The sequence below is a fragment of the Achromobacter sp. ES-001 genome (assembly GCF_019448355.1).
Taxonomy (GTDB): Bacteria; Pseudomonadota; Gammaproteobacteria; order Burkholderiales; family Burkholderiaceae_B; genus Achromobacter; species Achromobacter spanius_B.
Window position 1 is genome coordinate 6,227,437 of record NZ_CP079940.1, and the last position, 56,988, is coordinate 6,284,424.

Genomic DNA, 56,988 nt, shown 5'->3' on the forward strand with positions numbered 1-56,988 from the left:
TGGGTTTTAGGCATATGAAACGCGTGGGTACTACAATCCGTCGTATGCTTGCGCTACCGCGTTTCGAACGCGATGTTGTGCAGGCATTTTTTCTAACCACTCATACATATTTGCCGACTTAGCTGCCATGACCGACACCCCCGACCCTGCTGCCGTTTCGTCCCCCGCTGTCAAAGCCGCTGTGCTGTCTGAAGCACTGCCGTATATCCGACGATTCCACGGCAAGACCATCGTGGTCAAGTACGGCGGCAACGCCATGACGGAAGAGCGCTTGCAGCGCAGCTTCGCGCACGATGTCGTGCTGCTCAAGCTGGTGGGTCTGAACCCGGTGGTGGTGCACGGCGGCGGTCCGCAGATCGACGACGCGCTGCGCCGCATCGGCAAGCAGGGCACCTTCATCCAGGGCATGCGCGTGACCGATGCCGAGACCATGGAAGTGGTCGAATGGGTGCTGGGCGGCCAGGTCCAACAAGACATCGTCATGATGATCAACGAGGTCGGCGGCAAGGCCGTGGGCCTGACCGGCAAGGACGGCGGCTTGATCCAGGCTCAGAAAAAACTGATGGCCAACAAGGACAACCCCGCCGAACCCATCGACATCGGCTTCGTGGGCGACATCACGCTGGTTGAACCCGCCGTGGTCAAGGCCCTGCAAGACGACCAGTTCATTCCCGTGATCTCGCCCATCGGCTATGGCGAAGACGGCACGGCCTACAACATCAACGCCGACGTCGTCGCCGGCAAGATGGCCGAAGTGCTGGGCGCCGAAAAGCTGTTGATGCTGACCAACACCCCGGGCGTGCTGGACAAGGCGGGCAAGCTGCTGCGCAGCCTGTCGGCCCAGACCATCGACGAACTCTTCGCCGACGGCACCATCTCGGGCGGCATGCTGCCCAAGATCTCGTCGGCGCTGGATGCCGCCAAGAACGGCGTGAATTCCGTTCACATCGTCGACGGCCGCGTGCCGCACTGCCTGCTGCTTGAAATCCTGACCGACCAAGGCGTGGGCACGATGATCAGCTCGCATTGATGCGAGCTCAACGTCTGCTGTTACGGCCGGCGGTGCGTATGCGCCGCTCGCGCCGCATGGCCACGGGCGTTTCCGAACGCCTGTGGCTGTTTGACCTGGACAACACGCTTCACGACACCTCGCACGCCATCTTCCCGAAGATAGACCTGGGCATGACCATGGCGGTGGCCGAGGCGCTGAACGTGGACGTCGACACCGCCAACGACCTGCGCCGCAAGTATTGGCAGCGTTACGGCGCCACGATGATCGGCATGGTCCGCCACCACGGCGTCAACCCGCACGACTTCCTGCACCGCAGCCACGACTTCGACGTCAACCCGCTGGTGCGCGGCGAAAAGGCGCTGGCCTACAAACTGCGCCAGCTACCCGGCCGCAAGGTGCTGCTGACCAACGCGCCGCTGCGCTACGCCCGCTCCGTACTGCAACGCCTGGGCATCCTGCGCCAGTTCGACAGCCTGTGGGCCATTGAACATATGCGGCTGCATGGCGAATTCCGCCCCAAGCCGTCGCCCGCGCTGCTGCGTTATGTGCTGGCCCGCGAAGGCGTACCCGCCCACCGTGCCGTGCTGGTCGAAGACACGCTGGCCAACCTGCGCGGCGCGCGCCGCGTCGGCGTGCGCACCGTGCACGTGTATCACCCTGGCACGCCCTTCTCGCGCGGTCGTTCGCATCGTCCGCCCTATGTCGACTTGCGGGTAAACTCCGTCAGTGATTTGTTGTTACGTCGGCGTCCCCTGCGGGGATAGCGGCGCGCTCCTCCCCCTCCCTTCACCGTCAAGCCTGCGCGAGAGCAGTCCCTTCCATGGCGAGCAAACCCGGCGAGCGCAAGACCCAGATTCTGCAGACCCTGGCCGAAATGCTGGAGCAGCCGCACGCTTCCCGCATCACCACGGCTGCGCTGGCCGCGCGTCTGCAAGTGTCCGAGGCCGCCTTGTACCGGCACTTTGCCAGCAAGGCGCAGATGTTCGAAGGGCTGATCGAATTCATCGAGACCAGCATCTTCACGCTGGTCAACCAGATTGCCACCGTGGAACCCTACGGCGTGCCCCAGGCGCACAAGACCGTTGCCATGCTGCTGACGTTCTCCGAACGCAACAAGGGCATGACGCGGGTGCTGACCGGCGACGCGCTGGTCACGGAAGACAACCGGCTGCAAGAGCGCATCAACCATATCAATGACCGCATCGAAACGTCGCTGAAGCAGTCGCTGCGCATCGCGATCACCGACGGCGGGCTGCCCGCGGACGCCAACGTCGCGGCGCACGCCAGCCTGCTGACGCATCTGGTGCTGGGCCGCTGGCTGCGCTACGCCCAAAGCGGTTGGCGGGTGGCGCCCACGCTGCATCTGGACGAACAACTGCGGCTGGCGCTGGGTTGATTGCCGGCTTGGTCGGCCGCACCGTGCTTGCGGCGCAACAGGGCGCGCGAGCATAATGCGCCAGGTGGGTTTTCTCAAGCCGAAATCTTCATCGGCTTGATCCATATCAATGCGGGTTTTCCTCAATGCCGTCACGATCGTCCTGTAGCGTCGACACATCGAATTGAACAAACCCGTGCTCGCGGGGAGTGTGTCGACGGTTTGACCTCAACCGGAGATGGATATGACCGCGCCAGCCGCCGTCCCTGCCTCACAGGCACCCCAAAAAGCAAAAATTCCCATCGGACTAATCGCCGGTTTCGTGGTGATGATCGGGGTATTGCTGATGCCCCTGCCCGCCGACCTGCCGGTCGCGGGACACCGCATGCTGGCAATCCTGGCATTCGCCGTGGTGGTCTGGATTACCGAAGCCGTGTCTTACGAAGCCAGCGCGATCATGATCACGACGCTGATGGCTTTCCTGTTGGGCACGGCTCCGACAATCAAAGACCCGAACGTGCTGTACGGCACCTCGGCCGCCATCAGCATGGCGCTGACGGGCTTCGCTAACTCGGCGCTGGCGCTGGTGACCGGCGCCCTGTTCATTGCTGCCGCCATGACCTTCACCGGGCTGGACCGGCGCATTGCGCTGGTCACGCTGTCGAGAGTGGGCACCAGCACGCGCCGCATCCTGATCGGATGTATCGCCGTGACGATCGTGCTGAGCCTGGTGGTGCCCAGCGCCACCGCGCGCAGCGCCGCCGTGGTGCCGATCATGATGGGCGTCATCGCCGCGTTCGGCGTGGACAAGCGGTCCAACATCGCCGCCGGCATCATGATCATCGTGGCGCAGGCCACCAGCATCTGGAACGTGGGCATCCAGACCGCCGCCGCGCAAAACCTGCTGACGGTCGGCTTCATGGAAAAGATGCTGGGCGAACGCGTGGCGTGGTCGGACTGGCTGATCGCGGGCGCACCGTGGTCGCTGATCATGTCGGCCGTGCTGATCGTGGTGGTGCTCAAGCTGCTGCCGCCGGAAAGCGACAGCATCGCCGGGGGCAAGGAAGCCGTCGAAAAGTCGCTGATTGAACTGGGCCCGATGACCGGCGCGCAAAAGCGCCTGATGGCCGTGTCGATCATGCTGCTGCTGTTCTGGTCGACCGAAGGCAAGCTGCACAAGTTCGACACCACGTCGACCACCTACTTCGGCCTGGTTCTCTTGATGCTGCCGCGCTTTGGCGTGATGACATGGAAGGACGTGCAGTCGCGTATCCCATGGGGCACCGTGATTGTGTTCGGCGTGGGCATCAGCCTGGGCACCGCCCTGTTGACGACGCAAGCCGGCCAATGGCTGGGCAACCAGGTCGTGGCGCACACGGGGCTGGATCACCTGGGTCCGCTGGCCATCTTCGCCGTGCTGGCCGCGTTCCTGATCGTCATCCACCTGGGCTTTGCCAGCGCCACCGCGCTGACGTCGGCCATGCTGCCCATCCTGATCTCGGTGCTGGCCACGCTGCCCGGCGAGTTCAGCCGGCTGGGCATGACCATGCTGCTGGGCTTTGTCGTCAGCTATGGCTTCATCCTGCCGATCAACGCGCCGCAAAACATGGTGTGCCTGGGCACGGAAACCTTCAACGCCAAGCAGTTCGCGAAAGTCGGCATCATCGTCACCATCGTGGGCTACCTGCTGATGCTGCTGATGGGCATGACCTACTGGCGCTGGCTTGGCTGGCTGTAAGGAGAACGCATCATGAAACTCTCTTTAGCCCAAGCCAACGAATACGGCCGCCGCGTACTGATGGCGCAAGGCGTGCCGGAAGATATCGCGCGCGACGTGGCCGAACACCTGGTGGAGTCCGACCGCGTCGGCTACACCAGCCACGGCCTGTCCATCCTGACGAACTACCGCCGCGTCCTGTCCGAAGGGCTGGCGCAGGCCGACGGCCGGCCTGAACTGGTCAATGACCGTGGCGCCATGCTGGCCTACGACGGCCACCACGGCCTGGGCCAGTACGTGGGCAAGGCGGTCATCGAAAAGGCCATCGAACGCACGCAGGAACACGGGCAGTGCATCGTGACGCTGCGCCACAGCCACCACCTGGGCCGCATGGGCCACTTTGGGGAAATGGTTGCGGCCAAGGGCTTGATCCTGCTGGCCTTCACCAACGTGATCAACCGTTCGCCCACCGTGGCGCCGTTCGGCGGCGCGCAGGCGTGCCTGACGACCAATCCGCTGTGCTTTGCCGGCCCGCTACCCGGTGGCCGGCCGCCGTTCATCGTGGACATGGCGACCAGTTCAATCGCCGTGAACCGGGCGCGCGTGCTGGCGGCCAAGGGCGAAAAGGCCCCGCCGGGGTCGTTGATCGATGCCCAGGGCAACCCCACGACGGACCCCAATGCGCTGTTCGCCGACCCGCCGGGCGCCCTGCTGCCCTTTGGCGGCCACAAGGGTTATGCGCTGGGCCTGGTGGCCGAGTTGCTGGCGGGCGTGTTGTCCGGCGGCGGCACGATCCAGCCGCAGCACCCGCGCATTGGCGTGGCGACGAACAATATGTTTGCGCTACTGCTGGACCCGCAGGTGGATTTCAATACGGATTGGCGGTCGATGGAAGTCGGCGCGTTCATCGACTACCTGCACGCCTGCAAGCCGCAACCCGGCGTGGAAAGCGTGCAGTATCCGGGCGAGTACGAAGCCCGCAACCGCGCCGTCAATGCGGATTCAATCGAGTTCGACAGCCGCATCTGGGACGGGCTGACGACGCTGGCCATTGAACTGGGTGTGCCGGACGCATTGCCTGGCTGAGCGGGACAGGCGCATTGCCGCAAGCTCGACCGCGCCTCTGACGCCCCGCTATCGGGGCGTCAGGCTTTTACGGAGCGGTGGCGGCTGATGCTCATCATGATGCCGAAAGCGATGCCCATGGTGAACAACGCCGTCCCGCCGTAACTCATGAACGGCAGGGGCACACCCACCACGGGCAAGATGCCCGTGACCATTCCGACGTTCACGAACACATAGATAAACAACATCATCGTCAGCGCGCCTGACAGCAGCCGCCCGAACTGCGAGGCCGCGCGGGACGCGATGGTAAGCCCGCGCGCCATCATCAGGCCGTACAGCACCAGGATGGCGATGCCGCCGTACAGGCCGAATTCCTCAGCGTAGACGGCGAAGATGAAGTCGGTGGTGCGCTCGGGGATGAAGTCCAGGTGGGTCTGCGTGCCCTTCATGTAGCCCTTGCCATACACGCCGCCCGAGCCCACCGCGATCATGGACTGGATGGTGTGAAAGCCCTTGCCCAAGGGGTCCGAGCTGGGGTTGAGCAGCGTGCACACGCGGTGCTTTTGATAATCGTGCAGCACCACCCAGCTTACGTCCGGCTCGCACAACTGGTCTTCGTAATACACCAGCGTGCCAATGGCGATGATGCCGGCCAGCATCACCGGCACCAGCAGCTTGAACGACAGCCCCGCGAAATAGATCACGAAGAAACCGGCGCCAAACACCAGCAGTGCCGTGCCCAGGTCGGGTTGCAGCACGATCAACGCAAACGGCGCGGCCAGCATCGCGGCGGCGGCCAGGAAGTCGCGGATGCGCACGGCGCCTTCATGGCGCTGGAAATACCAGGCCAGCATCATGGGCACCGCAATCTTCATCATCTCGGACGGCTGGATGCGGGTCACGCCCAGGTTCAGCCAGCGGGTCGCGCCCTTGCTGGTTTCACCAAAGAACTCCACGCCCAGCAGCAGCACCACGCCCACGACGTAGAAGGGCAGCGCCAGCTTCATCAGCCACTTGGGCGGAATCAGCGCCATGATCCACATGGCGAAGAACGCAATGATGAAGTTGCGGGACTGTTCGGCGAACCGCCAGTCCGTGCCGCCCACGGCGGAATGCATGACGGTCAGGCCCAGCGCCGCGAACATCATCAGGATGGCCAGCAGCGGCCAGTCGAACGCCGTGAAGACGCGTAGCAGGATAAGGCCCAGGCGCTTCATTGTTGGCGCACCACGTCAGAGGTAATGGTTTCGACCGAGGCCAGGGGGTCGGCGCGTTCCGGGCGCACGATCTTGTCCTGGCGGTCCTTGGCCAGCCAATAATCGAACACCTTGCGCGCGACCGGCGCGGCCACGCTGGCGCCCCAGCCGGCGTTCTCGACGATCAGCGACAGGGCGATGCGCGGGTGTTCCAGTGGAGCGAAGCCCATGAACAGCGCGTGATCGCGCAGGCGTTCGTCGATGGCACTGGCGCGGTAATGGCCGCCACGCAGGCTGAACACCTGCGCGGTGCCCGTCTTGCCGGCCGCTTGGTACGGCGCATTGGCAAACGCGCGGCGCGCGGTGCCCGCCCGCACCACGTCCGCCATGGCATTCTTGATGACATCCACATTGGCCTGCTTGAGCGGAATGCGGTAGTCGGGCGTGGACTCGGTGGGTTTGGCCACACCGCTGCGCGGGTCGCGCACGGCGTGCACCAGGTGCGGGCGACGGAACAACCCGTTGTTGGCCAACGTGGACGTACCCTGCGCCAGTTGCAGCAAGGTGAACGCGTTGTAGCCCTGGCCCACGGCAACCGAAATGGTTTCGCCCGCGTACCAGCGCTGGCGGTCCTTGTCTTTGTAGGCCGCGCGCTTCCAGTCGGTGGACGGCAGCACGCCGCGTTTTTCGCCTTCCAGGTCGATGCCGGTGATCTGGCCAAAGCCGAACTGCTTGGTGAAGTCGTGCAGCGCGTTCACGCCGATCTCGGGGCCCAGCGAATAGAAATACGTGTCGGACGACACCACGATGGCCTTGTGCATGTCGGTCATGCCGTAGGCCGCGCCCCCCGCGTTGCGGAATTTCTGTCCGCCGAATTCGTAGTAGCCAGGGTCCGAGATGCGGTCCGTGGCGCGGCGCTTGCCCAGTTCCAGTGCGGCCAGGGCCACGAAGGGCTTGTAGGTCGACCCGATGGGGTAGGTGCCGTAAAGCGGGCGGTTGATCAGCGGGTGGTCGGGCGATTCGTTCAGCATGCGCCAGTTGTCGACGTCGATGCCGTCCACGAACAGGTTCGGGTCAAACGAGGGCTGCGACACAAACGCCAGCACTTCGCCCGTGTCGGGGTCGATGGCCACCAGCGCGCCGCGCTGCCCTTCAAACGCTTCCTCGGCCACCTTTTGCAGGCCAAGGTCGATGGACAGCATGATGTCGGACCCCGGCACCGGGTCGATGCGCCGCAGCGTGCGCATGGGCCGCCCGCCCGCCGTCACTTCGACTTCTTCAAGCCCGGTGCGGCCATGCAGCTGCTCTTCCCAGGTTTTCTCGATGCCCTTCTTGCCGATGACATCGGTGCCGCGATAGTTGCCCAGTTGCCCGGCGCGTTCCAGCTCTTCGTTGTCGCCTTCGGCAATGCGGCCGATGTAGCCCACCACGTGCGCGGCCGACACGCCTTGCGGATATTCGCGCACCCAGCGCGCGCGCAACTCGACGCCCGGAAACTGGAAGGCGTGCGCGGCGAACCACGCGGCTTCCGTTTCGTTCAGGTTGTTGCGCAGTTGCAGGCTGGCGTAGCGGCTGGACTCGGCGGCGCGGCGCTTGAAGCGGCGCTGGTCGGTCGGGCTGATGTAGACCACTTCGGTCAGCCGTTCGAACAATTCGTTCATGTTGCCCGCGTGGGCCGGCACGACTTCCAGCGTGTAGGTGCGGTAGTTGCGCGCCAGCACTTCGCCGTTGCGGTCCAGGATCTCGCCGCGCCGCGGCGGAATCGGCACCACGGCGATACGGTTGCGATCGGCGCGTTCGGACAGACCTTCGTAGCGATCCACCTGCAAATACCAGAACCGGCCCACCAGCACGCCAAAGCACAGCAGCGCAAACACGCCGCCCACCCATGCGCGCAGGCGGAAGCGCTGCTTTTGCTGCTGGCCGGTTTTCTTGAATTCAAACATGACGCGACGCCGCCATCAGGCGGAGGAAGATTCGGCGTCGTCGGCACCGCGCTGCGGCAGGTGCAAAACCCAACCCGCCAACGGCCACAGGGCGGCCGTGATGGCCACGCTGATGCACCAATCCCAACCCGGCCACTTGCCCGCGACCCAGGCATGGATGATCTGCGTCAGGAAACGCGCCACGAAGAACACAGGCAGCATGTGCATCGCCTGGCTCCAAAGGTCGAACCGTTGCAGGCGACGATGCAGCACCACGGCGCCATAGGCGACCAGGGTGTAGGACAACGCGTGTTCGCCCAGCATGCCGGCGTCGTGCACATCCATCAGCAAGCCGAAGAAAAACGCCGTGAACAGGCCGACGCGGCGCGGCTCATGCACGCACCAGAAGGCGATGATCAGCAGCAGCACGTCCGGCGCGCCCTGCCACAGGCGCCAGGGCAGCAACGACACCAGCCACACCAGCAGCACCGTGCCCCACACAAACACACCGTGCGCGGGACCGGACAGCCGGTCGGGGTGCACATTACTGGGCGTACCCAGGCGGCGCCTGGGTTGCGAAGAATTAGTCCGATCCACCGGAATCGACCTCCTGACGGTTGGACTCGGCGCGCGCCACATCCACCTGCAAGACCAGGAAGTGGCGATAGCGTTCGGGATGGGCCAGCGGTTCACACACGGCGCGAGCGAAACCGGAGGCGGTGTCGCGTTCGACCGAGGTCACTTTGGCCACGGGTAGTCCGGCGGGGAACAGGCCGCCCACGCCGCTGGTGACGATAGTATCGCCTTCCTTGATGTCGGCATTGGCGGCAAGGTAACGAACTTCCATCTTGCCGGGAGAATTGCCGCCGAATGCAATCAGCCGCAAGCCGTTGCGCAGCAGTTGCACGGGGATCGACACCTGCTCGTCGGTGACCAACGCGGCCTCGGCCGTCATCGGCGTCACGCGCACGATCTGGCCGACCACGCCGCCTTCGTCGATCACCGGCATGCCCGGCGCCAGGCCGGCCTTGCTGCCCTTGTTGAACACCAGCCGCTGCGTGAAGGCATTGGTGGGTTCGTACATGACTTCGACCACCACGGCCGATTGCGCCACGGTATCGGTCACGCCAAGCAGGCGGCGCAGCTGGGCGTTTTCGGCCGCCAACTGGGCGGCGTGCGACGCCACCTGGGCCAGCTCGATGCGCTGGCGCTGCAAGGCTTCGTTTTCACTGCGAATAAGGTTGGCCGCGTTGACCCATTCGTTGACCTGTTGCACCAGGTCACGCGGCGCCATGACGGCGCGCTGGAAGGGGTATAGCGCCACGGCGATCGTACGGCGCGCCGGTTCAAGCATGCGCCATTGCGAATCGATGATGATCAGGGCCAACGCCAGGACGACCAGAACGACCAGCCGCACCTCCGCGGGTGGGCCGCGCCTGAATAAAGGGGGGGTCCCTTGTCGTTGCATGAATCTCAGCCCGGGCGCCCGCGTCCGAAGCCCCCGCAGCGGCCGGAGCCGAAAAAAAGCGGGGCTCCGGGCTGGCGGGCGGTATTAATCGTTGATGAAGATGGCGCCCAGTTTCTCAAGGTGTTCCAGCGCTTCGCCGCAACCGCGCACGACGCAGGTCAGGGGATCATCGGCCACCACGACGGGCAAGCCGGTTTCTTCCTGGAGCAGGCGATCCAGGTCGCGCAGCAGCGCGCCGCCACCGGTCAGGGCGATGCCCTTGTCGGTGATGTCGGCGCCCAGTTCCGGCGGGGTCTGCTCAAGCGCGATTTTCACCGCGGACACGATCTGGTTCAGCGGGTCGGTCAGCGATTCCAGGATCTCGTTGGACGAGACCGTGAAGCTGCGCGGCACACCTTCGGCCAGATTGCGGCCCTTGACTTCGATTTCGCGGACTTCGGAACCCGGGAATGCCGAGCCGATTTCCTTCTTGATCAGTTCAGCGGTGGGTTCGCCGATCAGCATGCCGTAGTTGCGGCGGATGTAGTTGACGATGGCTTCGTCGAACTTGTCGCCGCCCACGCGCACCGAACCCTTGTAGACCATGCCGCCCAGCGAGATGACTGCCACCTCGGTGGTGCCGCCGCCGATGTCGACGACCATGGAGCCGCTGGCGTCGGACACGGCCAGGCCGGCGCCGATGGCCGCGGCCATGGGTTCTTCGATCAGGAAGACGTGCGAGGCGCCCGCGCCCAACGCCGATTCACGGATGGCGCGACGTTCGACTTGGGTGGACCCGCAAGGCACGCAGACGATGATCCGCGGGCTGGGAGCCAGCATGTTGCGGGGGTGCACCATGCGAATAAACTGTTTGAGCATCTGTTCGGTGACCGTGAAGTCGGCGATAACGCCGTCCTTCATGGGCCGGATGGCCTCAATATTGCCGGGAACTCGGCCGAGCATCTGCTTGGCTTCGTGGCCGACGGCCTGGATGATCTTTTTGCCGTGAGGCCCGCCTTCATGACGGATTGCGACCACGGAGGGCTCATCGAGCACGATGCCCTTGCCGCGGACGTAAATCAGCGTATTGGCGGTACCGAGGTCAATCGCCATATCGCTGGAAAAATAACTGCGCAGGAATCCGAACATGGGAGCTCAGCTAAATTCTGGGGGGAATTGGGTTCATGCCATGGGGCGTTTGGCCCGAAAAAGGTCGGGTCCGCCTGTCATCACGGCGATTAAACCGTGAATCATAACTTATAATTTCACCGGAAATAGCGCATAAATGCAGGCTATTCAAGCTTTGTAACGGGATCGGCGCATACATACTGTCCGGTCCCGCCCTTCGGCCTTCGCTTATCGATTTTGCAATCCCTATGGCGCTCAATGACACAGATGTGGCCCGCATTGCCCGGCTGGCCAGAATCGAACTGACCCCCGACCAGCGCACCCTTGCGCAGGCCGAACTCAACGGCATTCTCCACTTGATCGAACGGCTTCAGTCCGTCGACACCCAAGGCGTCGAACCGCTGGCCCACCCCCTGTCCGCCCATGAGGACATCGTGCTGCGCCTGCGTGAAGACGCCGTGACCGAGGCCAGCTCGGAAACACGCCGCGAGGCGCTGCTGGCCAACGCCCCCGACGCCCAGGAAGGCTTGTTCCTGGTCCCCAAAGTCCTCGATTAAGCCATGACAAAACCCGCCTTGCATACCCAATTCGAGGGGATCGCCGCCTTGCGCGCGGCCCTCGCCCAACGCCAGGTCAGCGCCGTCGAACTGGCGCAAAGCGCCTTGGCGGCCGCCGATGCGGCCAGCGGCCTGAATTGCTTTTTACATATTGACGCTGAATTGACGCTGGCCCAGGCGCGCGCCGCCGACGCCGCATTGGCCGCGGGGTCGGCCGGCCCCTTGGCCGGCGTGCCCATCGCCCACAAAGACGCGTTCGTGACCCGTGGCTGGCGCACCACCGCCGGCAGCAAGATGCTGGACGGCTACGTCAGCCCGTTCGACGCCACCGTGGTCGAACGCCTGGGTACGGCGGGCGCCGTGTCCATCGGCAAGCTCAACTGCGACGAATTCGCCATGGGTTCCGGCAACGAGAACTCGGCCTACGGCGTGGTGAAAAATCCCTGGGACCACGCGGCCGTGCCGGGCGGTTCGTCCGGCGGTTCGGCCGCCGCGGTCGCCGCCCGACTGGTGGCGGCCACCACCGGCACCGACACCGGCGGTTCGGTGCGCCAGCCCGCCGCGCTGTGCGGCGTCAGCGGCATCAAGCCCACGTATGGCACCGTGTCGCGCTATGGCATGGTGGCGTTCGGCTCCAGCCTGGATCAGGCCGGCCCGCTGGCGCAAAGCAGCCGCGACCTGCTTGAGCTGCTGGACGTCATCAGCGGCTTCGATCCGCGCGATGCCACCAGCCTGGAAAAATGCGATGGCGCCGTCAATGAACCCGGCCGCGTGCGCCGCGACTTCGACGCCGCGCAAGCCGCGTTCGACGGCGCCGGCAGCCAGCCCCTGAAGGGCTTGCGCATTGGCGTGCCCGAAGAGTATTTCGGTGCGGGCCTTGCGGCCGACGTGGCCGCCGCGGTGGAAGCCGCGCTGGCGCAGTTCGAAGCGCTGGGCGCCGTGCGCGTGCCCGTGTCGCTGCCGCGCACGGAACTGGCCATCCCCGCCTACTACGTCATCGCCCCGGCGGAAGCGTCCAGCAACCTGGCGCGCTACGACGGCGTGCGTTACGGCCACCGCACCGAGCAGTACGGCGACCTGAACGAGATGATCAGCCGCTCGCGCGCCGAAGGCTTCGGCGACGAGGTCAAGCGCCGCATCCTGATCGGCACGTATGTGCTGTCCCACGGTTACTACGACGCCTACTACCTGCAAGCGCAACGCCTGCGCCGCCTGATCGCGCAGGATTTCCAGCGCGCCTACGCCGGCCAGTGCGACGTCATCATGGGCCCCGTCACGCCGTCGGTCGCCAAGAACATCGGCGACAACCGCGACGACCCCACCGCCGACTGGCTGGCCGACGTCTACACGCTGGGCGTGAGCCTGGCCGGCTTGCCCGCCATGTCGATCCCGTGCGGCTTTGGCGGCGACAACGGCAAGCGGCCCGTCGGCTTGCAGATCATCGGCAATTACTTCGACGAAGGCAGGCTGCTGGCCATCGCCGACCGCTACCAACAAGTGACGGACTGGCACAAGCGGTCCCCGCTGTGATGATGCCCACACGCCCCCAACGTTCGCGCTCCCCCCCGGGGACCGCCGGCGTTTCGGGCGGCCCGGCGCCGCTGGCATCGCAGCCGCGGCTCTATTGATTGGAACTACAGATAATGAACTGGGAAATCGTCATCGGCCTGGAAACGCACACCCAGCTTTCCACCGACTCCAAGATTTTTTCGGGCAGCAGCACGCAATTCGGCGCGGCGCCCAACACGCATGCCAACGAGGTCGACCTGGCGTTGCCGGGCAGCCTGCCGGTCATGAACCGGGGCGCGGCTGAACGCGCCATCCGCTTCGGCCTGGCGGTGGGCGCGACCATCGCGCCGCGCTCGGTCTTTGCGCGCAAGAACTACTTCTACCCCGACTTGCCCAAGGGCTATCAGATCAGCCAGTACGAACTGCCTGTCGTGGTGGGTGGCTCGCTGTCGTTCTTCGTCGGCGAAGAAGAAAAAACCATCAACCTGACGCGTGCCCACCTGGAAGAAGACGCCGGCAAATCGCTGCACGACGACTTCACGCTGGCCAATGGGTCGCCCGCCAGCGGCATCGACCTGAACCGTGCCGGCACCCCGCTGCTGGAAATCGTGACCGAGCCCGAAATGCGCTCGGCGGCCGAGGCCGTGGCCTACGCGCGCGCGCTGCACAGCCTGGTTGTGTGGCTGGGCATTTGCGACGGCAACATGCAGGAAGGCTCGTTCCGCTGCGACGCCAACGTGTCCGTGCGCCCCGTCGGCCAAAAGGAATTCGGCACCCGCACCGAGATCAAGAACGTCAACTCGTTCCGCTTCCTGGAACGCGCCATCGTCTACGAAGCGCGCCGCCAGATCGAACTGATCGAGGACGGTGGCACGGTGGTGCAGGAAACGCGCCTGTACGACGCCGACCGCGACGAAACGCGCAGCATGCGCAGCAAAGAAGATGCGCACGACTACCGCTACTTCCCCGACCCCGACCTGCCCACGCTGGTGATCTCCAGCGCCTGGGTCGACGAGGTGCGCGCCGCCATGCCCGAACTGCCGGCAGCCCAGCGCGCCCGCTTCGAATCGGAATACGGCCTGCCCGCCTACGACGCCGCCCAACTGACCGTCAGCCGCGATCTGGCCGCCTACTTCCAGGCAGTGGCCAACGCCCTGCCGGCCGGCCAGGCCAAGCTGGCCGCGAACTGGGTCATGGGTGAAGTGTCCGCCGCCTTGAACAAGGACGAAAAGACCATCGCCGAATCGCCGGTGCAAGCGCCCGCGCTGGCGGCGTTGATCAGCCGCATCATCGACGGCACGATCTCCAACAAGATCGCCCGCGAAGTCTTCGGCGCCATGTGGGCCGGCGAGAACGGCGGCGACGCGGATGCCATCATCGACGCGCGCGGCCTGAAGCAGATCAGCGACACGGGCGCCATCGGCGCCATGATCGACGAGGTGCTGGCCGCCAACCCGGCCATCGTGGAAGAGTACCGGGCGGGCAAGCAAAAGGCGTTCAACTCGCTGGTGGGCCAGATCATGAAGGCCGCGCGCGGCAAGGCCAACCCGCAGCAAGTGAACGACCTGCTCAAGGAAAAGCTGGGCGGCTGATCTGATAGCCCATACGGGGATCAGTCCTACCAAAGGCCGCGGCGCATTGCCGCGGCCGGCCATCCATCCCAGCAGCGTTACTTCACCCCGTACTTCGTGCGATATGCCTGCACGGCATCGCGGTTTTCCGCGAAGGCGGCATCGTCTTGCAGCAAGGCCATGATGTCGGACAGCGATGCAATCGCCACCACCGGAATGCCGTAGGTCTTGGCCACGTCCTGCACGGCGGAATGCGGGGACAGCGCGTCGTCGGGGCCCGCGCGTTCCATGCGGTCCATGGCAATCAGCACGGCGGCCGGCTCGGCGCCCGCGTTGCGGATGATCTCCACCGATTCGCGCACCGAAGTGCCGGCCGTGATCACATCGTCAATGATGACGACCTTGCCCTGAAGCGGCGCGCCGACCAGCGTGCCGCCTTCGCCGTGGTCCTTGGCTTCCTTGCGGTTGTAGGCGAACGGTACGTCGTTACGCCCGTCCATCGCCGGGTGGCCCGCCAGCGCCACCGCCGTTGCGGTGGCCAACGGAATGCCCTTGTACGCGGGGCCGAACAGCATGTCGAACTGCACGCCGGAATCCAGCAGCGCCTGCGCATAGAATTGCGCCAGCTTGCCCACCGCGCGGCCACTGTTGAACAGGCCGGCGTTGAAGAAATAGGGGCTGATCCGGCCCGACTTGACCTTGAAGCTGCCAAAGCGCAGCACGCCTTCGTCGAGCGCGAAGCGAACAAATTCCAGGGAAGTGGGGCGAGACGGGGAGGAGGAAGCGGCGGCGGGCATGCGAGTGAGTCCGGTGGATGGCAAACCCCGGCATTTTATCCGTTGTCGGGGCTATTCCCTGCCCCTGCCGCCCAGTCGGTTAAATTCCTGGCATTGTTCCGGCCCCTGGCGGCCGCTCTACAGGAGTTTTGCTTTGCTTCGCATCACGTCGATCAATCTCAACGGCATCCGGTCCGCCTTTCGCAAGGGCCTGCAACCGTGGATGGAAAAGCACGCCGCTGACGTGCTTTGCCTTCAGGAAATCAAGATCGCCGACGCGGACCTGACTGAAGATCTGCGTCACCCGCCCGGCTACACCGGCCACTTCCACCATGCCGCCAAGAAAGGCTACAGCGGCGTGGGCATCTACCTGCGCGATGCCGCCGAACGCGTAAACATCGGCCTGGGCTGCGAGGAATTCGACCCCGAAGGCCGCATCATCCGCGCCGACTGGAAGAACCTGTCCGTCATCAGCGCCTACCTGCCCTCGGGCTCCAGCGGCGACGAACGCCAGCAGGCCAAATACCGGTTCCTGGATCGCTTCGGCCCCTGGATCGATGCCCTGATGCACGAACACAAGACCACGGGCCGCGAGTTCGTCATCTGTGGCGACTGGAACATCGCGCACAAGGAAATCGACCTGAAGAACTGGAAGGGCAATATGAAGAACTCGGGCTTCTTGCCCGAAGAGCGCGCCTGGCTGACCGACGTGTTCGACAAGCGCGGTTTCGTGGACGTGTTCCGCACCATCGACGACCGGCCCGACCAGTACACCTGGTGGAGCAACCGCGGCCAGGCCTGGGCCAAGAACGTCGGGTGGCGCATCGACTATCAGATCGCCACCCCGGGCATTGCCGCCCGCGCGCGCAACGTTGCGATCTACAAGGACGAGCGTTTCTCGGACCACGCACCGCTGACGATCGATTACGACGCCACGCTGTAATCCGTTGGGGCGGGCCGCGCCAAGCGTGCCCGCCCTGCCGGCTTGACCCTACCCGCGGTCTTTCGGCGTCCCTTACGAAAAAATTAATTAGGGACGCATAGTCCCACCGGACGGCGGTCGGTATCCCACCGCCGCGCCCCAAACCCCTTTGTTTGCAGGGCTTGGCGATGTTTCTGCCCCGGCCAACACCACGATATAAAACGGGGACATATATAAATCCCCTACGAAATCAACACTTGGGCGATCCTTAACGCGTATTTCGCCGCGAAAACGCGATATCGCCCGCCTATGCGTCCCTGTTTATACACAGAAAAAAGCGCTTTCTTTTCAACGCTCTACCGCAGCACCGGCCCTTTGCGCAGGGCAACAAATTTCCCATACACTTGCGCACCATGACGGTGCAGTCGATGCACCAGAACAAGCAAACCGCGCCCCACAATGGCGCAAGACGCACCCATTCGTAGCACCCCCGAGGAGATCAAGTTGAAAGTGCAGAGTCTGGACGACTTCCTGCGTGGCGTCGCCGCGCGCGACCCGCAGCAGCCCGAGTTCATGCAAGCCGTCCAAGAGGTGATGCTGAGCCTGTGGCCTTTCATCGAAAAGCACCCTCACTACGCCGAGCACGCCCTGCTTGAGCGCCTGGTCGAGCCGGAACGCGTGATCCAGTTCCGCGTGTGCTGGACCGATGACCGTGGCCAGGCGCAGGTTAACCGCGCTTTCCGCATCCAGCACAGCTCGGCCATCGGCCCCTTCAAGGGCGGCATGCGCTTTCACCCGTCGGTGAACCTGTCCATCCTGAAGTTCCTGGCGTTTGAGCAAACGCTGAAAAATTCGCTGACCACGCTGCCCATGGGCGGCGGCAAGGGCGGCTCGGACTTCGACCCCAAGGGCAAGTCCGACGCCGAAGTCATGCGTTTCTGCCAGGCGCTGATGATCGAGCTGTATCGCCACCTGGGCCCGGACACCGACGTGCCGGCCGGCGATATCGGCGTGGGCGCTCGCGAAGTCGGCTTCATGGCCGGCATGATGAAAAAGCTGTCGAACTCGACCGCCAGCGTCTTCACCGGTAAGGGCCTGACCTTTGGCGGCAGCCTGATCCGCCCGGAAGCCACCGGCTACGGCACCGTGTACTTCGCCGAGGAAATGCTCAAGCGCGTCGGCAAGTCGTTCGACGGCCTGCGCGTGTCGGTCTCGGGCTCGGGCAACGTGGCGCAATACGCCATCGAAAAAGCCATGTCGCTGGGCGCCAAGGTCGTGACCGTGTCGGATTCGAACGGCACCGTGGTCGATGACGCCGGTTTCACGCACGAAAAGCTGGTCGCGCTGATGCACATCAAGAACGACCTGCGCGGCCGCCTGGACACCTATGCCCAGCAATTCGGGCTGAAATACGAAGCCGGCAAGCGCCCGTGGCACGTCCCCGTCGACGTGGCGCTGCCCTGCGCCACCCAGAACGAGCTGGAACTGGCCGATGCGCAAACGCTGATCAAGAATGGCGTGCTGTGCGTGGCGGAAGGCGCCAACATGCCGGCCACGCTGGATGCCGCCAAGGCCTTCATCGCCGCGCGCGTGCTGTACGCGCCGGGCAAGGCCACCAATGCGGGCGGCGTCGCGGTGTCGGGCCTGGAAATGGCGCAGAACTCCGCGCGCCTGGCATGGACGCGCGAAGAGGTGGACGCGCGCCTGCACGCCATCATGCGCGACATCCACGAGAACTGCGTGCGCCACGGCCATAGCGAACGCGAATACGTCAACTACCTGGACGGCGCCAACATCGCTGGCTTCGTCAAGGTTGCCGACGCCATGCGCCAGCAAGGCCTGTACTGACCTGGGCGCGGGGCCGGCGTCGTGCTTAGTGCTTCATCGCACCGTGATCGTGGCTCATGCCGGGGTTATGCGACGCCGGCTTGACCTTGAATTGCACGGCGACTTCCCCGGCCTTTTCAAACTTCAGCGTGGCAGGCACGGTGGCGCCGTCCTTGAAGGGCGCGCGCAGCTTGATGAACATGACGTGATAACCGCCCGGGCTGAGCTTGACCTCGGTATCGGCGGGCAGCGCGATACCGCCTTCCACCTGACGCATCTTCGACACGCCGTTCTCGGTCTGCACGGTATGCAGCTCGACCCGTTCGGCGGCGTCGGACGTCACCGACAGCAGGCGGTCCTCGGACTTGGCATCGTTGTCGATGTCCATGTAGCCCGCCCCATTCGACTGGCCCGGCGCCGAGGCGCGCACCCAAAGGTCGTCGACCTCGATCTGGCCAACCTTGTAGTCCTTGGCCCACGCCGAGCCGGCCGTGCACAGGCCAATGGCGGCAATGAGTGCGAACTTGCGGATGTTCATAGGGGTGTCCTCCTGGTGGGTTAACGCCGCCGGACCAAGCTGCGGGCGGCTGACAGAACCGAATCGGTCAAGGCTTGCATCGCCTCGGAGTTTACCCGCCAATGTTGCCAATACAGCGGCACATCCTCCCAGGCGCGGCTGCGAAGCATCATCAGATGACCGGCATCAAGGTGTTCCTGCACAAGCGGCAGTGGATTCATCGTCCAACCCAGTCCGCCCAGCGTGGCCTGCACGAACGCACGGGTGGAGGGCACCCACCACACCGGCGGCTGCCACGGCGCCGGGTCCGATATCTTGTGCGCAAAGCGCGCCTGCAACGCATCCTTGCGGTTAAAGACCAGCACCGGCGCCTGCGCCAGCGTCTGCGCGTTGACGCCCTGGGCGAAATAGCGCTTGTGGAAGTCCGGCGTGCAGGTCGCCACATACCGCATGCTGCCCAGCGAATGGATGCGGCAACCTTGCACGGGATCCGCCAGCGTCGTCACGGCGCCCAGCACCGAACCGTTACGCAATAACGCGGCGGTGTGGTCCTGGTCTTCAGACAGCATGTCCAGCGTGGCCCGCGTGCGTTGCGAGAACTGCAAGGCAGCGTCGACAAACCAGGTTTCCAGGCTGTCGTGGTTGACGGCGATGGGGATGCTGGCGTGCGGCACGTCGTCGTCCGACACGCCCAGCCGGTTCAGCGCATCGTGTTCCAGCAGCGCCGTCTGCTCGGCCAGTTGCACCAGCACCTGGCCGTCGGCGGTGGCGGCGGCCGGCACGGTGCGCTGGACCAGCAGGCGGCCCATGCGGTCCTCCAGTGCCTTGATGCGCTGCGAGACTGCCGACGGCGTCACGCTAAGCGACAGCGCGGCCCGCTCAAAACTGCCTTCGCGCACCACCGCGGCCAGCGCCCGCAGGTTGCCATGGTCGATTTTCATGGATTAGCTATGCTTAATTCAGTAAAGGAAAATTAGCTGTATTTCATCGGCGTGACAAGGGAAAATACGTGATTGCCAAACTGCGCAATGCGTTCGGCATTCTTCAGTTAGCACCCTTAATAAAGCGCCGCCACAGGCGTAGCAGTCACAGGTATTTGCATCATGTTCGCCACGTTGTCATCCCCCCTCTTCCTTACTGCCTGGGCCAGCGGAACGGCCACCGGGCTGGGTCTGTTCGCCGTTGTGGGCGCGCAAAGCGCGTTCATCCTGCGACAGGGGCTGATGCGCGCGCACCTGCTCAGCGTGGTCGCCATTTGCGCGTTGATCGACGCGGTGTTCATCTTTGCCAGCGTCTCCGGGCTGCAAGCGCTGACCGCCTGGTTCCCCTGGTTGACCACCGCCGTGCTCTGGTTCGGCGTGGCCTTCCTGTCTTGGTACGCGGTGCAGTCCGCACGCCGCGCATGGACCGCCACAGGTGGCCTTGCCGCCGCGCGCGACGTGGTGCCGTCGCGCCGCGCCGCGATGCTGGGCGCGCTGGGGTTTTCGCTGTTGAACCCGCATTTCTGGCTGGACATGGTGGTGGTGGGTTCGCTGGCGCATGGCTTTGACGACGCGCGCATGGCGTTCGCGGCGGGCGCCTTCACCGCCAGCCTGCTCTGGCTGGCCGTGCTGGGCATCGGCTCGCGCGTGTTCGCGCGCTTCTTCGCCAACGCATCGGCCTGGCGTGTGCTGGATGGCGTCATCGCCGTGGTCATGGCGGGTCTGGCGGCAAGCCTGGCGATCAAGGGCATCTGAACGGAGCGGGGTCGCGAAGGCGGCGACTCCGCTTCGCTTCAGGGACCGCGACCACGCATCACTCCGGGCGCGGCGACCGCGCTTCACTTCAAGGGCGACGACCGCGCTTCACTTTTATAATGCGCCGTTGCCACTCTTTCGTCGGGCGCACGGCCGGCCCGCCAGACGATCATGCGCGGACCTTCCCCTTCCAAAGATGTGCGGCTGCCCCCCTTGGCCGCCATCCAGGCGTTTGAAGCCGCAGCGCGGCTGGGCTCTTTTGAACGCGCCAGCGAAGAACTCTTTGTCACCGCCAGCGCCATCGGCAAGCGCATCGCTGCCCTGGAAGCCATGCTGGACGTGTCGCTGTTCATCCGCAGCAGCCGGGGCGCCACCCTCAGCGCAGCCGGGCGCGACTACCTCAGCCAGGTCCGCACCGCTTTGGACCTGCTGTCCGACGCGTCGCTGCATCAGCGCGGCGAACCCAAGCCCGAACCGCTGCGCGTCGTGTCCACGCCCACGTTTGCCCGTCAGGTACTGATTCCCTATCTGCCCGGCTTTACCGCTGCGCATCCCGATGTGGAATTGGAAATCCTGCTGTCCATCCCGTACCTGGACATCATGCCGCCCAACGCGGACGCCTGGGTGCGGTTCGGCAGCGGCAAGTACCCCGGGCTGCACGCGCGCCAACTCACCGACGACCCGGTCTTCGCCGTGTGCTCGCCCGCCTACCTGGCCTCACGCGGGCCGTTCAACCGCCCTGAAGACCTGGCTCGTGCCGAGCTGTTGCGCTGCCCGATGGAGCCCTGGCGGCCGTGGCTGGACGCGGCTGGCCTGGACTGGCCCGAGCCGTCGCGCGGCGTCTGGCTGGTGGACCTGGGCATGATGCTGGCCGCTGCTCGCGCGGGCCAGGGCGTGGCGCTGACGCGCCGCAGCCTGGCGGCCGAATGGCTGGACGAAGGCAAACTCGTGCGCGTCACCCACATCGATATCCCCGGCGAATCGCAGTACTACCTTTGCACCGAGGCCTCGCGTGCACCGCGCAGCGTGGTGCAAGCGTTTTCCCTATGGCTGCAAGAGGTCTGCAAACTGGCAGCCCAGGAACCACGCGGCGTGCCGCCCGGACAGGAATAAATTTCCAGCCCAAAGCGGAATGAATTTCCGCACGCCTTCATTCCCCGCTGGCTAGGATGCCGCCAGCACCGCTGTCTGCCTGCCACCCCCACGACACCCCCCGCGTCGCAGCGCCCCGGCCGCCCACCGGCCCCGTGCGCCCGCACTAGATACGTACTAGGTATTTACGCGGAAAAGCCCCGCGCGGTCAGATTCGCGTAAGCGATTAAGCAGACAGTCACAACACGCAACACAGGAGAGCGCCGCATCACGCAACACGCCGATCAGCGCCGGCACACGGTTTTCCACGCAGTTCACTAATTACTACAACGGAGACATCCATGGATTTTCGTTTGAAGCTGCTAGCAGGAACCCTTGCATTTGCTGCATCGGCCGCGTCGTACGCCGCCGACCCCATCAAGATCGGCGTGGCCGGCCCGTACACCGGGGGTTCGTCCTCCATGGGCGTCAGCATGCGCGATGGCGTGCGCCTGGCCATTGAAGAGATCAACAAGAACGGCGGTGTGCTGGGGCGCCAGCTGGTTGCCGTCGAACGCGACGACGAAGCCAAGAACGAGCGCGGCGTGCAGATCGCCCAGGAATTGATCAACAAGGAACAAGTGGCCGCCACCGTCGGCTACATCAACACCGGCGTGGCCCTGGCCTCGCAGCGCTTCTACCAGGACGCCAAGATCCCCGTCTTCAACAACGTGGCCACGGGCAGCGTGATCACGCACCAGTTCAAGGCGCCGGAATACCCCGACAACTACGTGTTCCGCAATGCGGCGCATGACAGCATCCAGGCCCCGATGATCGTTGAAGAAGCGATCACCCGCCGTGGCTTCAAGAAAGTCGCCATCCTGGCGGATTCCACCAACTACGGCCAGCTGGGTCGCGAGGATCTGGAAAAAGCCCTGAACGCCAAGGGCATCAAGGCCGTGGCGGTTGAGAAGTTCAACATCAAGGACGTCGACATGACGGCCCAGCTGTTGAAAGCCAAGGCCGCCGGCGCCGAAGCCGTGCTGACCTATGGCATCGGGCCCGAACTGGCCCAGATCGCCAATGGCATGACCAAGCTGGGCTGGAAGGTGCCGATCATCGGCAGCTGGACCTTGTCCATGGCCAACTACATCGACAACTCCGGCGCCAATGGCGAAGGCGCGCGCATGCCGCAAACCTTCATCCAGGACCCCGACTCGCCCAAGCGCAAGGCGTTCATCGACGCCTACCTGGCCAAGTTCAAGCCCAAGAACAACCGCATCGATTCCCCGGTGTCGGCGGCCCAGGGCTATGACTCGGTCTTCCTGTTGGCGGCCGCCATCAAGCAGGCCAATTCCACCGACGGCGCCAAGGTGCGCGAAGCGCTGGAAAACCTGCAAACGCCGGTAGAAGGCGTGGTGATGACCTACAACAAGCCGTTCACCCACGACAACCACGACGCCATCACGGCCAAGGAAGTGGTCATCGGCGAGGTCAAGGGCGGCCGCGTCGTCAAGGCCAACTAAGTGTGAAACAAGCAGGAAGGCGGCGGCTGACCGGCCGCCGCCGCCCGCGCCCGGCGCATCGGGCGCGGGGCATGCAGCCGCCTGAAAACAGCGTTCTGCCCAAGGGGGTTGGGACGGAACACAGCGCATCAAGACACACACCATGATTCTTCTACAGCTTATCTACAGCGGTATCGCGCTAGGCATGATCTATGCCGTGATTGCGTTCGGATACCAGCTCACCTTCGCCACGTCCGGCACGCTGAACTTCGGCCAGGGTGAAGCCCTGATGCTGGGCGCGCTGGTCGGGCTGACGCTGGTCGGCCTGGGCGTGAACTACTGGGTCATGATTCCCATCGTCTGCATTTTCGGCTTCGCGCAGGGCGCGCTGGTTGAGCGGGTCGGCGTGCGGCCGGCCATCAAGACGCGATCGGAGTTTGGCTGGATCATGGCCACCATCGCGCTGGGCATCATCTTCAAGAACGTGGCCGAGAACATCTGGGGCCGCGACGACCTGCGCTTTCCGTCACCGCTGCCAGAAGCGCCCATCCAGGTGCTGGGCGCCAACGTGCTGCCCATGGAACTGCTGGTGGTGTTCGGCGCGTTGGGCATGATGATCCTGGTGGAAATCTTCAACCGTAAATCCATCTACGGCAAAGCCTTCGTGGCCACCTCGAATGACCGCGACGCCGCTGGCCTGATGGGCATCAACACCGGCATGGTGATCACGTTTTCCTATGCGCTGTCGTCGCTGACCGCCGCGTTTGCCGGCGTGCTGGTGGCCCCGCTGACGCTGACCGGCGCCACGATGGGCGCGGTGCTGGGCTTGAAGGCGTTTGCCGTGGCGATCATCGGCGGACTGTCCAGCGGCATGGGCGTGGTCGTGGGCGGGTTGATCCTGGGCATTGCCGAAACGACCACCGGTTTTTATCTGTCGACAGGGTACAAGGACGTGCCGGGATTGGTATTGCTGCTGCTTGTGCTGACCTTCAAGCCCGCCGGCCTGTTCGGCAAGACCGCGATCAAGAAGGTGTAAGCGATGAAACCCCTGCACCTCTTGCTGTCCGTCGTGGCCGTGGCCTGCCTGGCCGCCGTGCCCCTGGGCGTGACCAACACGTACTACCTGCACCTGATCGAAACGATCATGATCTATTCGATCCTGCTGTTCGGGCTCGATATCGTGGTGGGCTACACCGGCCAGGTGTCGCTGGGCCATGCCGGCCTGTTCGGCGTTGGCTCGTATGTCGCCGGCGTACTGTTCTTTCATCTGCAAATGCCCATCTGGGTGATTTTGCCCGCCGCCATCCTCATCGCGGCGGCCTTCGGCGCGGTGCTGGCGCTGCCGGCGCTACGCGTGACGGGGCCTTACCTGGCGATGGTCACGCTGGCATTCGGCACCATCATCCAGATCCTGATCAACGAGATGACCTTCATGACCGAAGGCCCGTTGGGCATCAAGATCCCCAAGCCGTCCATCGGCGGGCACATCCTGACCAAAAGCGAATACTTCTGGCTGGTGGGTGCGCTGCTGGTGCTGTCGCTGATCGTGGTGCACCGCATCCTGAAGTCGCACCTGGGCCGCTCGTTCGAAGCGCTGCGCGACAGCCCGATTGCGTCCGACTGCATGGGCGTGTCGGTCTACCGGCACAAGGTGTTCGCGTTTGTGATCAGCGCCGGCTTTGCCGGGCTGGCGGGCGCGCTGTACTCGTATTCCGAACAGTACATCTCGCCCAACACGTACAACTTCGAGCTCACCATCCTGTTCCTGCTGGCCATCATCATGGGCGGGCGCAAAAGCCGCACGGGCGCGCTGCTCGGCGCATCCATCATCGTGCTGCTGCCCAAGATGCTGGACGACATCAGCACCTTCCGCCTGATCGCGCTGGCCGTGGCCGTGTTGGTCACGGTGGGCAGCATCGTGGCCGTGTCCAAGGGCCGGGCCGAGCCGCGCCGCGTGGTCGTGCCGGTGGTGGGCACCATCGTGCTGGCCATTTTCTCGTACTGGCTGGAAGCCGTGACCGATTGGCGCCTAACCATCTTCGGCGCCATGATCCTGTTCGTGGTGTATTACCTGCCCGACGGCATCGTGGGCTTTGTGCGCAACCTGTTCTTCTCGAACCGCCGCGCCGCGCTGTCGGTGAAAAAAGACCTGGTCAATGAACAGGACGCGGTGCCGGACGCCGTGGTGGCGGGCAAGGGCGAGACACTGCTGTCCGCCAAGCGCGTGCTGATGCAGTTTGGCGGCCTGAAGGCGCTGAACGAAGTGGACCTGACGATCAAGCGCGGCACCATCCACGGCCTGATCGGCCCGAACGGGTCGGGCAAGAGCACGATGATGAACGTGCTGACCGGCATCTATGTGCCGACCGCCGGCGCGGTGGAATTCTCGGGCAAGTCGCTGGTGGGTCTGCCACCGGCCGATATCGCCGCCACCGGCATCGCGCGCACATTCCAGAACGTGCAGCTGTTCGGCGAAATGACGGCCCTGGAAAACGTGCTGGTCGGCTTGCACCACACCTTCACCACCGGCCTGGCCGCCATTGCGCTGCGCACGCCCAAGTGGAAAGGTGAAGAGCAAGGCGCCCGCGCCCGCGCCATGGCGCTGCTGGAATTCGTGGGGCTGGAATCCCTGGCAAGCGAAGAGGCGCGCAACCTGCCCTACGGCAAGCAGCGTCTGCTGGAAATCGCGCGCGCGCTGGCGCTGGACCCGCAGCTGCTGCTGCTGGACGAACCCGCCGCCGGGCTTACCGCGCCCGACATCATCGAACTGCTGGCCATCATCCGCAAGGTGCGCGACCACGGCATCACGTTGATCCTCATCGAACACCATATGGATGTGGTGATGGGGGTGTGCGACACCGTATCGGTGCTGGACTTCGGCCAGAAAATTGCCGAAGGCCTGCCGAACGAAGTGCAAAGCAACGCCAAGGTTATCGAGGCGTATCTGGGCGGTGCGCCCGCCTGACGCCAAGAGGACAACAAGATGCTATCGATCAAGAATCTGGAAGCGGGTTACGGCAAGGTCAAGGTGCTGCACGGCATCAGCATGGAGGTGCCCAAGGCCAAGGTGGTGACGCTGATCGGCTCAAACGGCGCCGGCAAGACCACGACGATGCGGGCGCTGTCGGGCATGATCCGACCCACGGCGGGCGAGGTCACGCTGAGCGGCAAGCGCATCGATGGCCTGGAATCGCACCGCATCGCGCGGCTGGGCCTGGCGCATTCGCCGGAAGGCCGGCGCGTGTTTCCCACGCTGTCGGTTACCGACAACCTGCTGTTGGGCGCGTTTCCGCGCCTGACGGGCAGCCGTCCCAAGGGCGATGTGCAAGCCGACCTGGGCCGCGCCATGGATCTGTTTCCGCGCCTGAAGGAACGGCGCGATCAACTGGCCGGCACCTTGTCGGGCGGCGAACAGCAGATGCTGGCCATGGCGCGCGCCGTGATGCTGAATCCGGAGCTCGTGCTGCTGGACGAACCCTCGATGGGGCTGGCGCCGATCCTGGTGGAAGAGGTGTTCCGCATCATCGCGCGCTTGAAGGATGAAGGCGTGACGATGCTGCTGGTTGAGCAATTTGCCGCAGCCGCGTTGCAGGTGGCCGACTACGGCTACGTGCTGGAGAACGGCAGGATCTCGGTGCACGGCAGCGCGGACAAATTGCGGGACGACCCGGCGGTGGTGGCGGCATACCTGGGCGGCGGGCACTAGTCCCGGCAACGCAAAGCGCGACGGGCCGTGTGTTCAACACGGAACCGTCGCGCTTGTTACCGCCCGACGGCGTTCGGGCGGCTGGCGCCCAGACGCGCCGGGGTGCGTGCAATGACGCTTAGACGATGGTCAACGTCACGTCGATGTTGCCGCGCGTGGCGTTCGAGTACGGGCAAACGATGTGCGCTGCGGCCACCAGCTTTTCGGCCTGTTCGCGGTCCATGCCCGGCAGGGAAATCTTCAATTCGACTTCGATGCCGAAGCCGGTCGGGATGGCGCCGATACCCACAATGCCGTTCACCGACACGTCGGCGGGAATGGCGATCTTGTCGCGGCCGCCAACGAACTTCATCGCGCCCAGGAAGCAGGCGGAATAGCCCACGGCAAACAATTGCTCGGGATTGGTGCCGGCCGCGCCCGCGCCGCCCAGTTCACGCGGCGTGGTCAGCTTGACGTCCAGGTTGCCGTCATCGCTGACGCCACGGCCTTCACGGCCACCGGTGGCGGTTGCATTAGCGCGGTAGAGGACTTTTTCGATAGACATGATGCGTTTCCTTTGTAGGATGAAAGTTGAACTGCCTGGGCCGGACGGGCCTTCCCGCGTCGGCGCTTACTGAAACTGAAGGACTGCTAACCCACTGAAAACCCACTGCAAACCTGCTGCAAACCTATGCTTCACATTCATTTAAATCGTACACAACTATATAGCGCACTACTTATTTGACCGGATGATGACAGGCATCACCCCACACTTCAAATACTGTCGACCAGCTTTTCCCGCAATGCGTGCAGCTCCTTCATCATGCCTTGCGCTTCGTCCAGCGTGCACTGGGCGGCGGCGGCCACGGCATGCGGCACGGCTTCGGCCTGCTCGCGCAGATCGCGGCCTTGCTTGGTCAGCCCCACGATCACCTGGCGCTCGTCGTCCACCGCGCGCTTGCGGGTTACCAGACCGGCGGCTTCCAGACGCTTGAGCAGCGGCGTCAGCGTGGCCGAATCCAGGAACAGCCGGGCGCCGATATCGGTCACCGTGATGTCCTCACCCTCCCACAGCACCAGCATCACCAGGTACTGCGGATACGTCAGGTCCAGCCCGCGCAGCAGCTTGCGGTACACCTTGTTCATCGCCAGCGAGGTCGAGTACAAGGCGAAGCACAGTTGGCTGTCCAGCAGCAGCGGGTTGAACGCGCTTTTGGGTTTGGTGGGCGCCTTCGCTTTGGATTTCATTGCGCAATATTAAATAGCGCACTATTTAACGTCAAGGATTTTTTGGAATATTTTTTTGCCGTGCTGCCGGGCTGCGGGACTGCGGGGCTGCGGAACATCGCACCGCCCTTGCCTTCAGGCCGCGTGTTCGCCTTCCACCGTGCTGCGGTCCGACCCGTATTGTTTCAGGCCGTCCAGATCCAGCACACGCACCGCGCCATATTCCACGTTCAACAGACCCGCCTCTTCCAGCTTGCGCAGCGCCTGATTCGCACGCTGGCGCGACACCCTGGCCAGATAGCCGACTTCTTCTTGCGTAATCGTCAGCCGCATTCCCATGCCGGGATACAGCAAAGGGTTGAACAGTTCAGCCAGACAGCGGGCCACACGCGCATCGGGGTCCAGCAGCCGGTCGTATTCGGCCTTGCCGATGAACTGCGCCACGCGCTCGTTCAGCTGATGCAGCAGATAACGGTTGAACGGAATGCTGGTGTCCAGCAGCCAGTCGAACGTTGCCGCCGGCAGCCGCGCCACGACGGAATCGCGCAGCGCGACGATGTCATATTTGCGGACTTCGCGCTTCAAGAGCGAGCCTTCGCCGATCCAGCCGCCGGCGGGCACGCCCGTTAACGAGGCGACCTTGCCTTCCGCGTTGCCCACCGACACTTTCACCAAGCCGGCCAAGACACCGATCCAAGCCTGTGCGAGTTCCCCTTTGCGCTCTATGATCGATCCGGCAACGACTTGCTGCACGGACAGGTCCCGCTCGACGCGCGATTGCTGCTCGGCGTTGAGCACGCGAAACCACGCCGCGGCAAGTTGAAGGGAGTCGGATAGCTGCATCGGGAATACCCTAAAAGTTCCTTGAATGTCGCGATGGTGACAGTTGGTAGCAACCCAACCTTATACCTTAAGTCCTGCCGTAAATCTAAAACCAACTGGTCAAGCCCCTACTCGCCAATGCCGCATCTGCGGCGCGCTGGCGCGGTGTGCCCAAACCGGAGGAGACAACGTGGCACATTCATCGCCCGCATCCGCACAGGTGCCGGCGGCGCTGGACACCTTTCCAGCGCTGCTGTTCGCGCATGCCAATGTTCGTGGGTCGCGGCCCGCGATCCGAGAGAAAGACCTGGGCATCTGGCAAACCCTGACGTGGTCCCAGGTGGCCGAGCATGTACGCCATGTGGCCAACGGCCTGGCGGCGCTGGGCATCCGGCCCGGCATGCACGTGGCCGTCATCGGCGAGAACCGGCCGCGCCTGTACATGGCGATGATGGCCGCGCAATCGCTGGGCGCCATTCCGGTGCCGCTTTATCAAGACGCTGTCGCGCAGGAAATGGTCTACGTGCTGCAAGACGCCGAGATCAGCGTGGCCGTGGTGGAAGACCAGGAACAGGTCGACAAGATGCTGGAAGTGCGCGAGCAATGTCCGGCCTTGAAGCACGTGGTGTTTGATGACCCGCGCGGCCTGCGCCATTACTCCGATTCCATGTTGCAGTCGTATGAACAGCTGGAGAAGCTGGGCGGGGACTACGCGGCGCAGCATCCCGACTTTCTTGACCGCGCCATCGCCGCCGTGCAACCGCACGACCCGGCCGCCATGTTCTATACGTCGGGCACCACCGGCAAGCCCAAGGGCGTGGTGCTGACGCACCATGCGTTGATCGACCGCGCGCGCGCCGTGTCCGACATGGAAAACCTGACCGATCAGGAAGACGTGCTGGCGTATCTACCGCCCGCCTGGATCGGGCAGAACATGTTTTCGTATACGCAGTTGCTGGTCACGGGCTTCACGGTCAACCACCCCGAATCGCCGGACACCGTGTCGATCGACATGCGCGACATCGGCCCCACCTATTACTTCGCGCCGCCGCGCGTGCTGGAGGGCCTGCTGACGCACGTCATGATCCGCATGGAAGACGCGGGCTATATCAAGCGCAAGCTGTTCGGCGCCTGCATGAAGCTGGCGCGCCGGGTGGGCACCAAGATCCTGGATGGCGAATCCGTCAACGCCTGGGATCGCCTGCGCTATGCGCTGGGCAATGCGCTGATCTACGGCCCCTTGCGCAACGCGCTGGGCATGAGCCGCGTGCGCGTGGCCTACACGGCAGGCGAGGCCATCGGCCCGGACCTGTTCGTGTTCTACCGGTCCATCGGCATCAACCTGAAGCAGTTGTACGGCTCGACGGAAACATCCGTGTTCGTTTGCGTGCAGCCCGACGGCAAGGTGCGCGACGACACCGTCGGCCCGCCGGTGGCCGGCGTTGAAATCCGCGTGGCGGACAACGGCGAAATCCTGGTCAAGAGCCCGGGCCTGTTCAAGGAGTACTACCGCAATCCGGACGCCACGGCGGAAGCGCGCAGCGCCGACGGCTGGTTCCACACGGGCGACGCGGGCTACCTGGACACCGACGGCCAGTTGAAGATCATCGACCGCGCCAAGGACGTGGGCAAGCTGGCCAACGGCAGCCTGTTCGCGCCCAAATACATCGAGAACAAGCTCAAGTTCTTCCAGCACATCAAGGAAGCCGTGGCCTTTGGCGCCAACCGCGACGACGTTTGCGCCTTCATCAACATCGATCTGGAAGCCGTGGGCAACTGGGCCGAGCGCCGGGGCCTGCCGTATGCGGGCTACACCGACCTGGCCGCCAAGGAAGAGGTCTACCAGCTGATCGCCGAATGCGTCGAACAGGTCAATGCAGACCTGGCCACCGACCCCAAGCTGTGCGCATCGCAAGTCAGCCGCTTCTTGATCCTGCACAAGGAACTGGACCCGGACGACGACGAGCTGACCCGCACGCGCAAGGTGCGCCGCGCGTTCATCGCGCAGAAATACGGCGTGCTGATCGACGCGCTGTTCGGCGGCAAGCAATCGCAGTTCATTGAAACCGAAGTGAAGTTCGAAGACGGACGCACCGGCAAGATCTCAGCCGACCTGAAGATCTGGCCCGTCAAGACGTTTCCCGCCATCACAGCCCGAGCCGCGTAGAGATCATGAGCAACAACGACCGCGACCAGCGTATCGGCGACGTCATGCTGGACATGCAGAACATCTCCTTGTCCTTCGGCGGCGTGAAAGCGCTGACGGACATTTCCTTCAACGTGCGCGAGCACGAGATCCGCGCCATCATCGGCCCCAACGGCGCGGGCAAGAGTTCGATGCTGAACGTCATCAACGGCGTCTACACGCCGCAGAAAGGCGGCATTGCATTCCGTGGTGAGAGTTTCTCGAAGATGAACCCGCGCCGCGCCGCTGAAATGGGCATCGCGCGCACATTCCAGAACCTGGCGCTGTTCAAGGGCATGAGCGTGCTGGACAACATCATGACGGGTCGCAACCTGCGCATGAAATGCGGGCTGCTGTCGCAAGCCTTCCGCCTGGGCCCGGCCGAACGCGAAGAAACCCAGCACCGCGAATTCGTCGAGAACATCGTCGACTTCCTGGAGATCCAGGCGTATCGCAAGACGCCGGTGGGCCGCCTGCCCTACGGCCTGCAAAAGCGCGTGGACCTGGGTCGCGCGCTGGCGATGGAGCCGCGCCTGTTGTTGCTGGACGAACCCATGGCCGGCATGAACATCGAGGAAAAGCAGGACATGAGCCGCTTCATCCTGGACGTGAATGATGAATTCGGCACCACCATCGTGCTGATCGAGCACGACATGGGCGTGGTCATGGACATTTCCGACCGCGTGGTGGTGCTGGACTACGGCAAGAAGATCGGCGATGGCCGCCCGGACGAAGTCCGTGCGAATGAAGACGTCATCCGCGCCTATCTCGGCGTGTCGCACTAAGGCGGACAGACATGGGATTTTTTCTAGAGACCTTATTCGGCGGCTTGATGAGCGGCATGATGTATGCGCTGATCGGCCTGGGCTTCGTGCTGATCTTCAAGGCGTCCGGCGTCTTCAACTTCGCGCAAGGCGCGATGGTGCTGGTGGCCGCCTTGTCGATGGCGCGCTTCTCGGAATGGATACCGCGCTGGCTGGGCTTTGACAACATGATCCTGGCCAACGTGCTGGCGTTCATCGTCAGCGCCATGGTGATGTTCCTGCTGGCCGTTGCGATTGAACGCTTTGTGCTGCGCCACCTGGTCAACCAGGAAGCCACCACGCTGTTGATGGCAACGCTGGGCATCAGCTACTTCCTGGATGGGCTGGGCCAGATCACGTTCGGCAGCTCGGTGTATTCCATCAACGTGGGCATGCCGAAAGATCCGCTGATGATCCTGGACACGGTCTTTGAAGGCGGGCTGCTGATTAACCTTGAAGATTTGACCGCAGCCGTCATCGCGGCGCTGCTGGTGGCGGCGCTGGCGCTGTTCTTCCAGTACACGTCCACCGGCCGTGCCTTGCGCGCGGTGGCCGACGACCACCAGGCCGCGCAGTCCATCGGCATTCCGTTGAATCGCATCTGGGTGATCGTGTGGTGCGTGGCGGGCCTGGTGGCGCTGGTGGCGGGGATTATCTGGGGGTCGAAGTTCGGCGTGCAGTTCACGCTGTCCACCGCGGCGCTGCGCGCATTGCCGGTGGTGATCCTGGGCGGCTTGACGTCGGTGCCTGGCGCCATTCTGGGCGGCCTGATCATCGGCGTGGGGGAAAAGCTGTCCGAGGTTTACCTGGGGTCGCTCGTGGGCGGCGGTATCGAAATCTGGTTCGCCTATGTGCTGGCGCTGGTGTTCCTGCTGTTCCGTCCGCAAGGGCTGTTCGGCGAGAAGATCATCGACCGCGTGTAAACCACAGGCCACTGGGATAAAAACATGTTCTATCGCGAAAACGGCCAGTTCAAGACCACGTACCGGGCGGATCAGCAGATCTTCCCGATCCGTCAGGACCGCATCTTCATCTGGCTGCTGCTGGCGGTGGCGTTCATCGCCGTGCCGGCGCTGTCGTCCGACTACCTGCTGCGCGCCATCCTGATTCCGTTTCTGATCCTGTCCCTGGCGGCGGTCGGGCTGAATATTCTGGTCGGCTATTGCGGGCAGATATCGCTGGGCACGGGCGCATTCATGGCGGTGGGCGCCTATGCCGCCTGGAACTTCGGCGTGCGCTTTCCGGGCATGCCGCTGATCATCCAGATTTTGCTGGGCGGCTGCTTCGCCACGCTGGTGGGCGTGATCTTCGGCATCCCCAGCTTGCGGATTCGCGGGCTGTACCTGGCGGTGGCGACGCTGGCCGCGCAGTTCTTCGTGGACTGGGCGTTCCTGCGCATCCCGTTCTTCACCAACTATTCATCGTCGGGCAACGTGTCGGTGCCGCCGCTGACGGCGTTCGGCCTGCCGGTGCAATCGGCCATGGAAAAGTACCTGTTCGTGCTGATCCTGGTGGTGGTCTTCAGCCTGCTGGCCAAGAACCTGGTGCGCGGCGCGATCGGCCGCCAATGGATGGCGATACGCGACATGGACGTGGCGGCGTCGGTCATCGGCATCCGCCCCATGTACGCCAAGCTGACGGCGTTCGCGGTCAGCTCGTTCATCGTGGGCGTGGCGGGCGCGCTGTGGGGCTACATCCACCTGGGTTCCTGGGAACCGCTGGCCTTTGATCTGACGCGTTCGTTCCAGCTGCTGTTCATGGTCATCATCGGCGGGCTGGGCTCGATCATCGGCAGCTTCTTCGGCGCGGCGTTCATCGTGCTGGTGCCGGTGGCGCTGTCGAACATCCCGCATGCGCTGGGCATCCCGCTGTCGGTGGACACCGCCGCGCACATCGAACACATGGTGTTCGGCGCGCTGATCGTGTTCTTCCTGATTGCCGAACCGCACGGGCTGGCGCGCTTGTGGAGCATCGGCAAGGAAAAGCTGCGCATCTGGCCGTTCCCGCATTGACGACAATTTGATTTCGCATTGATTTCTGCGGACCGCGGCGGCAAAAGTGCCGTGATCCACATCCTGAATACCCGGCTCAAGACCGGGCCAATCCCGGTGTCCCAGGGTTTACTGACCCAAGCACCACGCAGGAGGTAAATGGAGATGAAGCGTCTTAACCTGAAGTTGGCGGCAGCCCTGGTGGCCGCAGCCGGCGCCATCGGCGCCGTGGCCACGCCGGCAATGGCGGCCGAAGAGCAGTTCGTTCCGTTGCTGGTGTATCGCACCGGGTCGTTCGCGCCGCTTGGCATTCCCTGGGCCGATGGCAAGCTGGACTACCTGAAGCTGGTCAACGAACGTGATGGCGGCGTCAACGGCGTCAAGATTACGTACGAAGAATGTGAAACCGCCTATGCCACCGATCGCGGCGTGGAATGCTATGAACGCCTGAAGGGCAAGGGCACCGGCGCGTCGGGCTTTGACACCCAGTCCACCGGCATCACGTTTGCCGTCAGCGACAAGGCCATGGTCGACAAGGTGCCGGTTGAAACGATGGGCTACGGCCTGTCGCAGTCGGTGGACGGCAGCGTGTTCGAGTGGAACTTCCCGCTGCTGGGCACCTACTGGACCGCCGCCGACGTGATGATCCAGGACATCGCCAAGAAAGAAGGCGGCATGGACAAGCTCAAGGGCAAGAAGATTGCCCTGGTCTATCACGACTCGCCCTACGGCAAGGAACCGATCCCGCTGCTGCAAAAGCGCGCGGCCAAGGAAGGCTTCGAGTTGGTGCTGTACCCCGTGACTGCCCCCGGCGTGGAGCAGAAATCCACCTGGTTGCAGATCCGCCAGGCCCGCCCGAACTACGTGCTGCTGTGGAGCGCGGGCATCATGACGCCCACCGCCATCCGCGAAGCGCAGGCCAGCGGCTATCCGCGCGACAAGATGTACGCCATCTGGTGGGCCGGCTCTGAAGGCGACGTCAAAGACCTGGGCGATGTGGCCAAGGGCTACAACGCCATCACCGTGCACAACAGCGGCGCCGAGCACGACAAGGTCTACGACGACCTGAAGAAGTTCGTCTACGACAAGGGCCAGGGCGCGGACAAGACCGGCAAGACCACGCTGGGCACCATCGCCCACACGCGCGGCATGATGATTTCGATGCTGCAAGTGGAAGCGATCCGCACGGCGCAGGAAAAGTACGGCAAGGGCAAGGCGTTGACGCCCGAGCAGGTGCGCTGGGGTTTTGAAAACCTGAACCTGACGCAGGACAAGCTGGACAAGCTGGGCTTCGGCCAGATCATGCGCCCCGTCAAGACCTCGTGCAGCAACCACAAGGGTGACGACTGGGCCCGCATCGTGCAGTGGGACGGCGCCAAGTTCAAGGTGGTGTCCGACTGGTACCAGGCCGACAAGACCATTCTGGACCCGATGGTCAAGGACGCCGCGGCCAAGTACGCCAAGGAAAAGAACATCACGCCCCGCACTTGCGAGAACTGATGTGAACCGGCGGCCGGCGTCCTTGTGGATGCCGGCCGCCACCACGCCGCAGGAATCGTCATGACCGCTGCATCTTCCATTGCATCTACTGCTGCAACCCCGGTTGCCGCCCCCGCCGCCGCGCCCTCCGTGCTGCTGGACGTCAACGGCATCGAGGTGATCTACAACCACGTGATCCTGGTGCTCAAGGGCGTGTCCCTGCAAGTGCCGGAAGGCAAGATCGTGGCCTTGCTGGGCGCCAACGGCGCGGGCAAAACCACGACGCTGCGCGCGATTTCGAACCTGCTCAAGGGCGAACGCGGCGACGTCACCAAGGGCCACATCCAATACCGGGGCCAGCGTATCGAACGCCTGTCGCCGGCCGAGCTGGTCAAGCGCGGCGTCGTGCAGGTGATGGAAGGCCGCCACTGTTTCGCGCACCTGACCATCGAGGAAAACCTGCTGACGGGCGCCTACACCCGCAGCATGAGCCGTGCCGATACCGCCGCCGCGCTAGAACGCGTCTACCAGTATTTCCCGCGCTTGAAGCAACGCCGCGCCAGCCAGTCGGGCTACACGTCGGGCGGCGAACAGCAGATGACCGCCATTGGCCGCGCGCTGATGGCCAACCCCAACATGATCCTGCTGGACGAGCCCTCGATGGGGCTGGCGCCGCAGATCGTGGAAGAGATCTTTGAAATCGTGCGCGATCTGAACCAGCGTGAACGCGTGAGCTTCCTGCTGGCGGAACAGAACACCAACATCGCGCTGCGTTATGCCGACTACGGCTACATCCTGGAGAACGGGCGCGTAATGATGGACGGGGCCGCGCTGGATCTGGCCCAGAACGAGGACGTGAAGGAGTTCTACCTGGGCATCTCCAGCGGAGAACGCAAGAGCTTTCGCGACAACAAGTTCTATCGCCGCCGCAAACGCTGGCTGGCCTGAAGAGAGGGTGCGATCCCATGTCCGAGTTTTTCGATGTACTGGAAACCCGTGCGCCCGAGCAACGCGAGCGCGAGCTGATGGCCGCCTTGCCCGACGCGATTTCGCGAGCCATTGCGCGCGCGCCGGCAATCGCCGAGCAGCTGCGCGGCGTTGACCCGGCCACCATCACGTCGCGCGCGGCGCTTGCCCGGCTGCCGGTGCTGCGCAAGCACGAACTGCTGGAACGCCAGCAGCACAGCCGCGACGACGACGCCACGCCCGCCAGCCCCGGCAAGGCGTTCGGCGGCTTCTCGGCCATTGGCTGGGGCGAGGCGATGCGCGTGTTTGCGTCGCCCGGCCCGATCTACGAACCGGAAAGCGCGCGCGCCGACTACTGGCGTTTTGCCCGGGCGCTGTACGCAGCGGGCTTTCGCGCCGGCGAACTGGCCTACAACTGTTTTTCCTATCACTTCACACCGGCCGGCTCCATGATGGAAACGGCGGCGCACGCCGTGGGCTGCACCGTGTTTCCGGGCGGCACCGGCCAGACCGAACAACAGGTGCGCGCCATTCAGGACCTGGCGCCCAGCGGCTACACGGGCACGCCCAGCTTTCTGAAAATCATCTTGGAAAAGTCGGACGAGCTGGGGGTGAAGCTGGGCTCGCTGCGGCGTGCGCTGGTGTCAGGCGAAGCGTTTCCGCCGTCGCTGCGAGATTGGCTGGCGGCGCGCGGCATTGACGGTTATCAGGCGTACGGCAGCGCCGACCTGGGCATGATTGCGTTTGAAACGCCCGCGCGCCAGGGGCTGGTGCTGGGCGAAGACATCATCGTGGAAATCGTGCGCCCGGGCACCGGCGAACCGGTGCCGGACGGCGAGGTCGGCGAGGTCGTCGTCACCACCTTGAACCCGGACTATCCGCTGGTGCGCTTCGGCACCGGCGACCTGTCGGCGGTCATGCCGGGCATTTCGCCTTGCGGGCGCACCAACACGCGCATCAAGGGCTGGATGGGCCGGGCCGATCAGACGACCAAGGTGCGCGGCATGTTCGTACACCCTTCACAAGTGGCGGACGTGGCGCGTCGCCATCCCGAGATCCTGCGCGCGCGGCTGGTCATCAGCGGCAGCACGGGGTCGGACCGGATGGTGTTGAAAGTGGAATCGCGCGTGCGCGGCGAAGACCTGTCCAAGCGCATCGCGGAATCCGTGCGCGATGTGACCAAGCTACGTGCCGACGTGGAATGGGCGGATGCCGACAGCCTGCCCAACGACGGCAAGGTCATCGACGACGTGCGTACGTACGAGTGACGCGGGGCCGTGCCGGCCTAGCGCTGTCGGATCTTTTCGATCACCGAGAAGATCGCCATGCCCGCGATCATCGCGGCCACGAAGATCAGCGCGTCCGGCACGCCCGCGGCGGCGGCCACCAACGCGGGGCCGGGGCAAAAACCCGCCAGGCCCCAGCCCGCGCCAAAAGCCAGGCTGCCTAGCGCCAGCCGCGCGTCCACCCGCGTGGCCGTCGGCCAGCGCAGCGGCTCGCCCGACAAGCTGGCGCTTTTCCGGCGCAGCAGCGCGAACCCCGCCGCCGTCACCAACACCGCGCCCCCCATCACGAACGCCAGCGACGGATCCCAGTCACCGGCAATATCCAGAAAGCCCAGCACCTTGGCCGGGTTGGCCATGCCGGACACGATCAAGCCCAATCCAAAGACCAGCCCCGACGCGAAAGCGATCAGCGCGACCATGTCAGCCCCCCACCCCATGCCGCACGACATAGACGACCGCAAACCCGGCCGCCATGAACAACGCAGTGGCCACCAGCGACCGCACAGACCCGCGCGACAGGCCGCACACGCCGTGGCCGCTGGTGCATCCCGACGCGTAGCGCGTGCCGATGCCCACCAGCAGGCCCGCCACGATCAAGCGCGTTGTCCCGGCTTGGACCACAATTTCCGGCAAGGCGCCGCCCAGCCGGTACAACCACGGCGCCGCGCACAGGCCGAGCAGGAACGCCAGCCGCCAGCTTCGGTCGCGTTGCGGCCCTAGCAAGCCGCCCACGATGCCGCTGATGCCGGCGATTCGGCCGGCACCCGCCATCAACAGGATGGCAGCGGCGCCGATCAGCAGGCCGCCCAGCGTGGCCGGCACGGGAGTAAAGACAGACCAGTCCGGGTTCATGTGAGTGACTCCATCGCGCGGCCGCAGTACAAACTGGATAGCGTTTTCATGACTTGGCTGACCTCGGGGCTGGCCATCTGGTAGTAGACGTACTTGCCATCGCGGCGCGTCGCCACCAGGCCTTCGTCGCGCAGCACGCCCAGCTGCTGCGACAGCGTCGGCTGGCGGATGCCCGTCAGCGATTCCAGTTCGCCCACGTTGCGTTCACCTTGCACCAGCTGGCACAGCAACAGTAGCCGGTCTTCGTTGGCCAATGCCTTGAGCAGCGTGCAGGCCTTGGCGGCAGAGGCGCGCAAGGCGGCGAGTTCGCAGTCGGTCAGGGGGGAGTTCATGAGCTAGGGGGAGTGACAAAGGAGGCAGGCAGTCATTATATTTATGTATAAACTATCGAACAATATTATTTGAAAATATAGATTGTTCTACGTTGTCTATGCGTTGTCTCCACGGCCGGCCATGAATCCACACATCCAAGCGTTCTTCGACTCCGTCACCGCCACCGTCACGTACGTCGTGCACGATGGCAGCGCCTGCGCCATCATCGATTCGGTGCTGGACTACGACCCGAAATCGGGACGCACCAGCACGGCCGGCGCGGACCGGGTCGTCGAGTACGTGCGCCAGCAAGGCTTGCAAACGCAATGGCTGCTGGAAACCCACGCACACGCCGACCACCTGTCCGCCGCCCCCTATTTGCAGCGGCAGCTGGGCGGCGTGATCGCCATCGGGCAAAGCATCCGTACCGTGCAAGGCGTCTTCAAGCAGGTCTTCAACCTGGAACCCGAATTCCAGCTGGACGGCTCGCAATTCGGCCGCCTGTTCGCCGATGGCGAAACGTTTTCGATCGGCAAACTGACGGCCACCGCCATCCACGTGCCGGGCCACACGCCGGCCGACATGGCCTATTTGATCGGCGACGCGGCGTTCGTGGGCGACACGATGTTCATGCCGGACGTGGGCACGGCGCGTTGCGATTTCCCAGGTGGCGACGCGCACGAGCTGTACCGGTCCATCCAGCGCCTGCTGGCATTGCCCGGGGGCACGCGCCTGTTCATGTGCCATGACTACCCGCCCGCCGGCCGCGACGCCCACTGGCAAACGTCGGTGGCCGAACAACGGGCGTCCAACATCCACGTGCGCGACGGCATCAGCGAGGATGAATTCGTCGCCATGCGCACGCGGCGAGACGCCACGCTGGGCATGCCGACGCTGATCCTGCCCGCCATCCAGGTCAACATCCGCGCGGGGCATTTCCCGCCGCCCGAAGACAACGGCGTGCGCTACCTGAAGATTCCGGTGAACGGGCTGTAGGCGGCGCCGTCAATCGCGCCTGCCGTACTTGCGCGGCACGGGCGAATCCCGCAAGATCGGCGGACTTACCGATAGCCGACCAGACGGAACCCCATGTTCGCAGAAGCCGAAGCCGACCCCAGCCTGTCCAAGGACGAGTTCAAACCGCTGGAAGCCCGCTTGCGCGTCGCCCTGCTCAACGCCCAGTACCGGCGCCTGGAACAGGCCGAAAAAACCTTGCTGGTGGTGGTGGCCGGCATTGACGGCGCGGGCAAGGGCGCCACCATCAACCAGCTGAACGAATGGATGGACCCGCGCCACATCAAGACGCTGGCGTATGGCCCCCCTGAAGGCGAAGAGCTGGATCGCCCGCCTTTCTGGCGGTATTGGAAAGACCTGCCGCCCAAGGGCAAGACGGGCATCGTGTTCGGCTCTTGGTACGCGCCCCTGATCATCGAGGCCGCCAGCAAGAAGCCCAACCAGGAATACATCGCGGCGCACTCGGCCGCCATCCTGCGCTTTGAAGCCATGCTGGCCGCCGAGGGCGTGCAAATCGTCAAACTGTGGTTCCACCTGTCGGCCAAGGCGCAGACGGACCGCGCCCAGCGCTTGCTGGCCAGCCCCGAGACCTCCTGGCAGGTCAGCCCGGTGGACTTGAAAGTCGCCAAGCGGTTCGACCGCATTCGCCATGGCGCGCAGATTGTGCTGAACCATACCGACAGCGGCCACGCGCCGTGGATCGTCATTCCCAGCGCCGACGAAAACATGCGCGCGGCGCGCACAGCCGAGGCCGTGCTGGCCGCGATGCGCCAACGCGGCGTGCCGCGCATACCGGCATCGTTTCACGCGCATGCGCGCCCGACCCGCGTTGTCGACCGCCTGGGCGAACTGGACTACGACGCCAAGATCGACAAAGACGATTACGAGTCCGAACTGGGCTTGTTGCAGGGCCGGCTGGCACGCGCGGCGCGTTCGCGGAAATTCCTGGATCGTTCCCTGATCCTGGTCTTTGAAGGCCAGGATGCCGCCGGCAAGGGCGGCGCCATCCGACGCGTCACGCACGCACTGGACGCCCGTCAGTTCGACATCACACCGGTTGCCGCGCCGTCCAGCTACGAGATGTCGCGCCCGTACCTGTGGCGCTTCTGGCGGCACCTGCCCCGGCACGGCCGCGTGGCCATCTTTGACCGGTCCTGGTACGGCCGCGTGCTGGTCGAGCGCGTGGAAAAACTGACCGCCCCCGCGCAATGGCGGCGTGCCTACGGCGAAATCAATGACTTCGAAGAGCAACTGGTGGCCAGCGGCGCGCTGGTGCTGAAGTTCTGGTTGGCGGTGACGGAAGACGTGCAGCTGGAACGCTTCAAGGAACGCGAGAAATCGCCCTTCAAGAATTTCAAGATCACGCCGGACGACTGGCGCAATCGGGAAAAATGGAAAGACTACGCGGCGGCCGCCAACGAAATGCTGGCCCGCACGGACGTGGCCCATGCGCCGTGGCATCTGGTGTCGGCCAACGACAAGCGTTACGCTCGCGTGCAGGTGCTGCGACACATCGTCCAGGCCCTGGAAGAGCAACTCTGAATTCAATCTGTGTAGGAGGCCCCGCGCCATGAGTACCGCTGAAATCCGCCCCATCGGCGCCGCCGACTTCGACATCTGGCTGCCTCTGTGGAAGGGCTATCAGGCGTTTTACCGCGTCAGTATCGATGACGCCGTGACGCGCAACACCTGGGCGCGCCTGCTGGACCCCGCCGAACCGATGCACGCCGCGCTGGCGTTCGACGGCGGCCGCGCCATCGGCATGGTGCACTGGATCTTCCATCGCTCCACCTGGACGGCGGGCGACTACTGCTACCTGCAAGACCTGTACGTGGACGCGGACGTGCGCGGCACCGGCGCGGGCCGCAAGCTGATCGAACACGTCTACGCCGAAGCCACCGCCGCCAACGCCGCCCGGGTGTACTGGCTGACGCACGAAACCAACGCCCCCGCCATGCAGCTGTACGACCGCATCGCGGACCGCTCGGGCTTCATTCAGTACCGCAAGGTGCTGACATGAGCGCGCGCGACCCGAACTGCCCCTTGTGCCAGGAAGATGGCGGCACGGTGCTGTGGCGCGGGCCGCATCTGCGCGTGATCGAGGTTGACGATGCCGACTACCCCGGCTTCACCCGGGTGGTCTGGAACGGCCATCTGGCCGAGATGACCAGCCTGTCCACGCACGGGCGCGACCTGTTGATGCGCGCCGTGTACGCCGTGGAAGAAGCACAGCAGGCCGTGCTGGCGCCTGACAAGATCAACCTGGCGTCGCTGGGCAACATGGTGCCCCACCTGCATTGGCACGTGATCCCCCGGTGGCGCGGCGACCGCCATTTTCCGGACCCGATCTGGGCCGCGCCGCGCATTGCCGCCGGCGCGGAACCGGCGCAATGGGCGGACCGCCAGGCGCGCACGCAGGCGCTGCTGCCGCGCTATCGCAACCGCGTCGTCGAAGCCATGAATGCGCTGTTGATGCATTGATGCGTCGTTGATGCATTGATGCGGCGTTGATGGATTGATGCGGCGTTGATGGATTGATGCGCCGTTGATGCACGCGGCACCGGGCTACCCCGCTCGGGCGCCGCGCCCCCGTTCCGCCAGCCAGGACCCATACACGGTTTCCACCTGCTGGGCGGCGCGATCGGCGCAGAACAAACCTTGGTCCCGGATCCGCGTCTGGCCCGCCCGGCCCATGCGGCGGCGCAAGGCGGGGTCGGCCAATAACGTGGCCAACGCCGCGGCCAACGCGGCCGGGTCACGAGGCGGCACCAGCAGGCCGGTCACGCCTGCCTGCATGGTTTCAGGTACGCCCCCCACGTTCGTACCGATCACCGGCACGCCCATGGCGGCGGCCTCGATGAAGACGGTGCCCAGCGCTTCGCGGTGCGTTGCCAACGCGAAAACGTCCAAAGCCATCAACACGTTGCCGATATCGTGGCGCCTGCCCGTGAAATGCACGCGCGCGTCCAGGCCCATCGCCGCCACCTTGTCTTGCAACTGCGGCATCAGCGGCATGCCGTCGCCAACCAGCACCAGATGCGCGTCGGAAAAGCGGGAAGCAATACGCCCGAAGGCGTCGATCAGGTCGGCATGGCCTTTTTCAGCCCGCATCACCGCCACGCACCCAACCACCAACGCATCGGCTGGCAGGCCAAGCTCGCGCCGTACGCAGGCATGTTGCGCGGCTTGCGGCAGCACGATGGGCGAATGGATGGTGGCAACCGAGCCGGGCCGCGCGCCGCCATCCAGCAACTGCTGCTGCACATACCGGCTGACGGCAATGACGCGATGCGCCAGCCAGGTGTAGGCATAGAGCGAACCGATGGGCTTGGCCAGATGCCGCGTGCGCACGATCAGCGGCGCGCCGGCCAGCCTGGCGCCCCACGCGGCCAATACGGTGTCGCGGCGGCTGTGCGTGTTGACCACGTCAAAGCGCCCGCCCCGCAGCAGCCGGCGCACAAAGAACACGCCGCGCAGAAAATTGCCCGGGCCGTCCATGACGATGCGGTGCACCGTGAACCCGGCCTCGCTTGCCCGGTCGCCCAGTTCCGCACCGGGCTGGCACAGCAGTTCCAGGTGATGGCCCCGGTCGCGCATCGCAATCATTTCCTTGTAAACGCAGAATTCCTGCCCGCCAAATGAGGTGGCGGCTTCGGTATGCAAGATGCGCAGTCGGCCACCGGCATCCGCGGCCGGGGTAGCAACGGGTGCGGAAGTCATTGAGGCAGGCGGGCGTCGTGGGTATCGGCGTTCGTATCGCCGTTCGACCCGGCGTTCGACCCGGCCTTGGACTCGGCGCGGTGCCAGGCTTGACCTAGAACCAGCAGATAGGCTTCCAGGTACGCCACGTCTTCCGGAGCCAGCGCCAGGACGCCGGGCTCGCGGCATTCATGCGGGCATTCAGAGGCAGCCAGACGGGAGCCCGCCCACACCTGGATGCTGCCGTGGCAAGACATGTCAAAGCGGGCGCCCTCACCGTGCCACGCCAACAGGCGCATGCTGGGGGCCAGGTGCATTACCTGATATCGACCATGGGCATCTGACGACGGGGGTGCGCTGACGGCGCTGCCGATATCGACCAACCGGGGAGCCGCGCCGGGGCGGGCGGGCTGGTAGGTCAGCACGGAAAGCTGATGGAGAGGCTGCGGGGGCTGGGGGGGCTGAAATGGCATAAGACGCATAGGGCACAGGCAAGGATTAAGCCCGGCGATGCTAGCCAGGAACGCACGCGAAATACCCCAGAAAATTCTTACTTTCCGGGTGCCCCTCTTGCAGGGCCGATATATAGGACGAATCCGACCGAATGCCTGCCCAGGCACTTTTCAAGAATTACTGAGAATGCGTGGAATTTGGCCGACGTTGAACTACAGTTGCCTCACTTTGCCGGTGCCGCATCGACTTCACCGCACGGCATCGCCTCGCCTGTTCAGGTAAAATTCAGCAATTATTTCGACCCACCCTCACTCAAGGACGCTCTTTGACTCAGCCGGCCACGCCCCATCGCCCCGCCTCTTTTCTTCAGGCATTCCTGCGCTCGGAAGCGCTGGGTGGCTATGTGCTGATGGCCGCCGCGCTGGTCGCCTTGATCATCGCCAACAGCCCCGCCGCCCCGGTTTACTTCGACGTGCTGGGCACCAAGCTGGGCTTCACGGCGGGGCCCGTCGTGCTCAAGGAAACGGTGCTGCACTGGATCAACGACGGGCTGATGGCCGTGTTCTTCCTGCTGGTCGGCCTGGAAATCAAGCGCGAGGTCCTGGACGGCCAGTTGCGCGGAGTATCCCGCATCGTGCTGCCGGGCGTGGCGGCGGTGGGCGGCATGGTGATGCCGGCCCTGATCTACGTGGCGCTCAACCTGGGCACGCCTGAGACCTTGCGCGGCTGGGCCATTCCCGCCGCCACCGACATCGCCTTCGCGCTGGGCATCCTGGCGCTGCTGGGCAGCCGCGTGCCGACGTCGCTGAAGATCTTCCTGACTGCGCTGGCCATCCTTGACGACCTGGGCGCCATTGTCATCATTGCGCTGTTCTATACGTCCCAATTGCAGGTGTTTGCGCTGGCCATGGCGGGCGCGCTGCTGGTCTGCCTGTTCCTGCTGAACCGCGCCGGCGTGCTGCGCCTGACGCCCTATCTGCTGCTGGGCGCCCTGCTGTGGTACTTCGTGCTGAAGTCCGGCGTGCACGCCACGCTGGCCGGTGTCGCCCTGGCGCTGACCATCCCGCTGCGCCCGCGCAACCAGGGCAAGCCCGAGACCCGTTCGCCCCTGCACGACCTGGAACATGCGCTGCATAAGCCCGTCGCGCTGCTGATCGTTCCGATCTTCGGCTTTGCCAATGCGGGCGTGTCCTTCGCGGGCATGGGTCTGGCCAGCCTGGCACAACCCGTGCCGCTGGGGGTGGCGCTGGGCCTGTTCCTGGGTAAACAGCTGGGCGTGTTCGGCTTTGCCTGGCTGGCGATCAAGACCGGCATGGCCAGCCTGCCGCGCCATGCCACGTTCAAGCAGCTGTACGGCGTGGCAATGTTGTGCGGCATTGGCTTCACCATGAGCTTGTTCATCGGCGCGCTGGCTTTCACCGACGCGGCCACGGTCGACGCCACCAAGATTGGAGTGCTGACCGGGTCACTGGCTTCCGCCGTGGTCGGTTTCCTGCTGCTGCGCTCGGGCGGCGCCCCCGCTACCGAGGGCGCTCCCGCCCCGGTGCGCCAGGGCTGAGTCCGCGGGCGCCGGGCGTTCAGCCGGCGCTCAAGCTGAAGGACTACCATCGGATCAATTCCTTGCGGATCACCAGCGCGGCACCGGCCGGCGATTCGCAAGGCCGTCTGTCGCCGGCCGTCGCGCCCTGGGCGCATACACCGGCCGGCAATCCTTGTCCGGAGGTAGCAGCATGTCCCAGTTGAATGGAAAAGTGGCCGTCGTCACAGGCGCGGCCAGCGGCATCGGCAAAGAAATTGCGCTGACCTTGGCGCGCGCGGGCGCCACCATCGCCATTGCCGATTTGAACCAGGCCGGCGCGGACGCGGTCGCGAAAGAAATCGAGCAGGCCGGCGGCAAGGCGATGGGTGTCGCCATGGACGTCACCAGCGAAGACGCCGTGAACCAGGGCATCGACAAGGTGGCGGCCGCCTACGGCAGCATCGACATCCTGATCTCGAACGCCGGCATCCAGATCGTCAATCCCATCGAGAACTTCGCTTTTTCCGACTGGAAAAAGATGCAGGCCATTCACGTGGACGGCGCCTTCCTGACCACCAAGGCGGCGCTCAAGCACATGTACAAGGACGATCGCGGCGGGGTGGTGATCTACATGGGATCGGTGCACTCGCACGAGGCCTCGCCGCTGAAATCGGCCTATGTCGCCGCCAAGCATGCGCTGTTGGGTCTGGCGCGCGTGCTGGCCAAGGAAGGCGCCGCGCACAACGTGCGCTCGCATGTCATCTGTCCGGGGTTCGTGCGCACGCCGCTGGTCGAAAAGCAGATCCCCGAGCAGGCCAAGGAACTGGGCATCAGCGAAGAAGACGTGGTCAAGAAAGTCATGCTGGGCAACACGGTGGATGGCGTTTTCACCACGGTCGAAGACGTCGCCCAGACGGCGCTGTTCCTGTGCACCTTCCCCAGCGCGGCCCTGACCGGCCAGTCGTTCCTGGTCAGCCATGGCTGGGTGATGCAGTAGGGAAACGCGCGGCGCGGCGGCCGGCCCTATGCCAAAATCGCGCCCATGCCGATTGATAACCGCCTGACTCCCAACGCCCTCGCCGCCCACACGGCCGCGCTGCCCGCCGCCTGGGCGGCGGCCTTCAAAGACCCCGCCGTGGCCGATGCCCTGGCGCGGGCCACCGCCCATGTTGAAAAGCGCCTGGTCGAAGGCGCCGTCGTCTATCCCGCCACGCCGCTGCGCGCGCTGCACGGCATGGCGCCCTCGGATGTGCGCGTCGTGATCCTGGGGCAAGACCCGTACCACGGCCCCGGCCAGGCTCAAGGCCTGGCGTTTTCGGTGCCCGACGACTGCAAGCGCCCACCCAGCCTGCGCAACATCTTCAACGAGATCGCCCAGGAATACCCAGGTACCCCTATCCCCGCCGGCAATGACCTGAGCCCGTGGGCGGAACAGGGTGTATTGCTGCTGAACACCTGCCTGACGGTGGAGGACGGCCAGCCCGCCTCCCACGCCAAGCGCGGCTGGGAAACGGTGACGGATGCGTTGATCGCGCTGGTCGCGCAAGACCCCTCGCCCAAGGTGTTCATGCTGTGGGGCGCCCATGCGCAGGCCAAGCGCTTGTTGCTGCCGGACAACAACGGCCACCTGGTGCTGATGGCGAACCACCCCTCCCCGCTGTCCGCCCGCAGGCCGCCCGTCCCGTTCCTGGGTTGTGGGCACTTTCAGATGACCAACGCGTGGCTGGTGAACCAAGGGAAAAACCCTATTGATTGGGGACTGGACAAAAAAATAATTCCCTTGCAAGGCGAAATCGGGTTATGATCGCCGCACTGCACAAAACGAGTTCGGCATTTACCGCTTTGATTTAGCGGAATTTTTTGCAGTCTGCCAGGCAAGCTAGCCTGGCCCCCATGCCGAACTATCATCGATTCCTGACCTCCTTTCCTTTCGCCCTGCGTTCCAATCTGTATAAGAGAACGCGCCACGCGCACGGTTGATTCGGTCGGCACGATGCTCCATCAACCGTCGCCTGGATCCGGCCGCCTACTCCCCTGGCCCGACCAAGCACTGCGTCGCATTGTCTGCGGCAAGGGAAAGTAATGTCTTTCGAAACTCTGGGTCTTGCACCCGCTCTGTTGTCGGCCGTTCAAGAAGCTGGCTTCAATACCCCCACCTCCGTCCAAGCCGCTGCCATTCCGCAAGCGCTGGCCGGTCACGACCTGATGGTTTCCTCGCAGACGGGCAGCGGCAAGACCGCCGCCTTCATGCTGCCGGCCCTGCACCGTATTGCCCAGATGCCCGCCAACAAGGGCGTCGGCGTGCAAGTGCTGGTGCTGACCCCCACCCGCGAACTGGCTCTGCAAGTCACCGAAGCCACGGCCACCTACGGCCGCAAGCTGGCTGACCTGCGCACCGCCACCGTCGTGGGCGGCATGCCCTACGGCGCCCAACTGAAGGCCCTGTCGCGTCGCGTTGACGTGCTGGTCGCCACGCCGGGCCGCCTGATCGATCACCTGCAATCGGGTCGCGTCAAGCTGAACACCGTGCACACGCTGGTGCTGGACGAAGCCGACCGCATGCTGGACATGGGCTTCATCGAAGACATCGAAACCATCGTCAGCCGCCTGCCGGAAGATCGTCAGACGCTGCTGTTCTCGGCCACGCTGGACGGCACGATCGCCAAGCTGGCTGCGAAGATGATGCGCGACCCGCAGCGTATCGAGATGGCCGGCGCCAAGGAAAAGCACACCAACATCACGCAAAGCCTGCTGTACGCGGACGACGCCAGCCACAAGATGCAATTGCTGGATCACGTGCTGCGCGACGCCAAGCTGGATCAAGCCATCGTCTTCACGTCCACCAAGCGTGGCGCTGACGATCTGGCCGATCGCCTGGCCGACCAAGGCTTTGCCGCCGCTGCCCTGCACGGCGACATGAACCAGCGCCAGCGCACCCGTACGCTGTCGCAACTGCAACGCGGCCAGCTGCGTATTCTGGTTGCCACCGACGTTGCCGCCCGCGGCATCGACGTGCAAGGCATCAGCCACGCCGTTAACTTCGACCTGCCGATGCAAGCCGAAGACTACGTGCACCGTATCGGCCGTACCGGCCGCGCCGGTCGCAGCGGCCTGGCGTTCACGCTGGCTACGCACTCCGAGCGCCACAAGGTTCGCCGTATCGAGCACTACATCGGCCAAACGATTACGCCGGAAACCATCGCCGGTCTGGAACCCAAGCGCACGCCGCGCCCGTCGGCCGGCGGCAGCGGCGCCCCGCGTGGCGGCAAGCCGTTCGGCAAGCGTCCTGGCGGTTTTGGTGGTTCGCGCCATGAAGGCGGCGGCTACCAAGGCAACCGCGAAGGTCGTTCGTTTGGCGGCCCGCGTGAAGGGGGCGCACCCCGTGGCGAATTCAAGCCGCGTGAAGGTGGTTACCAAGGCAACCGCGACAGCGCCCCGCGCGAAGGCGGCTACCAAGGCAATCGCCCCTTCGGCGACCGCCCGGCCCGTTCGTTCAGCGATCGTCCCAGCTTCGGTGATCGTCCCCAGCGCGAAGGCGGCTACCAGGGCAATCGCCCGTTCGGCGACCGCCCCCCGCGTGAAGGCGGCTTCCGTGGTGGTGACCGTGACGCCCGCCCCAGCTTCGGCGGCGACCGTCCCAGCTTTGGTGACCGCCCCCAGCGCGATGCCCGCCCGTTCAGCGAGCGTGCTCCCCGCGAAGGTGGTTTCCGCGGCGCTGACCGTGACGCCCGCCCCAGCTTTGGCGATCGTCCTGCCCGTGAAGGCGGTTTCCGTGGCGGCGACCGTCCGGAAGGCGGCTTCCGCGCCAAGCCCGCATTCGACAAGCGCCCCGGCGGCCCCGCCAAGCGCTTTGCCAAGCCGGCTGATCGTCGCGGCTAAATCGCCCCGCTAAGCCCGCAGTAAAAAACCCCGCGTTCGTCGCGGGGTTTTTTTTGTTCATTGTGCATTACCGTCGCCAGACACCCGCCCGCAGCCGGACGGCTACGCCTTTTTTTGGGAAAATGCCGTCATGCCTACGCTAGAACCCGCCATGCAACGCCCTGCCCCCGCCAACCTGCCCCCGTTGTCACCCACCGCCCAGGCGCACAGCGACGCCGCCGCCGCACAGCTGCGCGCCGCCATTACGGCCAATGGCGGCTGGTTGCCGTTTGACCACTGGATGGCGCAGGCGTTGTATGCGCCGGGGTTGGGCTATTACGCGGCCGGCAACGTCAAGTTGGCCGATGGCAACGACGACGCCAAGGCGCCAGCGGGCGACTTCGTCACCGCGCCGCAACTGACCCCGCTGTTTGCCCGCACCGTTGCCCGTCAGGTTGCGCAGGTGCTGCGGCAAACGCAGACACACGCCGTGTTGGAATTTGGTGCGGGCACGGGCGCCCTGGCCGAAGGTGTGCTGCGCGAGTTGGATGCGCAGGGCCTGGACCAGACGCAATACCTGATCCTGGAAGTGTCTGCCGACTTGCGCGCGCGCCAAGCCGAACGCCTGGCCGCTTTCGGGGACCGCGTGCAATGGTTGGACGCCTTGCCCAACGCCTTCGCCGGCTGCGTGCTGGCCAACGAGGTGCTGGACGCGATGCCCGTATCGCTGTTTTGCTGGAGCCAGGACGGCGCCGTGATGGAGCGCGGCGTGGCGCTGGATGCGCAGCAGCACTTCGTCTGGAGCGACCGCCCCGCATCGCCTGCCTTGGCCGAAGCCGTCGCCGCGCGCATGCCGGCGTTGCCCGGCTACGTGTCCGAAATCAATCTGCAAGGCGAAGCCTGGATTGCCGCGATGGGCAGTTGGCTGGAGCGCGGCGCGGCGCTGCTGGTGGACTACGGATTTCCGCGCAGCGAGTTCTACCACCCGCAACGCGCGGGCGGCACGCTGATGTGCCATTTGCGTCATCACGCGCACGGCGATCCCTTCACCGCGCCGGGCTTGCAGGACATTACCGCGCACGTGGATTTCACCGCCATGGCCGATGCGGCGCTGGAAGCCGGCCTGCAAGTGCTGGGCTACACGTCGCAGGCGCGCTTCTTGATGAACGCCGGGTTGATGGATTTGCTGGGCCAGTTGGACCCGTCGGATGTGCAGCAATACGCGCAGGCTGTGGCGCCGGTGCAAAAGCTGCTGTCCGAGGCGGAAATGGGCGAACTGTTCAAGGTGCTGGCCGTGGGCCGTGGCATCACGGAACCGCTGACAGGTTTTTCACGCGGCGACCGTTTGGGCAAGCTGTAGCGGCGGGCCATGCTATAGCGGCGGGCGAAGTTGTGGCGGCGGGCCAAGCCGTCCGGCTGGCACGCCGGCCTATCCGGCTCGCAGCCGGTCCAGCCTTGCTTGCCGGACACTGTCCTTGATGCGCGCCGGGTCGCCCGCGCACGCTTTCGCAATGGCGCCTGCGTCCACACCGCGCACCGCATCCACTCTTGCCTGCCAGGCGCCCATGTCCACCGGGCGCAGGATGGCGGCGGTTTTCAGCAGGTCGAAAAAGCGCTCGGGCTTGCGCAGCGCGTCGGCGCGTTCCATCAGCGCCAGCTGCGCCTCGGTGGCGTCGCTGTTGTTGGCGGCTTGTTCAGCCGCGTCCAGGCCCAGCAATACCTCGGGCAACAAGCGCGCATAGTCGTTGCATTCGGTGGGCACGCGCATGCGTCGGCCCAGCGCCTCGCACTCGGGCGTCAGGCGGCACAGCAACGCGTATCGGCCGGCCATCGACACCCCCAGCCCGGCCGCGCGATCCACGTCGGCACCCACGTCGGCAACGCCTTGCAATTCGGGCATCACGCGCGCCAATGCGCCAGAATCTTGCAGCACATCCAGCATGCGCGACGGCTTTTTAGCCATCAGCCCGCGCGACAATTCCTTCCACACCCGCTCGGCGACCAACGCGTCGGCCTCGCCCGCGTCAACCATCGCGCGGCAAAGCGCCATCGTCTCGGGCGCCACGGAAAAATCATCAAAGCGGGCGGCGAAGCGGCCCAGCCGCAGGATGCGAACCGGGTCTTCCTGGAAAGCTTCGCCCACGTGGCGAAACACGCGCGCATGCACGTCGGCCACGCCGCCCAACGGGTCTACAAGCGTGCCGTCCTGGGTCTGAGCGATGGCGTTGACCGTCAGGTCGCGACGCCGCAAGTCTTCTTCCAGCGTCACGTCGGCGCCGGTGTAGAACGTAAAGCCCTTGTAGCCACGGCCCGACTTGCGCTCGGTGCGCGCCAGAGCGTATTCCTCTTTGGTGCGCGGGTGCAGGAACACGGGGAAATCCCCGCCGACGGGAATGAAACCCCGGCGCACCATGTCTTCGGGCGTTGCGCCCACCACCACCCAATCGTGGTCACCCGGCTTCAAGCCCAGCAGCGCGTCACGCACCGCGCCGCCCACGATATACACCTGCAAGCCGTTGATGGCGGGGTCCTGCGTCATGGAATCGAGGTACTTTCGGCGCCCAGCGGCACGATGTTGCCCAGGCGCTCTTTCAGGGACTGCGGCTGGCCGGTGAACATTGCCGCGTAATACACCGAGTTGGACATCACGTTCTTCACGTAATTGCGCGTTTCGTTGAACGGGATGGTCTCGGCAAAGATCGCGCCTTCGACGGGATGCGAGAACGTCGAGCGCCAATTGTGCGGGCGCCGCGGCCCGGCGTTATAGCCCGCGCTGGCCAGCATCTGCGACCCGTTCAGGTCGCGCAGCACCATGTTCAGGTAGTTGGTGCCCAGTTCGGTATTGGTGTCGAAATCATTCACGCTGGCGGGCGTGAAATCGGTCATGCCGATCTTGCCCGCCACCCACTTGGCCGTGGCCGGCATCAGTTGCATCAGACCCGAGGCGCCCACGTGCGAACGCGCATCCATGATGAAGCGCGATTCCTGGCGGATCAAACCGTAGACCCATGCCGGGTCCAGCGCGATGGCGTTGGCCTTGGCGGTGACACGGCCTTCAAACGGCGCGATGAAACGCTGGCTGAAGTCGAACTCTTTTTCGGTGCGATCCGACGTGTTGACCACGCGGTCGTAGATGTTTTCGGCACGGGCCAATTCGGCGGCCGCCATCAATTGGCGGTCGCTCATGCCGCGCAGCGTGAAGTTCCATTCCGGCACCGCTTCGGCACGCCAGCCCAGGCGGAACAACTGCACGGCGCGCTGCAAGCCCGGGTTGGCGCGGGCCTCGGCGATTTCGCGGTCGTTGATGGGCGCCGGGCGCGGCGGCACATTGATGCGGCGGCCCAACTCTTCGGCCGACAGCTGGCCGTAGAAATCGAAGCGGTCGGCGATGCTGGCATACAAGGCGTTGGCTTGATCCTTGCGGCCAGTGGCCGCCAGGCCGCGCGCCTTCCAGTACACCCAAGACGTGTCGTTGCGCTGCGCGGGCGGCATCTCGTCGATGGATTCGATCACCCACTTCCAGTCGATCTTGGGTTGGCGCAATGCGGCGCGCACCTTCCAGCCGGCGTTGTATTCCGTCATGCGGATGTGGCCGGCTTCGTGATACCAGTCGTCGGCGCGGCTATCGAGCTTCAGCGCGGCCATCAGGGCGTATTGCCCGCGCACCCAGGCCAGGTTGGGCTTGGACATGGACTTGGCCCATTCGCGGCGCAGGTAGGAATCGGCCACGCTGACATCCGATCGCGCCAGCCGCGCCAAGGCGATGGTGACCAGTTCTTTTTCGTTGCGGCCCACCGGCATGCGGTCTTGGCGGGTCAGCCATTTCATCGGGTCCTTCATCAGGACGTCGTACGTTTTCAGGTCGCGCGGCTCGAACATGTACTGCACCAGCTTGCGCGCGTCCGTCGTCTTGTCGGCCTCGATGGCGTCGCGCAGCTGCGGTTCCAGCTGTTCCCAGCCCAGGATGCCGTCGGCCACCAATTGGTCGTACAAGGCCCAGCAGGCGCTGCCGGGCGCGAAGGCGGACATGGCTTGCGCGGCGGTCGCGCGCTGGCCGGTCATGTGCTTGGCGTCAAGAATGGCGCATTCGATCTGGGCGTTGCTGTTCTTGACTGGCGCCAGCTTGCGCACGGTTTCGAAATCGCCACTGCGGGCGGCGGCCAGCAGCCAGTCGCCCCGCAGCCGGTCGGCCAGGTAGGCGTCGCCATTGCTGCTGATGAAGCGTTGCAGGTCGGCCGTGGGGCGGCCGGTGGCCGGCGGCGTCCAGAGCTGATAGCGCAGCAGCCAGTATTCGGGGTACATGCCCAGCGTGTCGGACTTGGCTTGCGGCACCAACGCGCCCAGGATGGACCACTGCTTGCGGTTCATGGCTTCGCGCGCGGCCACGACGGCGGCCAGGGCGGGCGTGTCGGCGGTAGGGGGCAGGCCGGCCAGCACCGCGGGCGGTACGGCAATCAGCGGTTGTGCCGCCGATTGCGCCGACTGCACGGGCGGCTGGGGTTGCGTGTTGATGGCGGCGCTGCGCTGTTGCGCATCCACCGGCGCACAGGCGGCGGTGAACAGCGCCAGCAACGGCAGCCAGCGGCGCAGGGCCAGGCGGGTGTCGGGCGTGTCAGGCTTGTCCCTGGCTTGCGGGGATTTCCGATGGATTTTCTGATACCGTCCAGATTGCTGCGCACGTGTCATGCCGCGTCCCTGATTTGCCGTCATACGAAGGCCTTGCCACACAGCTGCACGACATTGCCCGACAGCCGCACGGCCGATGGCATGTCCGCGTGCATGTTCGTGTACATATCCGTACACATGCCTCTATTCCGCATGCCCGATTCCAGCACGTTCGCCTTCATTGTCCACCCCCATTACAGCCACTGCATGACTACGCAAAATACTCCAAAGGATACCGCAGTCCAGCACCGCACGCGATTGCGGAAACTGCGTGCCGAAATGCCTGAAGACCAGCGCAGCCGCGGCGGTTTGTTGATGCGCGCGCGCCTGTTCACCTGGCTGAATGTGGCCCGCGACGAAGCTGTGCGCGCCGGCCGCCCCGCCCCCGCCACGGTCGCCGCGTTCTGGCCCATGGACGACGAGCCCGACCTGCGCCCCCTGCTGACGCAGTGGGTCGAAAACGGCGTCGGCGTGGCGCTGCCCGTGGTGCGCGAGCGCAATGCGCCGCTGGCCTTCCTGTCCTGGACGCCCGACGCCGAGCTGCGCGCCGGCCCCTACGGCATCCAGGAACCCGTTGCCGGCCCGGACGTGCTGCCCGACGTGGTGCTGGTGCCCACCCTGGGTTACACCGAACACGGCGACCGCCTGGGCTACGGCGGCGGCTACTACGACCGCACCCTGGCCGCGCTGCGCGAGCGCGGACATCCTTTCATCACCATCGGCATCGCCTGGAGCTGCGGCGAGCTGGATGCCGACTACCAGGCCGCTCCCCACGACTTCCCGCTGGACGCCGTGCTGACGCAAGACGGCTGGGTGCCCGAGGCGCCGCTGTCCCAAGGCGGCCCCGGCGGCACCACCTTGCATACGTTCCGCATGAACTGACGCACCAGATGCGCCCGGTGGCGCGCACCAAAGCGGTGCCATCGGTCGCAGCGGGGATGGCGTTTTTGCGTCCTTCAGAGGATATTGTGCCCACGGGCCCTGTGTCCCCGAAAGCTGGCATGCAGGTTGCTTATTGTTTGTGACCGGCCAATCATCGGCCGGGTTGACCGCGTGCAAGCCGGCCACCACAAGCCGGCAGCAGGCACAGCATCGGAGGAGCCATGAAGGACAGACCATCCCGTCCCGCCGCTTATGACGAAATGCGCGACAGCGCAGGCGGCATACGCTCCCAATACCAGGCGTTCGAACGCTGGCACCAAGAGCAGTCGGCCGAGGCCATGGCCGTGCGCCGGCTGGAAGCCGACCTTAGCTTTCGCCGGGTCGGCATCACGTTTTCCGTCGCCGGCGACGCCGCCGGCACCGAACGCCTGATCCCGTTCGACCTGATCCCGCGCATCATTCCCGCCGACGAATGGCGCCACCTGGAAGCCGGCCTGAAGCAGCGCGTGCGCGCGCTGAACATGTTCATCCACGACATCTACCACGGCCACGACATCGTGCGCGCGGGCATCGTGCCGGCCGAACAGGTATTCCTGAACGCCCAGTACCGCCCAGAAATGCAGGACGTGGACGTGGCCGAGGACATCTACTGCCACATCGCCGGCGTGGATATCGTGCGGGCCGGCGCGGGTGAATTCTATGTGCTGGAAGACAACCTGCGCGTGCCCTCGGGCGTGTCGTACATGCTTGAAAACCGCAAGATGTCGATGCGGCTGATGCCCGATGCTTTCAGCCGCATCAAGGTCGAACCGGTGGCGCACTATCCCGACCTGCTGCTGGACAACCTGCGCGAAGTGGCCCCGCATGGCGGCGACGATCCCACCGTGGTGGTGTTGACGCCCGGGATGTACAACTCGGCCTACTTCGAACACGCGTTCCTGGCCCAGCAGATGGGCGTGGAACTGGTCGAAGGGCAAGACCTGTTCGTGGAACAGAACACCGTCTACATGCGCACCACGCAAGGCCCGCGCAAGGTGGACGTTATCTACCGCCGGCTGGACGACGATTTTCTGGACCCGCTGTCGTTTCGGGCCGATTCGGCGCTGGGCGTGCCCGGCCTGCTGTCCGTTTACCGCGCGGGCCGCGTCACGCTGGCCAACGCCATCGGCACCGGCATCGCCGACGACAAATCCACCTATCTCTACGTGCCGGACATGATCCGGTTCTATCTCAGCGAAGAGCCCATCCTGTCCAACGTGCCAACCTGGCGTTGCGGGCGGCCTGATGAACTGTCACACGTGCTGGCCAACATGCACGACTTGGTGGTCAAGGAAGTGCATGGCGCCGGGGGCTACGGCATGCTGGTGGGCCCGTCCGCCAGCCGCGCCGAAGTCGAGGCCTTCAAGGAACGCGTGCGCGCCAACCCGGCCAACTACATCGCGCAACCCACGCTGGCGCTGTCCACCGTGCCAACCTATGTGGAATCCGGCGTCGCGCCGCGCCACATCGACCTGCGCCCGTACGTGCTGTGCGGCAAGGACATCCGCACGGTGCCCGGCGGCCTGTGCCGCGTGGCGCTGACCGAAGGCTCGCTGGTGGTCAACAGCAGCCAGGGCGGCGGCACCAAAGACACCTGGGTTCTGGAGGACTGAACATGCTGAGCCGAACCGCCGACAACCTGTTCTGGATGTGCCGCTACATTGAACGCGCCGAAAACACGGCGCGCATGCTGGACGTGAACCTGCAAATGTCGCTGCTGCCGCAAGACCCGCAAACGCGCGAAGGCTCGTGGCTGGGCGTGCTGCGCATCTCCGAGCTGCAAGGGCTGTATCAAACCAAGTACGCGTCCATCTCGCCCAACGACGTGTTGCAGTACATGGTGCGTGATCCGGAGAACGCATCGTCGATCTATTCCTGCATGCGCGCGGCCCGGGAAAACGCCCGCGCCGTGCGTGGCAGCCTGACCACCGAGGTCTGGGAAACCTACAACACCACCTGGCTGGAATTGCTTAAGCATTTGCACACAGGCCTGCTGGAACGCAACCCCGGTGAGTTTTTTGAATGGGTGAAGTTCCGCTCGCATCTGGCGCGGGGCGTCACGATCGGCACGATGCTGGAAGACGAGGCGCTGTATTTCCTGCGCATCGGCATGCACCTGGAACGCGCGGACAATACCGCCCGGATGCTGGACGTGAAATTCCACGAGCGCGGCAGCCAGGCCACGACGGAAGCGCGCGGCGAAGGCTCGGGCACCGCGGCGCTGCAAAGCGAGTTCTATCGTTGGTCGGCACTGCTCAGTTCAGTGTCCGGGCTGGAGATCTACCGCAAGGTGTACCGCGACGTCATCACGCCGGACCGCGTGGCCGAGCTGCTGATCCTGCACCCCGACATGCCGCGCTCGCTGCTGTCGTCGATGCGTGCCGTGTCCGAAGAC

The 56,988-nt window shown here is 64.8% G+C and carries 53 protein-coding genes (1 of these 53 only partly in view); 35 read left to right on the plus strand and 18 right to left on the minus strand.

The window, feature by feature from the left end; genetic code table 11:
- Nucleotides 1–127: 127 nt before the first annotated feature.
- From argB to KYT87_RS28180, 5 genes are all read left to right on the plus strand, one after another.
- Nucleotides 128–1,030, plus strand: coding sequence for an acetylglutamate kinase (argB, locus tag KYT87_RS28160; protein WP_006216311.1), 903 nt, complete (start codon nt 128–130; stop codon nt 1,028–1,030).
- Nucleotides 1,030–1,776: a pyrimidine 5'-nucleotidase gene (locus tag KYT87_RS28165; RefSeq protein WP_046803066.1), complete on the plus strand. Its 747-nt coding sequence runs from the start codon at nt 1,030–1,032 to the stop codon at nt 1,774–1,776. The genes argB and KYT87_RS28165 overlap by 1 nt, the downstream gene beginning before the upstream one ends.
- 56 nt (nt 1,777–1,832) lie before the next feature.
- Nucleotides 1,833–2,408, plus strand: coding sequence for a nucleoid occlusion factor SlmA (gene slmA, locus KYT87_RS28170; RefSeq protein ID WP_046803065.1), 576 nt, complete (start codon nt 1,833–1,835; stop codon nt 2,406–2,408).
- Nucleotides 2,409–2,631: 223 nt separating this feature from the next.
- Nucleotides 2,632–4,125, plus strand: a complete 1,494-nt coding sequence (locus KYT87_RS28175) for a DASS family sodium-coupled anion symporter (protein ID WP_046803064.1) — start codon at nt 2,632–2,634, stop codon at nt 4,123–4,125.
- Nucleotides 4,126–4,137: 12 nt separating this feature from the next.
- Nucleotides 4,138–5,190, plus strand: a complete 1,053-nt coding sequence (locus KYT87_RS28180) for an Ldh family oxidoreductase (RefSeq protein WP_104142623.1) — start codon at nt 4,138–4,140, stop codon at nt 5,188–5,190.
- Nucleotides 5,191–5,249: 59 nt separating this feature from the next.
- Here the strand turns inward: KYT87_RS28180 and rodA are convergent, their stop codons facing one another.
- From rodA to KYT87_RS28205, 5 genes are all read right to left on the minus strand, one after another.
- Complete coding sequence (gene rodA, locus KYT87_RS28185) at nt 5,250–6,386, minus strand: rod shape-determining protein RodA (protein ID WP_046803062.1); 1,137 nt, start codon at nt 6,384–6,386, stop codon at nt 5,250–5,252.
- Nucleotides 6,383–8,311 carry a penicillin-binding protein 2 gene (gene mrdA / locus KYT87_RS28190; protein ID WP_046803061.1) on the minus strand — a complete coding sequence of 643 codons (1,929 nt, stop codon included), beginning with the start codon at nt 8,309–8,311 and terminating at the stop codon, nt 6,383–6,385. The genes rodA and mrdA overlap by 4 nt, the downstream gene beginning before the upstream one ends.
- Nucleotides 8,312–8,326: 15 nt before the next feature.
- On the minus strand, nt 8,327–8,887 hold the full coding sequence (mreD, locus tag KYT87_RS28195; RefSeq protein WP_006216318.1) for a rod shape-determining protein MreD: 561 nt from the start codon (nt 8,885–8,887) through the stop codon (nt 8,327–8,329).
- Nucleotides 8,874–9,758 (minus strand): rod shape-determining protein MreC, encoded by an 885-nt coding sequence (mreC, locus tag KYT87_RS28200; protein ID WP_039882480.1) that lies wholly within the window; start codon nt 9,756–9,758, stop codon nt 8,874–8,876. The genes mreD and mreC overlap by 14 nt, the downstream gene beginning before the upstream one ends.
- Before the next feature lie 84 nt (nt 9,759–9,842).
- Nucleotides 9,843–10,886, minus strand: coding sequence for a rod shape-determining protein (locus tag KYT87_RS28205; RefSeq protein WP_006216320.1), 1,044 nt, complete (start codon nt 10,884–10,886; stop codon nt 9,843–9,845).
- 227 nt (nt 10,887–11,113) lie between these two features.
- Between KYT87_RS28205 and gatC the strand changes: the two genes are divergently transcribed.
- From gatC to gatB, 3 genes are all read left to right on the plus strand, one after another.
- Nucleotides 11,114–11,422, plus strand: coding sequence for an Asp-tRNA(Asn)/Glu-tRNA(Gln) amidotransferase subunit GatC (gene gatC / locus KYT87_RS28210; protein WP_046803060.1), 309 nt, complete (start codon nt 11,114–11,116; stop codon nt 11,420–11,422).
- 3 nt (nt 11,423–11,425) lie between these two features.
- The gene (gene gatA, locus KYT87_RS28215; protein WP_219991363.1) at nt 11,426–12,952 is read left to right on the plus strand and encodes an Asp-tRNA(Asn)/Glu-tRNA(Gln) amidotransferase subunit GatA; all 1,527 of its coding nucleotides are present in this window, start codon (nt 11,426–11,428) and stop codon (nt 12,950–12,952) included.
- A gap of 113 nt (nt 12,953–13,065) precedes the next feature.
- The gene (gene gatB / locus KYT87_RS28220; RefSeq protein WP_046803058.1) at nt 13,066–14,523 is read left to right on the plus strand and encodes an Asp-tRNA(Asn)/Glu-tRNA(Gln) amidotransferase subunit GatB; all 1,458 of its coding nucleotides are present in this window, start codon (nt 13,066–13,068) and stop codon (nt 14,521–14,523) included.
- A gap of 77 nt (nt 14,524–14,600) precedes the next feature.
- On the opposite strand, the gene pyrE is transcribed toward gatB, so the two are convergent.
- Nucleotides 14,601–15,299 (minus strand): orotate phosphoribosyltransferase, encoded by a 699-nt coding sequence (gene pyrE / locus KYT87_RS28225; RefSeq protein ID WP_104142618.1) that lies wholly within the window; start codon nt 15,297–15,299, stop codon nt 14,601–14,603.
- Between the two features lie 133 nt (nt 15,300–15,432).
- On the opposite strand from pyrE, the gene KYT87_RS28230 reads away from it, so the two are divergent.
- Nucleotides 15,433–16,221 carry an exodeoxyribonuclease III gene (locus KYT87_RS28230; RefSeq protein ID WP_219991364.1) on the plus strand — a complete coding sequence of 263 codons (789 nt, stop codon included), beginning with the start codon at nt 15,433–15,435 and terminating at the stop codon, nt 16,219–16,221.
- A gap of 483 nt (nt 16,222–16,704) precedes the next feature.
- On the plus strand, nt 16,705–18,048 hold the full coding sequence (gene gdhA, locus KYT87_RS28235) for an NADP-specific glutamate dehydrogenase (protein ID WP_205571594.1): 1,344 nt from the start codon (nt 16,705–16,707) through the stop codon (nt 18,046–18,048).
- Between the two features lie 25 nt (nt 18,049–18,073).
- Here the strand turns inward: gdhA and KYT87_RS28240 are convergent, their stop codons facing one another.
- Entirely contained in the window at nt 18,074–18,565 is a 492-nt protein-coding gene (locus KYT87_RS28240) for a copper chaperone PCu(A)C (RefSeq protein ID WP_046803054.1), read from the minus strand.
- 20 nt (nt 18,566–18,585) lie between these two features.
- The gene (locus KYT87_RS28245) at nt 18,586–19,485 is read right to left on the minus strand and encodes a LysR family transcriptional regulator ArgP (protein ID WP_104142614.1); all 900 of its coding nucleotides are present in this window, start codon (nt 19,483–19,485) and stop codon (nt 18,586–18,588) included.
- A 162-nt stretch (nt 19,486–19,647) separates the two neighbouring features.
- Here KYT87_RS28245 and KYT87_RS28250 point away from each other — a divergent pair, with 162 nt between their 5' ends.
- The 6 genes from KYT87_RS28250 to KYT87_RS28275 all read left to right on the plus strand — a co-directional run bounded on the left by KYT87_RS28250 (nt 19,648) and on the right by KYT87_RS28275 (nt 26,562).
- Entirely contained in the window at nt 19,648–20,280 is a 633-nt protein-coding gene (locus tag KYT87_RS28250) for a LysE/ArgO family amino acid transporter (protein ID WP_046803052.1), read from the plus strand.
- A gap of 171 nt (nt 20,281–20,451) precedes the next feature.
- Nucleotides 20,452–21,393 (plus strand): LysR substrate-binding domain-containing protein, encoded by a 942-nt coding sequence (locus KYT87_RS28255; protein ID WP_185975331.1) that lies wholly within the window; start codon nt 20,452–20,454, stop codon nt 21,391–21,393.
- A 320-nt stretch (nt 21,394–21,713) separates the two neighbouring features.
- Nucleotides 21,714–22,877, plus strand: a complete 1,164-nt coding sequence (locus KYT87_RS28260) for an ABC transporter substrate-binding protein (protein WP_046803050.1) — start codon at nt 21,714–21,716, stop codon at nt 22,875–22,877.
- A gap of 142 nt (nt 22,878–23,019) precedes the next feature.
- On the plus strand, nt 23,020–23,892 hold the full coding sequence (locus tag KYT87_RS28265; protein WP_006216335.1) for a branched-chain amino acid ABC transporter permease: 873 nt from the start codon (nt 23,020–23,022) through the stop codon (nt 23,890–23,892).
- A 3-nt stretch (nt 23,893–23,895) separates the two neighbouring features.
- On the plus strand, nt 23,896–25,821 hold the full coding sequence (locus KYT87_RS28270; RefSeq protein ID WP_219991365.1) for an ATP-binding cassette domain-containing protein: 1,926 nt from the start codon (nt 23,896–23,898) through the stop codon (nt 25,819–25,821).
- Between the two features lie 18 nt (nt 25,822–25,839).
- Entirely contained in the window at nt 25,840–26,562 is a 723-nt protein-coding gene (locus KYT87_RS28275) for an ABC transporter ATP-binding protein (protein ID WP_046803048.1), read from the plus strand.
- A gap of 118 nt (nt 26,563–26,680) precedes the next feature.
- On the opposite strand, the gene KYT87_RS28280 is transcribed toward KYT87_RS28275, so the two are convergent.
- From KYT87_RS28280 to KYT87_RS28290, 3 genes are all read right to left on the minus strand, one after another.
- Complete coding sequence (locus KYT87_RS28280) at nt 26,681–27,106, minus strand: organic hydroperoxide resistance protein (RefSeq protein WP_006216338.1); 426 nt, start codon at nt 27,104–27,106, stop codon at nt 26,681–26,683.
- A 209-nt stretch (nt 27,107–27,315) separates the two neighbouring features.
- Complete coding sequence (locus KYT87_RS28285; RefSeq protein ID WP_219991366.1) at nt 27,316–27,789, minus strand: MarR family winged helix-turn-helix transcriptional regulator; 474 nt, start codon at nt 27,787–27,789, stop codon at nt 27,316–27,318.
- A 114-nt stretch (nt 27,790–27,903) separates the two neighbouring features.
- Complete coding sequence (locus KYT87_RS28290) at nt 27,904–28,611, minus strand: Crp/Fnr family transcriptional regulator (RefSeq protein ID WP_219991367.1); 708 nt, start codon at nt 28,609–28,611, stop codon at nt 27,904–27,906.
- 169 nt (nt 28,612–28,780) lie between these two features.
- On the opposite strand from KYT87_RS28290, the gene KYT87_RS28295 reads away from it, so the two are divergent.
- The 7 genes from KYT87_RS28295 to KYT87_RS28325 all read left to right on the plus strand — a co-directional run bounded on the left by KYT87_RS28295 (nt 28,781) and on the right by KYT87_RS28325 (nt 37,282).
- Entirely contained in the window at nt 28,781–30,757 is a 1,977-nt protein-coding gene (locus KYT87_RS28295; RefSeq protein ID WP_219991368.1) for a long-chain fatty acid--CoA ligase, read from the plus strand.
- Nucleotides 30,758–30,762: 5 nt separating this feature from the next.
- On the plus strand, nt 30,763–31,560 hold the full coding sequence (locus KYT87_RS28300; RefSeq protein WP_046803043.1) for an ABC transporter ATP-binding protein: 798 nt from the start codon (nt 30,763–30,765) through the stop codon (nt 31,558–31,560).
- An 11-nt stretch (nt 31,561–31,571) separates the two neighbouring features.
- Nucleotides 31,572–32,501: a branched-chain amino acid ABC transporter permease gene (locus KYT87_RS28305; RefSeq protein ID WP_219991369.1), complete on the plus strand. Its 930-nt coding sequence runs from the start codon at nt 31,572–31,574 to the stop codon at nt 32,499–32,501.
- 24 nt (nt 32,502–32,525) lie between these two features.
- Complete coding sequence (locus tag KYT87_RS28310; RefSeq protein ID WP_046803041.1) at nt 32,526–33,590, plus strand: branched-chain amino acid ABC transporter permease; 1,065 nt, start codon at nt 32,526–32,528, stop codon at nt 33,588–33,590.
- A gap of 138 nt (nt 33,591–33,728) precedes the next feature.
- Complete coding sequence (locus tag KYT87_RS28315) at nt 33,729–35,069, plus strand: ABC transporter substrate-binding protein (RefSeq protein WP_082134340.1); 1,341 nt, start codon at nt 33,729–33,731, stop codon at nt 35,067–35,069.
- A gap of 60 nt (nt 35,070–35,129) precedes the next feature.
- The gene (locus KYT87_RS28320; RefSeq protein ID WP_223264744.1) at nt 35,130–35,996 is read left to right on the plus strand and encodes an ABC transporter ATP-binding protein; all 867 of its coding nucleotides are present in this window, start codon (nt 35,130–35,132) and stop codon (nt 35,994–35,996) included.
- A 17-nt stretch (nt 35,997–36,013) separates the two neighbouring features.
- Nucleotides 36,014–37,282: a phenylacetate--CoA ligase family protein gene (locus KYT87_RS28325; RefSeq protein WP_046803039.1), complete on the plus strand. Its 1,269-nt coding sequence runs from the start codon at nt 36,014–36,016 to the stop codon at nt 37,280–37,282.
- Nucleotides 37,283–37,299: 17 nt separating this feature from the next.
- On the opposite strand, the gene KYT87_RS28330 is transcribed toward KYT87_RS28325, so the two are convergent.
- The 3 genes from KYT87_RS28330 to KYT87_RS28340 are packed head-to-tail and all read right to left on the minus strand — an operon-like array spanning nt 37,300 to nt 38,484.
- Nucleotides 37,300–37,719: a YeeE/YedE family protein gene (locus KYT87_RS28330; RefSeq protein ID WP_046803038.1), complete on the minus strand. Its 420-nt coding sequence runs from the start codon at nt 37,717–37,719 to the stop codon at nt 37,300–37,302.
- A 1-nt stretch (nt 37,720) separates the two neighbouring features.
- Nucleotides 37,721–38,152, minus strand: a complete 432-nt coding sequence (locus KYT87_RS28335) for a YeeE/YedE family protein (protein WP_046803037.1) — start codon at nt 38,150–38,152, stop codon at nt 37,721–37,723.
- On the minus strand, nt 38,149–38,484 hold the full coding sequence (locus KYT87_RS28340; RefSeq protein ID WP_046803036.1) for a helix-turn-helix transcriptional regulator: 336 nt from the start codon (nt 38,482–38,484) through the stop codon (nt 38,149–38,151). The genes KYT87_RS28335 and KYT87_RS28340 overlap by 4 nt, the downstream gene beginning before the upstream one ends.
- Before the next feature lie 121 nt (nt 38,485–38,605).
- Here KYT87_RS28340 and KYT87_RS28345 point away from each other — a divergent pair, with 121 nt between their 5' ends.
- The 4 genes from KYT87_RS28345 (at nt 38,606) to KYT87_RS28360 (ending at nt 41,959) form a co-directional block, all read left to right on the plus strand.
- Nucleotides 38,606–39,460, plus strand: a complete 855-nt coding sequence (locus KYT87_RS28345; protein WP_046803142.1) for an MBL fold metallo-hydrolase — start codon at nt 38,606–38,608, stop codon at nt 39,458–39,460.
- Nucleotides 39,461–39,553: 93 nt separating this feature from the next.
- Nucleotides 39,554–41,020 carry a polyphosphate:AMP phosphotransferase gene (gene pap, locus KYT87_RS28350; RefSeq protein ID WP_046803035.1) on the plus strand — a complete coding sequence of 489 codons (1,467 nt, stop codon included), beginning with the start codon at nt 39,554–39,556 and terminating at the stop codon, nt 41,018–41,020.
- 28 nt (nt 41,021–41,048) lie between these two features.
- A complete protein-coding gene (locus tag KYT87_RS28355; protein WP_046803034.1) occupies nt 41,049–41,498 on the plus strand; it encodes a GNAT family N-acetyltransferase in 450 nt (149 codons plus the stop codon).
- Nucleotides 41,495–41,959, plus strand: a complete 465-nt coding sequence (locus KYT87_RS28360; RefSeq protein ID WP_046803033.1) for an HIT family protein — start codon at nt 41,495–41,497, stop codon at nt 41,957–41,959. Before KYT87_RS28355 ends, KYT87_RS28360 begins: the two co-directional genes overlap by 4 nt.
- Nucleotides 41,960–42,043: 84 nt before the next feature.
- On the opposite strand, the gene KYT87_RS28365 is transcribed toward KYT87_RS28360, so the two are convergent.
- Together KYT87_RS28365 and KYT87_RS28370 are read right to left on the minus strand one after the other, a co-directional pair.
- Nucleotides 42,044–43,198: a glycosyltransferase gene (locus KYT87_RS28365; RefSeq protein WP_219991370.1), complete on the minus strand. Its 1,155-nt coding sequence runs from the start codon at nt 43,196–43,198 to the stop codon at nt 42,044–42,046.
- Nucleotides 43,195–43,602 carry a hydrogenase gene (locus tag KYT87_RS28370; protein WP_185975330.1) on the minus strand — a complete coding sequence of 136 codons (408 nt, stop codon included), beginning with the start codon at nt 43,600–43,602 and terminating at the stop codon, nt 43,195–43,197. Before KYT87_RS28370 ends, KYT87_RS28365 begins: the two co-directional genes overlap by 4 nt.
- 353 nt (nt 43,603–43,955) lie before the next feature.
- Between KYT87_RS28370 and nhaA the strand changes: the two genes are divergently transcribed.
- The 5 genes from nhaA (at nt 43,956) to KYT87_RS28395 (ending at nt 50,367) form a co-directional block, all read left to right on the plus strand.
- Nucleotides 43,956–45,188, plus strand: a complete 1,233-nt coding sequence (gene nhaA, locus KYT87_RS28375; protein WP_219991371.1) for a Na+/H+ antiporter NhaA — start codon at nt 43,956–43,958, stop codon at nt 45,186–45,188.
- 172 nt (nt 45,189–45,360) lie between these two features.
- Nucleotides 45,361–46,146 carry a 3-hydroxybutyrate dehydrogenase gene (locus KYT87_RS28380; protein WP_046803029.1) on the plus strand — a complete coding sequence of 262 codons (786 nt, stop codon included), beginning with the start codon at nt 45,361–45,363 and terminating at the stop codon, nt 46,144–46,146.
- Nucleotides 46,147–46,191: 45 nt separating this feature from the next.
- A complete protein-coding gene (locus KYT87_RS28385) occupies nt 46,192–46,953 on the plus strand; it encodes a uracil-DNA glycosylase (protein WP_219991372.1) in 762 nt (253 codons plus the stop codon).
- Nucleotides 46,954–47,231: 278 nt separating this feature from the next.
- Nucleotides 47,232–49,028, plus strand: a complete 1,797-nt coding sequence (locus KYT87_RS28390; protein WP_046803027.1) for a DEAD/DEAH box helicase — start codon at nt 47,232–47,234, stop codon at nt 49,026–49,028.
- Between the two features lie 151 nt (nt 49,029–49,179).
- Complete coding sequence (locus KYT87_RS28395; protein WP_219992794.1) at nt 49,180–50,367, plus strand: class I SAM-dependent methyltransferase; 1,188 nt, start codon at nt 49,180–49,182, stop codon at nt 50,365–50,367.
- 69 nt (nt 50,368–50,436) lie between these two features.
- Here KYT87_RS28395 and KYT87_RS28400 read toward each other — a convergent pair whose 3' ends face one another.
- Nucleotides 50,437–51,546 (minus strand): CCA tRNA nucleotidyltransferase, encoded by a 1,110-nt coding sequence (locus KYT87_RS28400; protein ID WP_219991373.1) that lies wholly within the window; start codon nt 51,544–51,546, stop codon nt 50,437–50,439.
- The gene (locus tag KYT87_RS28405) at nt 51,543–53,693 is read right to left on the minus strand and encodes a lytic transglycosylase domain-containing protein (protein ID WP_219991374.1); all 2,151 of its coding nucleotides are present in this window, start codon (nt 53,691–53,693) and stop codon (nt 51,543–51,545) included. The genes KYT87_RS28400 and KYT87_RS28405 overlap by 4 nt, the downstream gene beginning before the upstream one ends.
- A 186-nt stretch (nt 53,694–53,879) precedes the next feature.
- Here KYT87_RS28405 and KYT87_RS28410 point away from each other — a divergent pair, with 186 nt between their 5' ends.
- From KYT87_RS28410 to KYT87_RS28420, 3 genes are all read left to right on the plus strand, one after another.
- A complete protein-coding gene (locus KYT87_RS28410; protein ID WP_219991375.1) occupies nt 53,880–54,554 on the plus strand; it encodes a 5-formyltetrahydrofolate cyclo-ligase in 675 nt (224 codons plus the stop codon).
- Nucleotides 54,555–54,775: 221 nt separating this feature from the next.
- Complete coding sequence (locus KYT87_RS28415; protein WP_046803025.1) at nt 54,776–56,206, plus strand: circularly permuted type 2 ATP-grasp protein; 1,431 nt, start codon at nt 54,776–54,778, stop codon at nt 56,204–56,206.
- Nucleotides 56,207–56,208: 2 nt separating this feature from the next.
- Nucleotides 56,209–56,988 carry the 5' portion of an alpha-E domain-containing protein gene (locus KYT87_RS28420; protein WP_046803024.1) on the plus strand. Its footprint extends 195 nt past the window's final position, so 780 of the gene's 975 nt are visible here — the first part of the coding sequence; its start codon is at nt 56,209–56,211; its stop codon lies beyond the right edge, outside the window.

Bases quoted from the DNA above. Each gene is read 5' to 3' on its own strand.
- KYT87_RS28360 (WP_046803033.1), top strand. From the start codon at position 41,495: ATGAGCGCGCGCGACCCGAACTGCCCCTTGTGCCAGGAAGATGGCGGC.
- KYT87_RS28165 (WP_046803066.1), top strand. From the start codon at position 1,030: ATGCGAGCTCAACGTCTGCTGTTACGGCCGGCGGTGCGTATGCGCCGC.
- KYT87_RS28280 (WP_006216338.1), bottom strand. From the start codon at position 27,106: ATGTCTATCGAAAAAGTCCTCTACCGCGCTAATGCAACCGCCACCGGT.
- mreC (WP_039882480.1), bottom strand. From the start codon at position 9,758: ATGCAACGACAAGGGACCCCCCCTTTATTCAGGCGCGGCCCACCCGCG.
- KYT87_RS28325 (WP_046803039.1), top strand. From the start codon at position 36,014: ATGTCCGAGTTTTTCGATGTACTGGAAACCCGTGCGCCCGAGCAACGC.
- KYT87_RS28180 (WP_104142623.1), top strand. From the start codon at position 4,138: ATGAAACTCTCTTTAGCCCAAGCCAACGAATACGGCCGCCGCGTACTG.
- KYT87_RS28405 (WP_219991374.1), bottom strand. From the start codon at position 53,693: ATGACACGTGCGCAGCAATCTGGACGGTATCAGAAAATCCATCGGAAA.
- rodA (WP_046803062.1), bottom strand. From the start codon at position 6,386: ATGAAGCGCCTGGGCCTTATCCTGCTACGCGTCTTCACGGCGTTCGAC.
- KYT87_RS28340 (WP_046803036.1), bottom strand. From the start codon at position 38,484: ATGAACTCCCCCCTGACCGACTGCGAACTCGCCGCCTTGCGCGCCTCT.
- argB (WP_006216311.1), top strand. From the start codon at position 128: ATGACCGACACCCCCGACCCTGCTGCCGTTTCGTCCCCCGCTGTCAAA.
- KYT87_RS28390 (WP_046803027.1), top strand. From the start codon at position 47,232: ATGTCTTTCGAAACTCTGGGTCTTGCACCCGCTCTGTTGTCGGCCGTT.
- KYT87_RS28395 (WP_219992794.1), top strand. From the start codon at position 49,180: ATGCAACGCCCTGCCCCCGCCAACCTGCCCCCGTTGTCACCCACCGCC.
- KYT87_RS28255 (WP_185975331.1), top strand. From the start codon at position 20,452: ATGCGCGGACCTTCCCCTTCCAAAGATGTGCGGCTGCCCCCCTTGGCC.
- pap (WP_046803035.1), top strand. From the start codon at position 39,554: ATGTTCGCAGAAGCCGAAGCCGACCCCAGCCTGTCCAAGGACGAGTTC.
- KYT87_RS28335 (WP_046803037.1), bottom strand. From the start codon at position 38,152: ATGAACCCGGACTGGTCTGTCTTTACTCCCGTGCCGGCCACGCTGGGC.
- KYT87_RS28415 (WP_046803025.1), top strand. From the start codon at position 54,776: ATGAAGGACAGACCATCCCGTCCCGCCGCTTATGACGAAATGCGCGAC.
- KYT87_RS28330 (WP_046803038.1), bottom strand. From the start codon at position 37,719: ATGGTCGCGCTGATCGCTTTCGCGTCGGGGCTGGTCTTTGGATTGGGC.
- KYT87_RS28290 (WP_219991367.1), bottom strand. From the start codon at position 28,611: ATGCAGCTATCCGACTCCCTTCAACTTGCCGCGGCGTGGTTTCGCGTG.
- KYT87_RS28260 (WP_046803050.1), top strand. From the start codon at position 21,714: ATGGATTTTCGTTTGAAGCTGCTAGCAGGAACCCTTGCATTTGCTGCA.
- KYT87_RS28385 (WP_219991372.1), top strand. From the start codon at position 46,192: ATGCCGATTGATAACCGCCTGACTCCCAACGCCCTCGCCGCCCACACG.
- gatC (WP_046803060.1), top strand. From the start codon at position 11,114: ATGGCGCTCAATGACACAGATGTGGCCCGCATTGCCCGGCTGGCCAGA.
- KYT87_RS28310 (WP_046803041.1), top strand. From the start codon at position 32,526: ATGTTCTATCGCGAAAACGGCCAGTTCAAGACCACGTACCGGGCGGAT.
- KYT87_RS28205 (WP_006216320.1), bottom strand. From the start codon at position 10,886: ATGTTCGGATTCCTGCGCAGTTATTTTTCCAGCGATATGGCGATTGAC.
- KYT87_RS28380 (WP_046803029.1), top strand. From the start codon at position 45,361: ATGTCCCAGTTGAATGGAAAAGTGGCCGTCGTCACAGGCGCGGCCAGC.
- gatB (WP_046803058.1), top strand. From the start codon at position 13,066: ATGAACTGGGAAATCGTCATCGGCCTGGAAACGCACACCCAGCTTTCC.
- KYT87_RS28285 (WP_219991366.1), bottom strand. From the start codon at position 27,789: ATGAAATCCAAAGCGAAGGCGCCCACCAAACCCAAAAGCGCGTTCAAC.
- KYT87_RS28245 (WP_104142614.1), bottom strand. From the start codon at position 19,485: ATGAAAATCGACCATGGCAACCTGCGGGCGCTGGCCGCGGTGGTGCGC.
- KYT87_RS28355 (WP_046803034.1), top strand. From the start codon at position 41,049: ATGAGTACCGCTGAAATCCGCCCCATCGGCGCCGCCGACTTCGACATC.
- gatA (WP_219991363.1), top strand. From the start codon at position 11,426: ATGACAAAACCCGCCTTGCATACCCAATTCGAGGGGATCGCCGCCTTG.
- mrdA (WP_046803061.1), bottom strand. From the start codon at position 8,311: ATGTTTGAATTCAAGAAAACCGGCCAGCAGCAAAAGCAGCGCTTCCGC.
- KYT87_RS28315 (WP_082134340.1), top strand. From the start codon at position 33,729: ATGGAGATGAAGCGTCTTAACCTGAAGTTGGCGGCAGCCCTGGTGGCC.
- KYT87_RS28250 (WP_046803052.1), top strand. From the start codon at position 19,648: ATGTTCGCCACGTTGTCATCCCCCCTCTTCCTTACTGCCTGGGCCAGC.
- KYT87_RS28265 (WP_006216335.1), top strand. From the start codon at position 23,020: ATGATTCTTCTACAGCTTATCTACAGCGGTATCGCGCTAGGCATGATC.
- KYT87_RS28275 (WP_046803048.1), top strand. From the start codon at position 25,840: ATGCTATCGATCAAGAATCTGGAAGCGGGTTACGGCAAGGTCAAGGTG.
- KYT87_RS28400 (WP_219991373.1), bottom strand. From the start codon at position 51,546: ATGACGCAGGACCCCGCCATCAACGGCTTGCAGGTGTATATCGTGGGC.
- KYT87_RS28300 (WP_046803043.1), top strand. From the start codon at position 30,763: ATGAGCAACAACGACCGCGACCAGCGTATCGGCGACGTCATGCTGGAC.
- KYT87_RS28305 (WP_219991369.1), top strand. From the start codon at position 31,572: ATGGGATTTTTTCTAGAGACCTTATTCGGCGGCTTGATGAGCGGCATG.
- pyrE (WP_104142618.1), bottom strand. From the start codon at position 15,299: ATGCCCGCCGCCGCTTCCTCCTCCCCGTCTCGCCCCACTTCCCTGGAA.
- KYT87_RS28365 (WP_219991370.1), bottom strand. From the start codon at position 43,198: ATGACTTCCGCACCCGTTGCTACCCCGGCCGCGGATGCCGGTGGCCGA.
- slmA (WP_046803065.1), top strand. From the start codon at position 1,833: ATGGCGAGCAAACCCGGCGAGCGCAAGACCCAGATTCTGCAGACCCTG.
- KYT87_RS28345 (WP_046803142.1), top strand. From the start codon at position 38,606: ATGAATCCACACATCCAAGCGTTCTTCGACTCCGTCACCGCCACCGTC.
- KYT87_RS28410 (WP_219991375.1), top strand. From the start codon at position 53,880: ATGACTACGCAAAATACTCCAAAGGATACCGCAGTCCAGCACCGCACG.
- KYT87_RS28320 (WP_223264744.1), top strand. From the start codon at position 35,130: ATGACCGCTGCATCTTCCATTGCATCTACTGCTGCAACCCCGGTTGCC.
- KYT87_RS28175 (WP_046803064.1), top strand. From the start codon at position 2,632: ATGACCGCGCCAGCCGCCGTCCCTGCCTCACAGGCACCCCAAAAAGCA.
- KYT87_RS28270 (WP_219991365.1), top strand. From the start codon at position 23,896: ATGAAACCCCTGCACCTCTTGCTGTCCGTCGTGGCCGTGGCCTGCCTG.
- KYT87_RS28240 (WP_046803054.1), bottom strand. From the start codon at position 18,565: ATGAACATCCGCAAGTTCGCACTCATTGCCGCCATTGGCCTGTGCACG.